A 57,554-nucleotide genomic window follows, 5' to 3' on the forward strand; every position below is an offset into this window, starting at 1 on the left:
TGGCGCTCAACTATACGCCAGCGGCCGAAGCCGCCCTCATCATGTCGCTGGAGAGCGTTTTCGCAGCCTTGGCGGGCGTTATCTTGCTGTCCGAGCGCCTCACCGCGTCGGCGATGGTGGGCGGATTGCTGATCTTGCTTAGCGCCGTCTTCGTCGAAGCAGGACCGGCCGCGCAAAATATTTGGGTGTCGCAATATTGGAGTCGGCTGTCGCAAGTGTGGAGTCGAGCGCGTTAGCCGTCTGAAAAAGTGGAAGCCGACGCTCGATCACGTCGAGAACGTCGGCTCCAAAATGATCTGCGCGGTAACCGGCCGATCACCCGCCAGAAAGACAAGGGCCGGGAGCTTGCGCGCCCGGCGAGTCTTTTCGGCAGGGGTATGTTTTACTGGATCATGCGGGCGGTAGAGCCAACGCCTTCGCCCTGGATGCCGTTACGGTTGCCCGTGCCGTTGGTTCCTTCAGGAGAAATCCAGTCCGGAACCCAGGTCAGAGCGACGACGACGAAGGCGACGAAGGCGGCGATCCAAAGCAGCATCTTGCCGATATCGCCGGTATTGTGAACGTTGACGGCCATGCGTTTTCCCCCTGTTCTTGATTTTACGTGAATGCTTGCCGCATCGAGAGGGAGCCTAGCTTGTTTCGGATCGGATGGCAATGCGCTCCTGCTGGGACTGAAACGCCCGCCAAAAAAGCAAAATTACTTTTTTGATTCAATTAATTAACATGCGACAGAACGTCGCGGCCGCTGCAAAAAATTAAGCGCATTTCCTTGTCCTCGCGTTCCTGTCCGACCCCGATCCGCCGGCACGCGTCAAACGGCTAAAGCGTCCGCGCGGGTCGGCTGGCCGCGGCCCTTGCCGGACGTAGGCGCATCGCCTATAAGCGCGCCATTCCACAGGCGAGGGTTACGCGGCGTCTGCCTCAAGACGTCGCTCCGGTGGCCGGCTCTCCGGCCTCTTTATTCTCTCGCCGAGGTTCAACCGGAGAAAAGACACTATGGCTCTGCCCGATTTCACCATGCGCGGCCTCCTGGAGGCCGGCGCTCACTTCGGCCATCAGTCGCATCGCTGGAACCCGAAGATGGCGCCTTTCATCTTTGGCGCCCGCAACAACATCCACATCATCGATCTCGCCCAGACGGTGCCGCTGCTCCATCAGGCGCTGAAGACGATTTCGGACACTGTCTCCAAGGGCGGTCGCGTGCTGTTCGTGGGCACCAAGCGCCAGGCGCAGGAGCAGATCGCCGACGCCGCCAAGCGGAGCGCTCAATATTACATCAATTCCCGCTGGTTGGGCGGCACGCTGACCAATTGGAAGACGATTTCCGGATCGATCACCCGTCTGCGCAAGCTCGACGAGCAGCTTTCGGCCGGCGCTTCGGGCATCACCAAGAAAGAGCGTCTGCTGCTGACCCGCGAGCGCGACAAGCTCGAAAAGGCGCTCGGCGGCATTAAGGATATGGGCGGCACGCCGGATCTGATCTTCGTGATCGACACCAACAAAGAGCAGCTCGCGATCAAGGAGGCGAATCGCCTAAAGATTCCCGTGGTCGCCGTGCTCGACACCAATTGCGATCCGGATGGCGTCACCCATCCGATCCCCGGCAACGACGATGCGGGCCGCGCCATCGCGCTCTACTGCGATCTCGTGGCGAGAGCCGCCATCGACGGCATTTCGCGCAGCCAGGGCTCGGTGGGAATCGATATCGGCGCCGATGAGTCGCCGGCGCTTGAGCCCGCGCTCGAGACGCGCGCCGTGGTGCGCGAAGATTTGCGTCCCGCCGAAACCGCCGGGACGGATACCGAGACGCCTCTCGAGGCCTTCGAACTGCTGTCGGCGCCGCGCGGCGCCCCGGACGATCTCGCCAAGCTGCACGGCGTCGGCCCGCAGCTCGTCAAGAAACTCAACGACGCCGGCGTCTATCATTATTGGCAGCTTGCCGCGATGACTCCGGCGGACGTCGAAAAACTCGACGGCGAATTGAAGCTAAACGGCCGCATTGCGCGTGACGGCTGGGTCGATCAGGCGAAGGCGCTCCTCGCCGGCTAAGTCGATCCGTCAAGTCCAATGCTTTAAGACGCGCGCGCCGGTCCAAGTGGGCCGGCGTCGTCGCATGACTCCCTTGAGAAGGAATTTCAGCCATGGCTACGATCACCGCCGCCCTTGTAAAGGAACTGCGCGAGAGCACCGGCGCGGGCATGATGGATTGCAAGGCGGCGCTCACCCAGACGGACGGCGAGTTTGAAGCGGCGGTCGACTGGCTGCGCAAGAAGGGCCTCTCCAAGGCCGCGAAGAAAGCCGATCGCGTTGCCGCCGAAGGACTTGTCGCCGCGCTCGTCTCGGAGAATTCGGGCGTCGTCGTCGAGGTGAATTCGGAGACGGACTTCGTCGCCCGCAACGCCGATTTCCAGACGCTTGTGAAGAACATCGCCGAAGTCGCCTTAAAGAGCGGCAAGAGCGACGTCGAGGCGCTCGGCAAGGAAGCCTATCCCGGCGGCGGAACGGTGAGCGAAGCGATCACCCATGCGATCGCCGGCATCGGCGAGAACCTGACGCTGCGCCGCGCCGCCGCGCTCAGCGTCGGCGAGGGCGTGGTCGGCCGCTATGTGCATGCGCAGGTCGTCGACGGCCAGGGCAAGATCGCGGTGATCGTCGCGCTCGAATCGAAGGGCGACAAGGACGTGCTGGCGACGCTCGCGCGCCAGCTCGCCATGCATGTCGCGTCGGCGAATCCGCTGGCGCTCGACGCCTCGGGCCTCGACCCGGCGACGGTCGAGCGCGAGAAGAAGCTGCTTGCCGAGAAGAACGCCGGCAAGCCGGAGAACGTGCTGCAGAAGATCATCGACTCTGGCATCAAGACCTACGCCAAGGAGGTCTGCATGCTCGATCAGGTCTCGAACCATCCTGACCACAGCGGCAAGACCGTGGCGCAGGCGGTGAAGGAGCTAGAGGGCAAGGCCGGCGCGCCGATCGCCATCAAGGGCTTCGTGCGCTACGCGCTCGGCGAAGGCATCGAGAAACAGACGAGCGACTTCGCCGCGGAGGTCGCGGCCGCTGTGAAGGGGTAAGTCATTCCCTCCGCTTGTGGTGAAAAGGTTAGTGCGGGCCGGGGCGTTGACCCCGGCCTTTTTGTGTCCGCGACCTCTCCGCGTCATGCACCGGCCTTGTGCGGGCATCCACGCAGCGACGCTACGCGAGCCTCTCAGCGTAACTCAGCCTCTCGAAGTGGATGGCCGGGACAAGCCCGGCCATGACGGCTGAAAGTCCGCGTCGTCACTCCCCCGCATAGGCGCAGCGACCTTCATCTCCGCCTCTCTGTGCTTCGCGCTGAGTGCGCGAAGAGGATGCAACGGCTGTTGGCGATGCTTTTGGTTATCGCCCCCACGCGAAACAATCGCGGGCGGGCGGCGTTTAGGCTCCGGATGTTGGTTTTCGTCGCAAGGCGAAGATCGAGCAGGAGGAGCATCGCATGCGCGCCAAGAAGACCGCCGCAGACGACATGATTCGCGGACCGCGCGTTGCGAGCGTGATCGAAACCGACACCTCCGTGCTCGGCTTCGATGACGCGCCGTCCGCGCGGGGACTGCGCGATCCGCGCGAACTCTATCCCAAGCCGCCCTTCGAAAAGCAGACGCAGCCCTGGCCGGGTCTCGCCGGCCTCATGACGCCGCGTCCCGATCACGGCGAGGAGAGCTACCGCGGCTCGGGGCGTCTGCTTGGCCGCAAGGCGCTCATCACCGGCGGCGACAGCGGCATCGGCCGCGCCGCGGCGATCGCCTTCGCCCGCGAGGGCGCCGACGTCGCGATCAATTATCTGCCGGAGGAGGAGGCGGACGCGAAGGAGGTCATGACTCTTCTGGGCGAGGCCGACGTCAATGCGGTGGCGCTTCCAGGAGATATTCGCGACGAGGGCTTTTGCCGCAAGCTCGTCGACGATGCGGCGCGCGATCTTGGCGGCCTGGATATTCTCGTCAACAACGCCGCGCGCCAGCATGCGCGCCAATCGATTCTCGACATTACGATCGAGGATCTCGACTGGACGTTTCAAACCAATCTCTACGCGCTGTTCTGGATCACGAAAGCCGCGATTCCGCATCTCCAGCCGGGATCGTCGATCATCAATACGAGTTCGATCGTCGCCTTCGATCCTTCGCCGCAGCTTCTGGATTATTCGGCGACCAAGGCCGCCATTCTCAACTTCACCAGATGTCTGGCGAAGCAGCTCGCCGACAAAGGCATCAGGGTCAACGCCGTGGCGCCCGGCCCGTTCTGGACGGCGCTGCAGCCGAGCGGCGGACAATTTCCCGATCACCTCGCCGAATTTGGCGCCGACACGCCGCTGGGGCGCCCGGGACAACCGGCGGAAATTGCGCCGCTTTATGTGCTGCTCGCGTCCAATGAAGCGAGCTTCACGACGGGACAGGTCTTCGGCGCGACGGGCGGCGAGGTGGGGCCGTAATCGCTCGCCCCAAGTCTGTACGCTTCAATTCCTGCGTCGCGGCTCCCGTTGGCTCGTGACAGTGGCTTCATTCAGAACTCGTGCGACTGCCTCACTTGCGGGCGCCGCTCGGCGTCCGTAAGAAGAACGCGCCCCGCTTCAGCCACCGAGAGACGCCTCATGTCCGACCTCACGTCGACGCGACGATTCAAGCGTGTGGTCGTCAAATTGTCCGGGGAAGCCCTGCAGGGCGCGGCGCCGCACGGGCTTGACGCCGTCACGCTCGCCCGCATCGCCGCGGACCTCGCGACCGCCGCGGACGCGGGGCATGAGATCGCCGTCGTCGTCGGCGGCGGCAATTTCTTTCGCGGCATCAAGGGCGCCGACACCGGGATCGAGCGCGCGCGCGCCGATTCGATCGGCATGCTGGCGACGGTGATGAACGGGCTGGCGCTGGAGCAGGCGGTCGAAGGGCAGGGGCGGCAGGCGCGCTGCCTCTCCGCCGTCACCATGCCGTCCATATGCGAATCCTTTTCGCGCCGCGCCGCCCTGCATCATCTGGCTAAGGGACGCGTCGTCATTGCGGCCGGAGGCACCGGCAATCCCTTCTTCACGACCGACACCGGCGCGGTGTTGCGCGCCGCGGAGCTGTCCGCCGACGCGGTGCTCAAAGCCACGCAGGTCGATGGCGTCTACACCGCCGATCCCAAGCGCGATCCGACCGCGCAGCGCTATGACCGCTTGAGCCATGACGAGGCGATCGCCAAAAACCTGGCGGTGATGGATACGGCGGCCTTCGCGCTCGCCCGCGAGAATAAAATCCCGATTCTGGTCTTTTCGATCGCCGAGGCCGGCGCCATCGACGGGGCGCTTTCCGGTCAGGCGCGCGCCACCCTCGTCGCGCCGTAAGACGCTTTCGCGCGCGACGCGAAATCGTGCAATAAATCTTGCGCCGCGGAGCCGCAGCGCCGGCGAGGGCGGCGGCGTGCGCCTTTTCGCCGCGCCATGTATGAAAACATAAGAAGCCGAGCCGCGCGAGTGTTCGTGAGAGCGGCGACAGATCAAAGACAGGTTGTGAACATGGCGGAAACTTTTGACCTTGCGGATATGAAGCGCCGCATGCAGGGCGCGGTCGCGACGCTCAAGCACGAATTCGGCGGGCTTCGCACGGGACGCGCCTCGACGAGCTTGCTCGATCCGATTCATGTTGAAGCTTATGGGCAGGTTTCGCCGCTCAATCAGGTCGCCACCGTCAGCGTGCCCGAGCCGCGGCTTCTTTCGGTGCAGGTATGGGACAAGGCGTTGGTCATCGCCGTGGATAAGGCGATTCGCGAGGCCAATCTCGGTCTTCAGCCGACGGTTGAAGGTCAGAACTTGCGCATACGCATGCCGGAGCTGAACGAGCAGCGCCGCAAGGAACTCGTCAAAGTCGCGCATAAATACGCCGAGGAGGCGCGGGTCTCCGTGCGCCACGTGCGCCGCGACGGCCTCGACATTCTCAAGAAGTTGCTAAAGGATCACGCGATTCCCGAGGACGATGAGAAGCGTCACGAACAAGAGGTGCAGAAGGCGACGGACGAGACGGTGAAGGAGATCGACGCCGCGCTCGCCGCCAAGGAAAAGGAAATCATGCAGGTCTAGGACGCTGCGACGTCGCCTGGCGCAGGTCCCATGGCCATTCGGAACCCGAATATGACGGAAAGCGACATTCTGGAGGCGCAAACGAACGCGCAGCGCGCGCGCGCGGCGCCGCGTCATGTCGCGCTGATCATGGACGGCAACGGCCGCTGGGCGGCGAAGCGGGGCTTGCCGCGATTCGAAGGGCATCGGCGCGGCGTCGAGGCGCTGCGTCGCACGGTGCGGGCGGCGATCAAGCTCAACATCGGCTATCTGACGGTCTATTCCTTCTCGGCGGAAAACTGGTCGCGTCCGCGCGAGGAGGTGGAAAGCCTCCTATCGCTGCTGCATCGCTTCATCCGCAACGATCTGGCGGAGTTGCACGCGAGCAATGTGCGCGTGCGGGTCATCGGCGCGCGCGCCGAGCTCGCGCCCGACATCTCGGACCTGCTGCGCGAGGCCGAGCAGATGACGCAGGCGAACTCCGGGCTGACCCTCGTCGTCGCGTTCAACTATGGCGCGCGGCAGGAGATCGCGGCCGCGGCCCGCGCGCTCGCGGAAATGGTGGCGCAAGGCCGACTGGCGCCCGAGGAGATCGACGCCGACGCCATCGCGCAACGGCTCGATACGGCGGACATTCCCGATCCCGACCTGATTATCCGCACGTCGGGCGAGCAGCGGCTGTCGAATTTCCTGCTGTGGCAGGCGGCTTACGCCGAATTCATCTTCTTGCCGATTCTCTGGCCCGATTTCGATGAGGGGGCGCTGGCGGCCGCGATCGCCGAATACGCCCATCGCGATCGGCGCTTCGGCGGGCTTGAAGCCGCGGCGCGCAGCGCCAAGACCGCTTCATGACGGCGGATCAAAGGGAGCCAGCCATAAGCGGCGCCGGCCGGTCGAAGTCGTCTGCCGGAGGGTTCGCCGACCTCGGGCCGCGCGTCGCCTCCGCCGTGGCGATGGTCTCTGCGGCGCTCGGCGCGCTCTATCTTGGCGGCGACGTCTTCGCGCTCTTCTGGCTGGCGGCCGCTTTCGCAGTGAGTTGGGAGTGGCAGAACCTGATCGGCGGCGAGGGTCGCGCCGCCAGAATCGCCGTCGGCGGCGCGGCGGTCGCCGCCGCAATGGCGTTTGGACGGGTGTTTATGCCAGGCGCCGCCGCGCTCGCGATCGCGGCTTTTGCCCTTGCGGGCGCAGCGCTGGCGGGGGCCGAGCGTCGGCTCTGGGCGGCGACGGGCGTCGTCTACGCCGGCGCGCTCGCCTTCTCGGTATGTCTCTTGCGCGAATCGGCTGATGTCGGCGCGCTCGCGATCGCCTTCCTGTTCGCCGTGGTCTGGGGCACCGATGTCTTTGCCTATTTTGGCGGCAGGTTGATCGGCGGACCCAAGCTTTGGCCGCGCGTCTCGGCCGGCAAGACATGGTCCGGCACCATCACCGGCGTCCTCTGCGGCGCATTCCTTGGCCTCGTCGCCGTTTACCTCGGCGCCGGCCCGCAACTTGCGAACTGGCGTGTGTTCCTGGTCGGATTGGCCGCCGCCGCCTTTTCGCAAGTCGGCGATCTTTTCGAATCTTCGGTCAAGCGCCGCTTTGGGGTGAAGGACTCGAGCCAGCTCATTCCCGGCCATGGCGGCGTCATGGATCGGCTCGACGGCTTCATCTTCGCCAGCGCCTTCGCGGCGGCGGTGGGCCTGCTGCGCGGCGCGCCGTCGGTGGCGGCCGGTCTTTTCTTCTGGTAGGGCGGAGCCAATGGCATTAGCAAACGGACAGTTTCACGCGCACGCCCCGGCTCAGCCGAGGGCGCTGGCCCCGCGCCGCATCGTGCTGCTGGGCGCGACGGGTTCGATCGGCCGTTCGACGGTCGACATTCTCGAACGCGATCCGGAGGGGTTTTCGGTGTCGGCGGTGGCGGGCGGCCGCGATGTCGAGGCGCTCGCGCGCGTCGCCCGCGCGGTCAGGGCCGAATTCGCGGCGATCCGCGACGAGAGCGCCTATGCGGCGCTCAAGGAAGCGCTCGCCGGGACCAACACTCAGGTCGCCGCGGGTCGCGAGGCGGTCATCGAGGCCGCGCTGCGCGACGCCGATCTCGTGGTCTCGGCCATCGTCGGCGCCGCCGGCGTCGAGCCGACCTACGCGGCGCTGGCCGCCGGCCGCGACGTGGCGCTCGCCAATAAGGAATGTCTCGTCTGCGCGGGCGTGCCGTTCATGCGGACGGCGGCGGAAATGGGCGTGCGGCTGCTGCCGATGGACAGCGAACACAACGCCATTTTCCAGGCGCTCGGCGGCGAAGACCCCTCCCGCATCGAACGCATGATCGTCACCGCCTCTGGCGGACCCTTCCGCACCTGGAGCAAGGAGCGCATCTCCGAGGCGAGCGTCGAGGAGGCGCTCAACCATCCCAATTGGGCGATGGGCCCGAAAATAACCGTCGACTCGGCTGGCATGATGAATAAGGGGCTCGAACTGATCGAGGCTCATCATCTTTTCGGCATTCCGGCCGAAAAGCTCGAAGTCGTGGTCCATCCGCAGTCGATCGTCCACGGCCTCGTCGCTTTTTCCGACGGCTCGGTGACCGCGGGAATCGCCGTGCCGGACATGCGCACGCCGATCGCCCATTGTCTGGGCTATCCCGACCGGCTGACGACCCCGACGCCGCGCCTCGATCTGGCGAAAATCGCCACGCTGACATTCGAAGCCCCTGATTTTGATCGGTTTCCTGCGCTGAAACTGGCTCTCGACGTTCTGCGCGCCGGCGGCGGCCTGCCGACCGTGCTCAACGCCGCCAATGAAATCGCCGTCGAAGCCTTCCTCGATCGCCGCATTTCCTTCGACGGAATCGCTCGCCATGTGGCGGAGGCCTGCGAGGCCGCTTTGCGCGACGGAACCGCAAATGCGCCCGCAACAGTTGAGGATGCCCTCGCGGTGGACCATATTGTCAGAGAAAGATCACGATCGGCCTTGGCCGGGCGTGCCGCATCAGGCATGCTGCTTCAGTGATCATGGCGCGCGCCGCCGGCAGGCTGGGCGCAAGCGAGACCTGCGAGACAGCGCTTTGCTAGACCTCCTGACGACCTTCGCCTTTTATCTCATCCCCTTCGTGCTCGTTCTCACGCTGGTCGTGTTCGTGCACGAATTTGGACACTTCATCGTCGGCCGATGGTGCGGCGTGAAGGTGGACGCCTTCTCTATCGGCTTCGGACCGGAGCTGTGGTCTCGGGTGGATCGTCTCGGCACGCGCTGGCGCATCGCCAGCATTCCGCTCGGCGGCTATGTCAGCTTCCATGGCGACGCCAACGCCGCAAGCGCGCCGGACCCCGAAGCCGTGCGCGCGATGCCCGAGAGCGAGCGCGCGGTGACCTTCGCGGCGCAGTCGGTATGGAAGCGCGCCGCCATCGTCTTCGCTGGTCCTTTTGCGAATTTCATTCTGGCGATCGCGATTTTCGCAATTCTCTTCGGCGTTTATGGGCGGACGGTCTATGCGCCGCGCGTCGGCTCGCTGACGCCTGGCGGCGCTGGCGCCGCTGCGGGCTTCATGGCCGGCGACCTGGTGCTGACCGTCGACGGCGCGCCGGTCGACTCCTTTTCGAATCTGCAGGAAATCGTTTCGAGCTCGGCCGACAAAAAACTCGTTTTCGTGATTCAACGCGGCGATGAGCAGCTGACGCTTCCGGTTGTTCCCGCCCTGCGCGAGGTCGAGAGCGCGATCGGCAAAATCCGAATCGGCATGCTGGGCATTCAGGCGTCAAAGGCCGCAGCCGACATCCGTCGGGAACGCTACGGACCTGCCGACGCGGTGGCGATGGGCGTGCAGGAAACTTGGACGGTCGTGCGCCGCACCGGAAATTATATCGGCGGACTGGTCACTGGACGGGAGAGCGCCGATCAGCTCTCCGGACCGATTGGCATCGCGCAAGTCTCGGGACAAATGGCGCAGGCGGTCTCCAAGGTCGGCATCGCGCCGCTGTTGAGCCTCATCGCGATTCTCTCGGTTTCAATCGGCCTGCTCAACCTCATGCCGGTGCCGCTGCTCGACGGCGGACATTTGCTGTTCTTCGCGATTGAGGCGGCGCGCGGCCGCGCGCTCAACGAGCGCGCGCAGGAAGTCGCCTTCCGAGTGGGTCTCGCGATGGTCGGCGCGCTGATGATTTTCTCGACCTACAACGACATCGCGCGGCTTATTCACAAGCTCACCGGCTCAGGCTCCTAGCGCGTTTCCAAGATCACTTGGAATCATGTGATCGAAAGGAATCGCTCTAAATAAAAATGCTGGAGCGGGTTCTCATCGAAAATGCTGTCAGCTTTTTCGGAACCTGCATGGGCGCACGCGGCCGCTGCAACGACGTGCGCGCAGGATGCCGTTTAAGCGCGCGATTCCCGTCGTAATTTGGACATGATGACGTTTGCGGCGCCACGTCTTAACCATGCGCTGACCATGAATCGTGGCTTTAACGTCACGCCTTCGACAAATTGCAGAAACAACATTTAATCTGCATTTGCAGGGTGGGGTAAACCTTGTAGAAGGAATCGCTCACCGCCGGCCAAGCGCCGATCGCCGGCGCATTTACATGAGTTTCGCGCCGCGGCCCGGGCGGCGACGTTGCGACGAGGACCTGCACTTTATGCGCTCAATCAGCAGCATTTGGAAATCATCGTTCCTGTTCGCGGTCGTGGCCGCTCTGCTGGCGTTTAGCGTTCCGGCGTTCGCCGCCGCCGACATCAATCGGATCGCGTTCGAGGGCAACAGCAAGGTCAAAACCGACATGCTGCAGGAGCAGGTGCGCTCGCGCGCCCGCACGGAATTCAACCCGCAGATGGCCGAGGCCGACGTGGCGCGATTGACGGAAGTCTATCGCCGGTCGGGACGCGCTGCGGCGAAAGTGAGCTATCGCACGGTTGATCTGCCGAACGGACGAGTCGATCTGGTCTTCACCATCGTTGAAGGCGATAAGACCGGCGTTAAGGAGATCCGATTCATCGGGAATGAGGTCTACTCCACACGCCGTCTCGTCGGCATGATGGAGACGACGGAAATGAACTTCCTGTCGTTCCTCAAGACAAGCGACGTTTATGATCCCGACCGCATCGCCGCGGACCTGGAACTCATTCGTCGATTCTATCTCAAGAACGGCTACGCCGATTTCCGCGTGATCAGCTCCGACGTGCAGTTCGATCCGACGGCCGGCGGTTACATCATCACCGTCGTGGTGAACGAGGGCCCGCAGTATCGGGTGTCAACGGTCAGCGTCGAATCCCATCTTCCCGACGTGGACGGCGCCGCGTTGAATGATTTGCTGCGGCTTGCGCCGGGCGACGTCTACAACGGCGACGCGGTTGAGAAGACCGTCGAAGCGCTGACCCGCGAAATCGCCAGGAAGGGCTATGCCTTCACCCAGGCGCGCCCGCGCGGCGAACGCAATCCAGCCGATCAGACGGTCGCGATCCAGTTCCTGCTCGAGGAAGGGCCGCGGGTCTATATTGAACGCATCAACATTCGCGGCAACACGCGCACGCGCGACTACGTCATTCGCCGCGAGTTCGATATCGGCGAGGGCGACGCCTATAACCGCGTCCTGATCGACCGCGCCGAACGCCGGCTGAATGGCCTCGGCTATTTCAAGAGGGTCAAAATCACCAATGAGCCGGGCTCAGCGCCGGACCGCGTGATCCTGAACGTCGACGTCGAGGACCAGCCCACCGGCAACTTCGGCATCTCTGGCGGTTATTCGACGAACCAGGGCTTCATCGCCGAAGTGTCGGTGTCAGAAAGCAACTTCATGGGCCGCGGCCAGGCGGTGCGCCTTTCGGTGCAGGGCGGCCAGATCGCTCGCGGCGTGACGTTCAGCTTCACGGAGCCTTATTTCCTCGACCAGCGCATCGCCGCCGGCTTCGACGTCTTCGTGCGTCGGCAGGACGCTTATAACTACTCGATCTACAGCTCGACGTCCTACGGCGGCACGTTGCGCTTCGGCATACCGGTCACCGAAGAGCTCAGCTTCTCGCCGCACTACTCGATCTATCAGACGACGATCTCAATCCCGAACGACAAGAATCGTCCTTACAACGACTGTTTGGTGCCGGTGTTTGGCTACACGCCTGGTTTCACTCCGTTCTACCCGCAGCCCGAATATCCGAACCTCCTGGTCAACTGCCAATCGAACGGCGAAGCCTCGCTCGCGATCAAGGAGTCGCAGGGCGGGCTGCTGACGTCGCTCGTCGGCTATTCGCTGAACTACAGCACCATCGACAACTTCAAGAACCCCCATAACGGCTGGCTGGCTTCGCTCAATCAGGACGTGGCGGGTCTCGGCGGCGGCTCGCGCTATCTGCGCACGACCGGCGATATTCGCTACTTCCGCGAGATTCCCTATCTGGACGACGTGGTCGGCATCGCCCGTCTGCAGGGCGGCGATCTGTCGACCTTCGGCGGCTACAAGCCGCGCATTCAGGACAATTTCAACCTCGGCCCCAGCTTGGTGCGCGGCTTCGCGCCGGGCGGCATTGGTCCCCGCGATTCGAACATTCTGACGAGCTTCAACAACAACCGCGGCAACTCGCTGGGCGGCTCCAACTATGTCGGCGCATCGCTCGAAGTTCAGTTCCCGTTCTGGTACCTGCCCAAGGATCTGGGCTTGAGAGGCGCGCTCTTCGCCGACGCCGGTTCGCTATGGAATTTTAGCGGCAAGACGAACTACGCCAACAATCTGCCGACGATTCCCGGCGTGACCTGCATCGGCGCCTATACGCCGCAGGCGGGCTTCGGCCAGGGCAATTGCGTGGTGCCGATCGCGAATAAATTCGCCATCCGCTCGTCGGTCGGCGCTTCGGTGTTGTGGAATTCGCCCATGGGGCCGATCCGCTTCGACTACGCGGTCGTGACCTCGAAGGTCTATGGCGACATCACCCAGAACTTCCGCTTCAGCGGCGGCACCAACTTCTAATGATTGGAGACGATCGCCGGGCGAACCGCGCCCGGCGGACGGCGCAACGCCCAACAAACGCGCGCACGCGAGGCGCAGCGTGTGAAGGTTTTGCCCCACGCCCACGTGCGGCGCAGGTCCTTGCAGGGTGAGCGCAGCGGCCTTCTTTCCCTTGGCGCGACCCGCCCCTTTAAGCGAAATTGCGCGGATCGCCGGCGCAGAAATTCGCGGCGGCCCTGACGGTGCGCAAGCGTCGGGCGAGCCTGCGCCGCCGCCCCTCATCATTGGCGTCGCGCCGCTCGATTGGAGCAGGGCGGGCGACCTCTGCTTCTACGACAACCCGCGCTATCGCAAGGCGCTCTCGGAATGCCGAGCGACCGCCTGTTTCCTGCGCGCGCGCCATGTTGATCTGCTGCCCAAGGCCGTCGTCGCGCTCGTCGTCGACGATCCCCAGCGCGCGATGACGCTTGCGGCCGCGCATCTCTTTCCGGACGCGCTGCGGCCCGGCTCCCTATTCCAATCCAGCGGCGTTTCTCCGGGAGCGGCGGTGCATCCGCAGGCGCGACTCGAACCCGGCGTGGTCGTTGATCCCGGCGCCGTGATCGGGCCGGGCGCCGAGATCGGCGCCGGAACGATTATCGGGCCGCAGGCGGTGATCGGCCCCAATGTGCGCATCGGTCGCGATTGTTCGATCGGCGCACATGCGAGCCTTATCCATGCGCTGATCGGCGACCGCGTCGTCATCCACCCCGGGGCGCGGCTGGGCCAAGATGGCTTCGGCTTCGCGCCGACGCGCGAAGGCTATCTCAAGACGCCGCAGGTCGGTCGCGTGATCGTGCAGGACGATGTCGAGATCGGCGCCAATACGACGATTGATCGAGGCGCGTCGCGCGACACGATCATCGGCGAGGGAACCAAAATCGATAATCTCGTGCAGATCGGCCACAATGTGGTGATCGGGCGTTTTTGCGCCATTGTCGCCCAATCTGGACTCGCCGGCTCCTGTGAGATTGGCGATTTCGTCGCGCTTGGCGGACAATCCGCTGTCGCCGGCCATCTCACGATCGGCGAAGGCGCAGCGGTTGCGGCCAAATCCGGGGTGATGCGCGACCTGCCGGCCGGGGCGCGGGTGGGCGGCGCGCCCGCGCGACCGTTGCGGCGGTTCTTGCGCGGCGCTGCGCTGCTCGACCGACTCGCGCGCAGGGACAAGCCGACGTAAGACAAGCCGACGCAAAAACAAGCAAAAACTGGGATGGCGCTCGCCATGCCCTCGAGAGGGAGGAAGAAATGCCCGAGGCCGCGGCCGGCGCGACTCTGGAGAGCGCCGACATTTTGCAGATCATGAGCCAACTGCCGCACCGTTATCCGTTCTTGCTGATCGATCGCATCTTCGACATCCGCGGCGACGAATCCTGCGTCGGCTTGAAGAATGTCACGGTCAACGAGCCGCAGTTTCAGGGGCACTTTCCCGAGCGTCCCATCATGCCCGGCGTCCTGCTCATCGAGGCGATGGCGCAGACCGCCGGAGTCATCGCCATCCGCGCGCTGAAGGGCGCGGATCGGTCGCGTCTCGTTTATTTTGTCACGATCGACAATGCGAAATTCCGCAAGCCAGTGACGCCCGGCGACCGCGTCGAATTCCACATGACCAAAACCGCGCAGAAGCGAAACATCTGGTGGTATTCTGGGCGCGCGATGGTCGACGGCGCGCTGGTCTGCGAGGCGCAGATCAGCGTCATGATGGGCGCCTAGATCACGCTGCATTTGGGCGGAATAGCCCAAATGCAGATAACGTGATCGATTCCCAAAGTTTAGAGCGCGCTCTATGCGAAAAACCGGTTCCCACTTTTCGCAACGCGCTCTAGCGTCGGCGCGGCGAGTGCGACATTGAACCCTTCGGTTCATCCGTCCAGTGTCGTCGAAGACGGCGCGCGGCTCTGCGCCGGCGTCGCCATCGGCCCGTTTTGCCATATCGGCGCGGGCGTCGAGATCGGCGACGGCGCGACTCTCCTCTCCCATATCGTCGTCGGCGGCCGAACCCGCATCGGCGCGCGCACGAAGATTTTCCCCTTCGCCGCCGTGGGACTGCCGTCGCAGGATATCAAAGCTGCGCTTGCGCAGGGCGCGCTGACCATCGGAGACGGATGCGTCATTCGCGAAGGCGTGACCATTAATGCAGGCGTGGGCGAAGGCACGCGAATCGGGGCGCGCTGCGTGTTTCTTGCCGCTTCGCACGTCGCTCATGACTGTCGGCTGGGCGACGACGTGATACTGTCCAATCAGGTTCTGCTGGGCGGCCACGTCGAGCTTGGGGACCATGCGATGATCGGCGGCGCGACGGCGGTGCATCAGAATGTGCGTATAGGCGCGCATGCTTTCGTCGGCGGCCTTTCCGGCGTCGAAGGCGACGTCATTCCCTTTACGCTCGCGTCGGGCAACCGCGCCCATCTTTTCGGCCTCAACCGCGTCGGCCTGCAGCGGCGCGATTTCGCGCCGGAGCGCATCGAACGGCTACGCCGGGCGTATCGCCTGCTCTTTACGCGTGACGCGCGCGCGCTGAGCGAACGCATCGACTGTCTGTCCCGAGATTTCGCGGATGACGCAGACATTGCGGCGATCGTCGAATTCCTGCGCGCGCCTTCGACGCGACCGCTTTGCGCGCCTCGCGCGCGCGCTGAGTCGCCGTGAGCGCGCCGCGCATCTTCCTTGTCGCTGGCGAAGCCTCTGGCGATCAGCTCGGCGCAGCGCTGATGCGGGCTTTGCGCGCCGCGCGTCCGGAGACCGTTTTTGCCGGCGTCGGGGGCGAGGCGATGGCGCGCGAAGGCCTCGTTTCGTTGTTTTCGCTCGAAGACATCGCGGTGATGGGCCTCATTCCGGTCCTGGCGCGGCTGCCGCGCCTTGTCCGGCGCATCGCACAGACGGCGCGCGCGGTCGTCGATCAGGCGCCGGATTGTCTCGTCATTATCGACGCGCCGGATTTCACCCATCGCGTCGCGCGTCGCGTGCGGGCCTCCCGACCTGACCTGCCGATCGTCGATTACGTCAGCCCGACCGTATGGGCGTGGCGGCCCGGCCGCGCCCGCGCGATGCGCAATTACGTCGATTGCCTGCTGGCGCTGCTGCCCTTCGAGCCGCAGGCGCATGCTCGCCTTGGCGGGCCGCGATGCGTCTATGTCGGCCATCCGCTGGTCGAGCGGCTCGACGAGCTGACGCGGCCTTCTCACGATCGCGGCGCGGCGCGGTCGCTGCTGGTTCTACCCGGGTCGCGACTTGCGGAAGTGCGGCGCATGACGCCGATTTACGGCGAGGCGCTCGAACTTCTTTTGCGCGAACGCGCCGACTTCGAGGTCGTCATTCCTGTCGCGCCGAACGTTGAGAAGACGTTACTACGCGAATTGCGGGGATGGCCGCTGACGCCGCGTCTGATCGGCCAGGCGGAGAAATTCGCCGCCTTCCGAAATGCGCGCGCTGCGCTTGTGACGTCCGGCGTCGCGACGCTGGAGCTGGCGCTCGCCGGCGTTCCGATGGCGGTCGCCTATAAGGTCTCGCGCGCCGAATCGTTGCTGCGCTTTCTCGTCAAGGTCGAATCGATCGTGCTGCCCAATCTCATCATCGGCGAAAATATTGTGCCGGAATTCCTGCAGGAGGCGGCGACGCCGCGCGCGCTCGCCGAGGCGCTGAGGCCGCTCTTGCGCGAGAGCGCCGCGCGCGAAGCGCAGCTCGCGGCCTTCAAGCGCGTCCGCGCGCGCCTGCTCGAGACAGGTCGAACGCCGAGCGCTCGGGCGGCCGACATCATCCTCCAATATGCCTCGCGCGGTCGCTCTTAGAGCGCGCCTGGGATCAGAAGGGAATGTCGTCGTCGAGTTGGTCGGAGAGCTTGCCGGCCGGGGCGGGACGCCGCTCGGCGGGACCGCGCTCCATCGGCGAGGAGCGGCCAAAGGATCCGCCGCTCTGGCTATAGCCGCTGTCGTAGTCGCCGCCCTCGCTGCGTCCGCCCTTGCTGTCGAGCAGAGTCAGTTCGCCGCGAAAACGCTGCAGCACGACATCGGTCGCCTTGCGCTGATTGCCGTCCTTGTCGGTATATTCGCGGGTCTGCAACTGGCCCTCGAGATAGATCTTGGAGCCCTTGCGGCAGTATTGCTCGGCGATCTTCCCGAGATTTTCGTTGAAGATCGACACATTGTGCCACTCGGTGCGATCTTTGCGCTCGCCGGTGTTCTTATCGCGCCAGGACTCGGTGGTCGCCACCGAGAAGGAGACGACGCGATCGCCGGACGGCAGCGTCCGCACCTCCGGATCGCGGCCGAGATTGCCGATCAGGATCACCTTGTTGACGCTGCCCGCCATGTCGCTCTCCGCTTGCTTGACGCGTGGCACTCTAGTGCAAAGGCCGGTCCTGGGGCGCGTCGGCTCGGCTTGTCCACAGATGATGTGGTTGCGCCTCTCGACCCAGAACGTTCGATTTTTGTTCTAGCAGCGGCCGTAACATCGCGCAAGCACAGCGGAATTTTGTTCTCTTTTTCCGAAGCTTAGCACCTGCGTGCGGCGGCGGGCTCCTGTCTCACTCCGTCGTGACGCCGATCGCGACATCGGAAGGATCAATCTTGCGTGCGAGCCCCGCCGTCAGCCGCGCGCGGTCCAACTCGCCCTCCCAGGCGGCGACCACGATGGTGGCGACGCCATTGCCGATGAAATTCGTCAAGGCGCGGCACTCGCTCATGAATTTATCGACGCCGAGCACAAGCGACATGCCCGGCGCCAGCTGCGGATCGACCGCCATCAAGGTCGCCGCCAAAGTGATGAAGCCCGCGCCGGAAACGCCGCTCGCGCCTTTCGACGTCAGCATGGCGACGATGAGGATGGTCGCCTGATGGGACAGGTCCAGCTCGACGCCCATCGCGCGCGCGATGAACAGCGTCGTCAGCGTCATATAGATGTTGGTGCCGTCGAGATTGAAGGAATAGCCGGTCGGCACGACCAGTCCGACGACCGACTTCGAGCAGCCGAGCCATTGCAGCTTCTCCATCAGTGCGGGCAGGGCGCTTTCGGATGAGGATGTGCCGAGCACGATGAGCAGTTCGTCGCGCAGATAGGCGATAAGGCTGAAGATGTTGAAGCCGGCCGCGCGCGCGATGACGCCCAGCACGAAGACGACGAAGAGCCCGGCCGTGAGATAGAATAGACCGACGAGTCCGGCGAGCGACAGAAGCGCGGCTGAGCCATATTTCGCCACCGTATAGGCCATGGCGCCGAAGGCGCCGATCGGCGCGGCTTTCATGATGATCGCGATGACCCCGAACATGGCGTGGCCGACGTCGTCGATGATCACCCGCAGCGCGCGGCCGCGCTCGCCGAGCGCGAGAAGCGCAAAGCCGAAGAGCAGCGAGAACAGCAAAACCTGCAGAATATCGCCTTTGGCGAAGGCGCCGATCGCGCTGTCGGGAATGATGTCGAGAAGAAAATCGACGCCGCCGCGCTTTTCCGCGAGCGCCGTATATTTGGCGATGGCGGAGGGGTCGGGCTTGCCGGCGAAGCCAGCGCCGACCTGCGCCAGATTTCCAATCAGCAGGCCAAGCGCGAGAGCGAATGTGGAGACGATCTCGAAATAGAGGAGCGCCTTGAGCCCGACGCGGCCGACTTTGCGCGCGTCCTCGATATGGGCGACGCCGGAGACGACCGTGCAGAAGATGATCGGCGCGATCGCCATTTTGATGAGCTTGACGAAGCCGTCGCCGAGCGCCTTCACCCAGTCCTGCGCGGCGGCGTGCGGCGCCAGCCAGCCGAACAGCGCGCCAAGCGCAATGGCCGCGAGCACCTGGACATAGAGGTGGCGATAAAGGGGCTTCTTCGGCGTCACGCCATCGCGCCTCATTGCATCGAGCGGCAATTCATAGCTCCTCAACACGGAGAAATACCCCTTCCTTCTGAAAAGCTCCGATGTCCGACGCTTCGCTTCAAGCGAGGCGATCGGGACTCCTGAGCAAATTCGGAAGGCTGGCGTGTTTGGCGGGATTCTCGGTCAGCCCTCTGGCCAGAGAACTTATGCACTGGCCCGCTATTGGGCCGTGAAAGGATTTATGACGGCAAGGTCTAAATCGCTAAAGTCTGCAACATTGCGCGTCGCGAGCGTCATCGCATGAGCAGATGCGATGCTCGCAACCATCGCATCCATGACGGCGAGCGGCTTGCCTCGCATTTTGCGTCTGGCGCGCAAACGGGCGAAGGCGTGCGCCGCGCGTTGATCAAACGCCAATATGCGGCCAGCGAAAATCTCCTCTTCGATCGCGTCGCAGGCTTTGGTCAAAACATCCTTCTTTCGCCCCTCAGGCAGCAGAGCCAGACCAAAACGAAGCTCCGCGATGACTGGCGTCGCGATGAAGAAATCGAGCTCAGAATAGGAGTCCATCCAGCGCCGCACGTTACCGTCGCCCATCGGCTTAATCATTTCAGAGACGATGTTCGTGTCGAGCAAGATCATTCGAAATCTGGCGGGGCGCGGTCGCTTTGATCACGAGGCTGAATGAAATCGTCCGTCCAATCTTCTTGCGACACGAGACTTTTGAGCCGCGTTCCAAGTCCTCCGGCCGCTCGGGCGCGCTCTGGCCGGACAGCCTGAGACAAAGCGCGTTCGAGCAACAATTTCGCCTGGCTCGAAATGCTGCGCTTATGCCCGTGCGCTAGATCCTCGATCTGGCGCTTCATTTCCGGGGGAACGTCTCTCAACAGAATGTCAGGCACGCCAGCCTCCGCATTTGATATCAATGATATCGCTATGCGGGCGCGATATCAAGGCTGACGTTGCAAGCGAGCTGATCGAGCATCGGATGAGCTTCAGATGGATTTATGCGGCGGCGCGTGGCATTTGCCTTGCTCAGCGCCTAAATGACGCTTCCACTCTCCTTCCGGCCTTTGTGAATGGCGATCATCAAGCAAAAGGACGCGCGAGCGGGCGCATCAATTCACTCCAGCGCAGACTCCAAATCCATCTCCATCCGCGGCGCGCGCGAACATAATCTCAAGAATGTCGATCTGACGATTCCGCGCGACAAGCTGGTGGTGTTCACCGGCCTGTCAGGTTCCGGCAAGTCGTCGCTCGCCTTCGACACCATCTATGCCGAAGGCCAGCGCCGCTATGTCGAGTCGCTGTCGGCCTATGCGCGGCAATTTCTGGAGATCATGCAGAAGCCCGACGTCGATCAGATCGACGGGCTTTCGCCGGCGATCTCCATCGAACAGAAGACGACATCCAAAAACCCGCGCTCGACCGTCGGCACGGTCACCGAGATTCACGACTATATGCGTCTGCTCTGGGCGCGAGTCGGCGTGCCCTATTCGCCGGCGACAGGGTTGCCGATCGAGAGCCAGACCGTTTCGCAAATGGTCGATCGCGTGCTGGCGCTTCCGGAAGGCTCGCGGCTCTATCTGCTCGCGCCGGTCGTGCGCGGCCGCAAAGGCGAATACCGAAAGGAGATCGCCGAATATACGAAAAAGGGCTTCCAGCGCCTCAAGATCGACGGCGCCTATCATGAGATCGCCGACGTGCCGGCGCTCGACAAGAAGTTGAAGCACGACATCGATGTCGTGGTCGACCGCATCGTCGTGCGCCCCGACATGAGCGCGAGATTGGCCGACAGTTTTGAGACCGCGCTCGATTTGTCGGGCGGCCTCGCCGTCGTCGAATTCGCTGATCGGCAGTCGGCAGTCGGCAGTGGGCGGTCGAGGGATGACGACCGACTGCCGATTGCCGACCTGCCGACTGCCGTCGCCAATGTCTCTACCCATTACGCGCCCGGCCACATCGTCTTCTCGTCGAAATTCGCCTGTCCCGTGTCGGGCTTCACCATCCCGGAGATCGAGCCGCGGCTGTTTTCCTTCAACAATCCCTTCGGCGCCTGTCCGGTCTGCGGCGGCATCGGCCATGAGCAGAAGGTCGACGCCGACCTCGTCGCGCCCAATCCAAAGCTGACGCTGCGCAAAGGCGCGGTCGCGCCCTGGGCGAAATCGACCTCGCCATATTATCAGCAGACGCTCGAAGCGCTCGGCAAGCATTACAAGTTTCGGCTCGACGTCCCGTGGGAGACGCTTTCCGACAAGGCGCGAAACGTCATTCTCTACGGCTCGGGCGAGGAGGAGATTCGCTTCTCTTATGACGACGGTTTTCGCGCCTATGACGTGAAGAAGCCGTTCGAAGGCGTCGTCATCAATCTCGAGCGACGCTATCTCGAAACCGACAGCGAATGGGCGCGCGACGAGATCGGCCGCTACATGTCGGCGACGCCGTGCCTCGCCTGCGAAGGCTTTCGCTTGAAGCCCGAAGCGCTCGCCGTCAAAGTCGCGCGCAAACATATCGGCGAAGTCTCGGAGCTTTCCGTGCGCGCCGCGCTCGACTGGTTTCGCGCGCTGCCCGACGCGCTCGACAAGAAGCGCAACGAAATCGCCTTCCGCATCTTGAAGGAAATTCGCGACCGGCTAAATTTTCTCGTCGACGTCGGCCTCGACTATCTGACGCTGTCGCGCAATTCAGGCTCGCTGTCGGGCGGCGAAAGCCAGCGCATCCGCCTGGCGTCGCAGATCGGCTCGGGACTGACCGGCGTTCTCTATGTGCTGGACGAACCGTCGATCGGGCTGCATCAGCGCGACAATGACCGTCTGCTCGACACGCTGCGGCGGCTGCGCAATCTCGGCAACAGCGTCATCGTCGTCGAGCACGACGAGGACGCGATTCTCGCCGCGGATTATGTCGTCGATGTCGGACCCGGCGCCGGCATTCACGGCGGCAAAATCGTTGCGCAAGGGACGCCGCAAGAGATCATGAACGATCCCGCTTCGCTCACCGGGCAATATCTGACCGGCGAGAAACAGGTGATCCTTCGTCACAAGCTGCGCAAGCCGACGGCCGGGCGTTGGCTCAAGCTCTTCGGCGCGCGCGGCAACAATCTCAAGGAGGTCACGGCGGAAGTGCCGCTTGGCCTTTTCACTTGCGTTACTGGCGTCTCGGGCGGCGGCAAGTCGACGCTCGTCATCGAAACGCTCTACAAGGCCGTGGCGCGGCGGCTCTCCGGCGCGCATGAGCACCCGGCGCCCTTCGATCGCCTCGAAGGACTCGAGCAGATCGACAAGATCATCGACATCGATCAGTCGCCGATCGGCCGCACGCCGCGCTCCAATCCGGCGACCTATACCGGCGCCTTCACGCCCATTCGCGAATGGTTCGCGGGCCTCCCCGAGGCGAAGGCGCGCGGATACGCGCCGGGACGCTTCTCCTTCAACGTCAAGGGCGGCCGCTGCGAAGCCTGCCAGGGCGACGGCGTCATCAAAATCGAGATGCACTTTCTCCCCGACGTCTACGTCACCTGCGACGTCTGCAAGGGCAAGCGTTATGATCGCGAGACGCTTGAAGTGAAATATCGCGAAAAATCCATCGCCGACGTGCTCGACATGACGGTCGAGGAGGCGGCGACTCTGTTCAAGGCGGTGCCATCGATCCGCGACAAGATGGAAACCTTAAAACGCGTCGGCCTCGACTACATCCATGTCGGCCAGCAGGCGACGACGCTGTCCGGCGGCGAGGCCCAGCGCGTCAAGCTCTCCAAGGAACTGTCGCGCCGCTCCACAGGCCGCACGCTCTATATTCTCGACGAGCCGACGACGGGTCTGCATTTCCACGACGTCGCCAAGCTGCTCGAAGTGCTGCATGAACTCGTGGAGCAGGGCAATACGGTGGTCGTGATCGAGCACAATCTCGAAGTCATCAAGACGGCCGACTGGATCATCGACATGGGGCCGGAGGGCGGCGACGGCGGCGGCGAAATCGTCGCGGCGGGACCGCCGTCCCAGATCATCAAGGAGGGGCGGAGCCACACCGGGCGCTATCTCGCCGAAGCGATGGCGCGCAAACCATCTGCGGCCGCCACCGCGCCGGTGAAACCCAAGAAAGCGCGAACGGTTTAAAAGCCCGTCGCCGCCACGTCTTCTCCTAAAAAAAGCAGGGCCGCCTCGCAGCGCATGCGAAGCGGCCCTGTTTGTTGTGCGACGCGCCGCCGTCAGAGTTTAGCTCTTCAACGGCGCCGGTCGTTCGTCGCGTTCCGAATCGGCGCCGCGAATCGCCGCGTCATCTCCGGATGCGGCTTCCTCCGCCGCGCGCTTCTTGCCGGCCTCGAAGATGTCGCGCTCAGGCCGCGGCAACACCGGTCCCTCCGGGAAGACAAAGCCAAGCGACTTCGCTCCGGTGTCGTCGCCGACGACGACGACGCGCACGGCGCCGCCGTTCTTCAGACGGCCGAACAGCACCTCGTCGGCGAGCGGCGTCTTGATGTGCTGGTGGATGACCCGCGACATCGGCCGCGCGCCCATGGCTTCGTCATAGCCGTGCTCGACGAGCCAGCTGCGCGCTTCGTCGGTCAGCTCGATCGTGACGTTGCGGTCGGCAAGCTGCGCTTCGAGCTGCATGATGAATTTGTCGACGACGCGCTTGATGACGTCGACCGGCAGATGACCGAAAGGCACGATGGCGTCGAGACGATTGCGGAACTCCGGCGCGAAGAGCCGATTGATCGCTTCGCTGTCGTCGAGATCGCGGCGCGTGCGCGTGAAGCCGATCGGCGTGCGGGCAAGATCCTGCGCGCCCGCATTCGTCGTCATGATGAGGATGACGTTGCGGAAGTCGATGGTCTTGCCGTTATGGTCGGTCAGCTTCCCGTGGTCCATCACCTGCAGCAGGATGTTGTAGAGATCGGGATGCGCCTTCTCGATCTCGTCGAGCAGCAGCACGCAATGCGGATGCTGGTCGATGGCGTCGGTCAGCAGGCCGCCCTGATCGAATCCCACATAGCCGGGAGGCGCGCCGATCAGCCGGCTCACGGTATGGCGCTCCATATATTCCGACATGTCAAAGCGCACGAGCTCGATGCCGAGCGATGTCGCGAGCTGGCGCGCGGCTTCCGTCTTGCCGACGCCGGTCGGTCCGGAGAAGAGATAGCAGCCGATCGGCTTCTCCTGGTCGCGCAGACCCGCCCGCGCCAGCTTGATCGCCGACGTCAGCGCCGAGATCGCCTTATCCTGCCCATAGACGACGCGCCGCAGCGTCTCGTCGAGATGCGCGAGAACTTCGGCGTCGTCCTTGGAGACGGTCTTCGGCGGGACGCGCGCCATGGTGGCGATCGTCGTTTCGATCTCTTTCAATCCGATCGTCTTTTTGCGCTTGTTTTCCGCGACCAGCATCTGCGCCGCGCCGGTTTCGTCGATCACGTCGATCGCCTTGTCCGGCAGCTTGCGGTCATGAATGTAACGCGCCGAGAGCTCCACCGCGGCCTTCAGCGCGTCGTTGGTGTAGCGGATCTTATGGAACTCCTCGAAATAGGGCTTAAGCCCCTTCACGATTTCGATCGCATCGGGGATCGAGGGTTCGTTGACGTCGATCTTCTGGAAGCGGCGAACGAGCGCGCGATCCTTCTCGAAATACTGCCGGTATTCCTTGTAGGTCGTCGAACCGATGCAGCGCAGAACGCCCTGCGCCAGGGCGGGCTTCAGAAGGTTCGAAGCGTCCATCGCGCCGCCCGAGGTGGCGCCCGCGCCAATCACCGTATGGATCTCGTCGATGAAGAGGATCGCGTTCTTGTGATTCTCGATTTCCTTCACGACCTGCTTCAGGCGTTCTTCGAAGTCGCCGCGATAGCGCGTGCCGGCGAGCAGCGCGCCCATGTCGAGCGCGAACACCGTCGCCCCGGCGAGAACCTCCGGCACCTCGTTGGAGACGATTTTACGCGCGAGGCCTTCGGCGATCGCCGTCTTGCCGACGCCGGGATCGCCGACGAGCAGCGGATTATTCTTTTGCCGGCGGCACAGGACCTGAATCGTGCGCAGCACTTCCGGCTCGCGGCCGATCAGCGGGTCGATGCGGCCGTCGCGCGCCTTCCGGTTGAGGTTGACGCAATAGGCCTCGAGCGCGCCTTCCTTCTTGCGGCTCTCGCCGTCACGACCCTCGCGGCCTTCGCTGCGTTCGCCGTCTTCCTCGACGCCGCGCGGACTCCGGCTGGCGTCCGAAAGCCCGGGACGCTTGGCGATGCCATGGCTGATGAAATTGACGGCGTCATAGCGCGTCATATCCTGCTCCTGCAGGAAATAGACGGCGTGGCTTTCGCGCTCGGCGAACAGCGCGACAAGAACATTGGCGCCGCTGACGTCTTCGCGGCCGGACGATTGCACGCTGATAATCGCCCGCTGCACGACCCGCTGGAATCCGGCGGTCGGCTTGCATTCATCCGCGTCTTCGTTGACGAGGTTGTCGAGCTCGCGATCGATGTAGTCGCGCAGATTCTTGGTCAGCACGTCGAGATCCACGGAACAGGCGCGGAGCACCGCCGATGCGTCGACGTCCTCGACGAGGCTCAGCAGAAGGTGCTCGAGCGTCGCATATTCATGGTGCCGCTCGCGGGCGGAGGCGAGCGCACGGTCGAGGGTCTGCTTGAGATTGCGCGAGAAGGTCGGCATGCGCTCGTCCTATTTCTTTTCCATGATGCATTGCAGAGGATGCTGATGCTTCCTTGCAAAATCCATGACCTGGGTGACTTTGGTCTCAGCGACCTCGTAGGTGTAAACGCCGCATTCGCCGACGCCGTGATTGTGGACGTGGAGCATGATGCGGGTGGCTTCCTCCACGGATTTGTTGAAATATTTCCGCAGCACCATCACCACGAACTCCTGGGTCGTGTAGTCGTCATTCAACAGAAGCACCCGATACATATTGGGCTTGCGCGTCTGAGGACGCGTGCGCGTGACGAGCGCAGTTCCGGCCCCAGGACCGACGTCGCCTCCCTTGCGCGGCTCCTTGGCCGCTCGCGGCGCATTGGCCGCCATCGCTAGCGTTAAATCCTCCGCCGCCACGTCTTCACCCTTTCGATCCTTTTTCATGTAGGTCGGCACAGTGGTTCTTTTAGGGTCGACTCGCAGAATCTGGGCCATTTCCACGGTAAGAGAAATCAAGAACATCGCTAGTTTTGAGCTTTCCCCCCGGCTTGGCAAGGGGTCGCGCACGCGCCGCCGCCGGCTTTTGGCGAAAGGCGCATCAACAAAAAATTTACCGTCGCAAGATTAGCGTCGCACCGCTAACCTTCAGGCTCTCAAGTGCGTCGAACCGTCGAGCATCGCCGTTTAAGCCAACCCCGCGCCGGCCTTCCGGCGGGCGTTTGGAGTCTTGCGGCGCTGTCGATCGCCGCTTGTTTGTGCAGCGTGCTCGGCGCCAAGCTGCTCTCAAATATGTTTGAGCCTCCCGAAGCGCGAGCGCCTGCGGGCTTTTCCCGGGGGGCGGAAGCCGATCTGCCCAGTCTTGCCAAGGCGGCGCCGCAAGCCGAGGCGCCGGCGCCGACCGGACAACGCGACGTCGACCATTTGCCGACAGGTGCGATCCCGGACAAGCGCAAAGGGCGTCAGCCCTTGACGCCTTGCGGCGAAGCTGGCGAAATCGCCGATCGTTAGTTTTTTTGCGACCAACCCTCGTATGCGCGGCCAGACGTGCGCATATATTTATTGACAATTCGCCAATTGCCCGTAAAGCATTCCCGTGGCTATCGCCCGCGCTTCTTTGCGGCGGACCGTCGGCGGGCCACATAGCCGTTGCGGCGACGACGGCGACTTCTCTCAACAATCCACGCGCGCTTCTTTACGGCTGGCGCGCAAGCGGAATTTCCGCACATGCGAGCCGTAATTCAGGATAATTAATGACATTCGAAGAACTGGGCCTTTCCCAAAAGGTTCTCGCAGCCGTCCAAACGTCCGGCTATACGACCCCCACGCCGATTCAGGCGCAGGCCATTCCACCCGCCTTGCAGGGGCGCGACATTCTCGGCATCGCCCAAACGGGCACCGGCAAGACCGCCGCCTTCACCCTGCCGATGCTGAGCCGACTCGAAAGCGGCCGCGCCCGCGCCAGAATGCCGCGAACGCTTATTCTGGAGCCGACGCGCGAACTTGCCGCGCAGGTCGAAGCAAGCTTCGCCAAATACGGCAAGAACCATCGTCTCAACGTCGCGCTGCTGATCGGCGGCGTCGCCTTCGGCGAGCAGGAAACCAAAATCATGCGCGGGGCCGACGTGCTGATCGCAACGCCGGGCCGCCTTCTCGACTTCTTCGATCGCGGCAAGCTGCTGCTCACGGGCATCGAAATCCTCGTCATCGACGAGGCCGACCGCATGCTCGATATGGGCTTCATTCCCGACATCGAGCGCGTCTGCAAGCTGGTGCCGTTCACGCGGCAGACGCTCTTCTTCTCTGCGACCATGCCGCCCGAAATCACGCGGCTAACCGAAGCCTTTCTGCATAATCCGATCCGTTGCGAAGTCTCGCGCGCCGCGACGACGGCGACCACGATCCGGCAGGTTCTCGTCGCGTCGCGGGGCCACGCCGATAAGCGCGAGACGTTGCGCAAGCTCATTCGCGACGCCGATAACTTCAAGAACGCGATCATTTTCTGCAACCGCAAGCGCGACGTTGCGACCCTTCATCGCTCGCTCGTCAAGCACGGCTTTTCCGCTGGCGCCCTGCACGGCGACATGGATCAGCTGGCGCGGATGGCCTCGCTCGAGGCGTTCAAGAACGGCGATGTGTCGCTGATTGTGTGTTCGGATGTGGCGGCCCGAGGCCTGGATATTCCGGACGTGAGCCATGTGCTCAACTTTGACGTCCCGACGCATAGCGAAGATTACGTGCACCGGATCGGCCGCACCGGCCGCGCCGGCCGGTCGGGCGTGGCGATCACGCTCGTCACCGGAGACGACATGAAATACATCGATCAGATCCAGAGCCTGATCGGCAAGGCGATCGACTGGGAGGGGCCGGGCTTCGACGCCTTGCCGCCGCCGATGGAGACGAGTCGCCCGCAAGAGCGCCGCGGCGAGCGCGCTGAACGCGGGTCGCGCCGCGAGCGCGGCCGCCGGCCAGCCGCCACCGAGGGCGAAGCGTCCGCCCACCGCCGCTCAGCCGCCCCCGAGCGCGAAGCGCCCGTCAGCCGCCGGCCAGCCGCCGCGGAACGCGACGCGCCCGCCAATCGCCGGCCAGCCGCGGCGGAACGCGACGCGCCCGTGAGCATGGGCCGGACGCGCGGCGGCCGCGCCAAGGCGGAGGGAGAAGGTCTCCGGCCTCCGGCCTATGGGGCGCCGGCCGGAGCGCCGGTCGCAGACCGTCGTGAGCGCCGCCCGCGCCATCATGAAGACGATGGCCCCCCCGTCATCGGTCTGGGCGACCATGTGCCCTCGTTTCTGCTGCGCCCGGTGGCGCTGAGGCCGGCGAAGGTCGGCGAAGAATAGGTTTTCCAGCAGGCTTGCCTGGTCAAAGGCTTGCCCGATCAGGCAAGCCTGCGCCGCGGCGGACTCATCCTTCGAACGGCGCCATAGCGGCGCGAATTTTCTCCGCCTGTTCGGCGAGCTTTGCATCCTCGGCCATGGTCCCCGGAGGGCGCAAGGCGACGCCGTCCCAACGCGGCAGCAGGTGGAAGTGCAGGTGATAGATCACCTGTCCGCCGGCGCTTTCGTTAAATTGGTGCAGCGTCAGGCCGTCCGCGGCGAACGCCTTTTCGATCGCCTTGGCGACATGCTGCACGCGCTTCATTAATTGACCGAGCGTTTCCGACGAGACGTCGAGGAGGCCGCGTGCGCCCTCCTTCGGAATCACCAGAACATGGCCCTCGGCGCGCGGCATGATGTCCATGAACGCGAGCGAGATGTCGTCCTCATAGACCTTATGCGCAGGGATTTCCCCGCGCAGAATCTTGCCGAAAATATTATTGGGATCATAGGCGACGGCCATGGGCTGTTCCCTTCGAGCGCTTGCTCCAAATTCATTTTGGCCGTTCCGACGGGCGCTTGCGTCTTAAGGGACGTCGCTCATGGCGCGAACGAAGCGTCGCTTGGGGCGACAGTCCGTTCCCGGCTGGAAGAAGGCCGGCAAGGAAAGCAATTGCGCTTGAGGCCTGTCAATCCCCAAAGGCGAAGGCGCGGATATTCGTGAGGCGGAAATCGCTCGCAGGATAGACGCCGAGAATCTCCACTTCCTTGGAGAAGAACTGCAATTCTTCGAGCGCCCGCGCCATCGCCGGCTGTTCGGGATGCCCGTCGGCGTCGGCGAGAAAGCGCGTCGCGGCGAATTCCCCGTCAACCATGTAGCTTTCGAGCTTAGTCATGTTGACGCCATTCGTCGCGAAGCCGCCGAGCGCCTTGTAGAGCGCGGCCGGCACGTTGCGCACGCGAAAGATGAAGGTGGTGATGGTCGAACCCGCATTCGGCGCCGCCCATTGCTTGGTCTTCGACAGTACGATGAAGCGCGTCGTATTATGCGCCTCGTCCTCGATGTTCTCCGCCAGCACGTCGAGGTCGTAGATGTCGGCGGCGAGTCGCGGCGCGATCGCGGCCTTCGTCGGATCGCCCCATTCGGCGACTTCGCGGGCGGCGCCGGCGGTGTCGCCGGCCGTATGCGCGGCGAGGCCGAGTTCGCGGATGGCGCGGCGGCACTGACCCAGCGCATGGACATGGCTGTAGACGCTCTTGAGCCCCTGCCGCGTCGCGCCTCTGGGCGCCATCAGATGAAAATGGATCGGCAGGAAGTGCTCGCCGAGGATATGCAGACCGGAATGCGGCAGGAAATGGTGAATGTCCGCGACGCGTCCGGCGATGGAATTTTCGATCGGGATCATGCCAAGCGCGGCGCGCCCCTCGGTCACCGACGCGAAGGCGTCCTCGAAGCTGGCGCAAGGAAGCGGCGTCAGTTGCGGAAAGGCCTGACGGCAGACGAGGTCGGAATTCGCGCCGGGCTCTCCCTGATAGGCGATATATTGCGTCACTTTGGGTCCTGTTCGCGCGCCGCGGCGCGTAGCGCGGTCAAATCGCGTTCCGTATCCACCGATGGGGCGGCTTTGTCCAGCAGCGCGGCGTCGATGCGCATGCCGGCCTCGAGCCCGCGCAGCTGCTCAAGCCCTTCGCGCAGTTCAAGCGAGGAGGGCGGCAGCGATGTGAACCGTTCCAGAGCGGCGCGGCGAAAGGCGTAGACGCCAATGTGCTTCAATCGCGGCCCGTCGCCATAGGGGGCGGGCGCTCTCGTAAAGTAAAGCGCGCGAACCCGTCCAGGCGCGAGCGAGGCTCCGACGAGCTTGACGGCGTTGGGGTCGCCGACGTCTTCGGCGCGCGCCGGGCAGGCGAGGGTGCCGATGTCGACGGCTGCATCGTCGAGAAGCGCGAGCGCCGTTTCAAGCGCCCCGCCAGGAAGCAAGGGCTGGTCGCCCTGCAGATTGACGACGGCGCCATGCCGACCCTGCGGGTCGAGCGCCCGCAAGGCTTCGCCGATTCGATCGCTGCCGCAGGCGTGAGAACCGCGCGTGAGCGCCGCTTGTCCGCCGACCGACTCGATCGCGCGCGCGATCTCGGGAGAGTCGGTCGCGACCACGACAGGTCCGAGCGCTGCGGCGCATGCGCGCTCCCAGACGTGGACGATCATGGGCCGACCGTCGATTTCGGCGAGCGCCTTGCCGGGCAGACGCGTCGAGCGTAGACGCGCCGGAATAATGACGATCGGCGCGAGCGCCTGCACGGCGCTAATAGGCGTTGCTGTCCTCGGCCATCCAGCCTTTTTCGCTCTTCACGAAATGCAGCGTGCCTTCGCTCGTGTGCACTTCGGCCTTGGTGAATGTCCGGTCGTTGTCGAGGCCGAGAAAGGCGCATGTTCCGCGCTCGCGCTCATCAGCGCATTTGGCTTCGAAACCCTCGGGAAACTGAATTTCAGCCTCATACATCAATTCGTAAGCGTCGACGTCCTCGCGCTTCACTTCGCGGCCCTGCACCTTCTTGAAGGACACGAGCTTGGCGTCCACGCCATTCTTCTCCAGAAGATTGCGCAACACCTTCGCGCCCGTGGCGTCGCCGGGCATATGATCGCCGCAAGCGGAAAGCGTCAGGGTGATCGAGACGCCGGCCACGACGCCGAGAACAAAGCGGAATCCAGAAGCCATCTACTCCTCCGGCGCCGCGTTCATCGCAGCGCGATGTTATTTGCTTCGATATCGCACAAACGCTTCACAACTCAGCGTCTGTGAAAATTCATATCAGATAGTTGCATTTTTGTGCAGCCGGAGTAACGTGACTGCGCCAAATGAGTTGCGCGTCTGGCGGCGTCGAAGGGCCTGTAAGAAGACCCATGGCGTGCGTAAGCGTTCGATGCGTATTCGGCACAACTTTGAATACCCTGCGGAGTGCTCAGGTCCGCCGCATCTCCTGGGTCCGTGGGGTTGGCCGACTGGCGGTGGTTGGAGTGGCCTCCTTGAAGCCATCGTCAGTCGGCCGCCTTCCCCAAAGCGGTTTCTTCTCCAGCAAAATACCGAATCCAGCCAAAAAATAGCGAAGCGTCCCTGCGGCGACGCTCCTTCAGGCTAGACCAGCGATTGTGACGAACGCCTCGGCAAGGCGCGCGCGTTTATCTGCGCGCGCTTACTTGATCTTGGTTTCCTTGAATTCCACGTGCTTGCGCACGACAGGATCGTATTTCTTGAAGACGAGCTTTTCCGTCTTGGTGCGCGCGTTTTTCTTGGTCACGTAGAAATAGCCCGTATCCGCCGTGGACAGGAGCTTGATCTTGATCATGGCGGACTTGGCCATCGCTCATCCCAGTCTATCAGAGAAATGAAATCGTCCCGGTCGCTGAGCGCGCCGGGAGCGAATTGGCCGGCAACATACGTGCGGCGCGAACGATGTCAAGAAGGCGCGCCGGGCCAGCCTGAGTCCAGAGCGATTCGAGCCTCGTCAAGAGGATACGGCAAAGAACAGCCATAATTTTGTTGATAAATCCCAAAGAGCAGCGGCCTTGGCCGGAACGACTCCGGCGAATTGCGCGGCAATACTCGGGCGGGAGGAAAATATCTCGTAAGTAGCTGGTGCTCGCGCGCGCCGTCGAGCGCGGCGCCCGCATGTATCGACGTGAAGAAGTGCTTCCTTCGCCTTCACGCGAACGCGCTTGGAGTGAGTAGTATGAGCGTAACACTCGAAAAGCGGCGCAAAGTCGCGGAGTTGGAGAATTTTGAACGGCGGATACTCCAAGAGAAGCGACGCCTCTTAAGAGAGCTCGAAAGCTTGGAGAAGCCCTTCCGCAACACGCGCGCGATGGGCTGGATCAAGGATTTTTCGAGCGACGTCGCTGGCGAGTGGCGCGCCGTCCAGGGCGCAGCGTCGTTCAGAGCGCCGATCTGGTTTTATGTCGTCGCGGGGGCGATCCTGCTCGGAGGCGTCGTCGTCGCGACTCTCGCGATGAGAGGCGCGCCCGCGCCCCGCGCCGATGGCGCGACGCTGCGTCAAGTCGAAACGCCGACGACGCCTGTGCGGATCGATCAGCCGACTCCGGCGCCCGCGACTGAGGCCGCGCAAGCCGCCGACGCCGCGCCATCCTCGGCGCTTACGGTTAGCGCCCCGCCGGACACAATTGCGTCTCCGACGCCGCCGACGCCCGGCTCCAAGGAGCTAAAGCAGCGGCTTCTGGAGGCTCAGGCCGCGACGGAGCCCTTGCCCGAGCCGCTGCCGCCGCCCCAAAAAACCGACGTTCCCGCCGCCGCGCCGGCGCTCGGCGCCGCGACGGTTCCGCCGCTCGATGCGGCGCTGCCGAAAACCGCTTTCGACGACGCGCCGCCCGTCGATACGGCCGCGACGGCGGAGCCGGACGACGAGGCGCCAGCGGCGCGGACTACTGCGGCGCGCGAAAGCCAGCGCGAGGACGAGCCCGCGAACGAGGGTCGCCGCGCAAAATGCTTCGTCAAGGTCGATGGACGGGTTCTCTTCGAGCGCAGCTGCATGCTCCGCCAGCCCAGGCGCTCGACGCTGACGCTCAACGCCGGAGACGACGCGGTCGTTCTGACGCAAGATCATGGACGGACGTGGACGGCGAGCCTCGGCGGCCGCAGCCTTGGCAAGGTCTATCGGACGGGGGAATGCTGGGGCAGGCGCCGCCAGGTCTTCATCTGCGCGAAGGGCGCGTGAGCGCCCGGCCTATCGGTTCTTCGCTCGCGTAGAATCATTGAAGGGCGCGACGCGCTCGCTGGCAGCTGCGGATACAATGGCAGCCCCGCCGATCGTTAGCGGCGGGGCTTTTGCGTTTTCTCGAAGGCATGAATTCAACTTTTTCGATTACGCGGTCGTAATTTTTGAAAAGCGTAACGGCGTTTGGCGAGAAATCGAGACATCGGTTCTCGGGCAAACGTAAGTCTCGACCGTCAAACTACCGTTTGCGGCGCGCGGGCTTTCGCTCGCGTTCCTTTTTTGCGCCATTGCGCGGCGGCGTGCGGCGTTCGCCGCCGCTCACGACCTCGAAGCGCAAGGCGCCGGCGATTGGGGCCGCCTCGATCAGCTTCACTTCTATAATATCCGCCAGACGGTAGCTGACCCCCGAGCGCGAGGTGAGCGCATGGGCGGCCTCGTCATAGGCGTAATATTCACGGCCCAGCGTCGCCGCCGGCACGAAGCCGTCGGCGCCCGTCTCGGCGAGGCGGACGAACAGACCGGACCTCGTGACGCCGGAAATACGCGCCTGAAAGCGCGCGCCGATCTGGTCCGCGAGATGATGCGCGATGAGCCGATCGACCGTCTCGCGCTCCGCCGCCATGGCGCGCCGCTCGGCGGCCGAGATGCGGGCGGCGATCTCCGCGAGTTCGCCGACCGGCATCTCGGGCAAGGCGCCTTCGCCGAATTTCAGCGCGCGAATGAGCGCGCGATGCACGATCAGATCGGCGTAGCGGCGAATGGGCGAGGTGAAATGCGCGTAGCGGCGCAGATTGAGTCCGAAGTGCCCGTAATTCTCATGCGTATATTCGGCCTGCGCCTGCGTGCGCAGAATGATCTCATTGACGATGTTCTCGTGCTCCAAGCCCTTCACGCGACCCAGGATCACATTGAAATGCGCGGGGCGCAGCGCTTGGCCCTTGGCGAGCTTGACGCCGATCGTCGCGAGAAATTCCGAAAGCGCCGAGACCTTTTCGCGCGAAGGTTCGTCATGGGCGCGATAGATCAGCTGCTGGCGATGCTGTTCCAAGGTTTCGGCCGCCGCGACATTCGCCAGGATCATGAATTCTTCGATCAGCCGATGCGCTTCGAGCCGCGGCGGAATGATGACGCGGTCGAAGGAGCCGTCTTTCTTCAACAGGATCTTGCGCTCGGGCAGATCGAGATCGAGCGGCGCGCGCAGATTGCGGGCGTGCCGCAGCGCTTCATGCGCGGCGTAAAGCGTTTGCAGCACCGGGGCGAGCAGCGGCTTCGTGGTTTCATCCGTGCGGCCCTCGATTGCGTCCTGCGCCTGCGCATAGGCGAGCTTGGCGTGCGAGCGCATCATCACGCGATGAAAACTGTGGTCGATCTTCCTGCCCTTGCTGGTGACGCGCATGCGCACGGCGAGCGCCGGCCGATCTTCATTGGGGCGCAGTGAGCACAGGTCGTTGGAGATGCGCTCGGGCAGCATCGGCACGACGCGGTCAGGAAAATAGACCGAATTGCCCCGCTCCAAGGCGTCGCGGTCGAGCGCCGAGCGCGGCGTCACATAATGCGCCACGTCGGCGATCGCGACCGTCAGGACGAAGCCGCCGTCATTGTCGGGCGCACTGTCGGGCGCGGCGTGAACCGCGTCGTCGTGGTCCTTGGCGTCCGGCGGATCGATGGTGACGAGCGGCAGATCGCGCCAGTCTTCGCGTCCGTGCAGAGACGCAGGCCGCGCGCGCTCGGCCTCCGTCGTCGCCTCGGCGCGAAAGACGTCCGGAATGTCATGCGCGCGCAGCGCGATGAGACTCACCGCCTTTTCGCCCGTCACCGAGCCGAGCGTTTCGCGGACGCGGGCGCGCGGCGCGCCAAAGCGCGTCTTGCCGACGAGATCGATCGAGACGAGGTCGCCGTGCTTGCCTGCGCCGATATCGGCCGCGGCGACGGCGAGTTCGCGTCCGGCCTGCTTCTTGTCGATCGGCTCGATGCGGCCGGCGCCATTCGCTTCGATATGCAGCACGCCGAGCACGCGTTGCCGCTGGCGCGACAGGAGTTTGACGACACGTCCGACATAGGGCGGCTCGTTCGGTCCGGCGTCGCGGTCGGGCTCGGCGCGAACCAGCGCGCGGTCGCCGACGCCGGGCAGGGGCTCGCCCGGCCGGGCGCGGCGCGGCGCGTGGATGCGGATGCGCGGGGCCGGCCCCAGCTCGTCCTCGTCCCATTCGACGGGCGCGGCGATCATCTCGCCGTCGCGGTCGCGCGCGATGATGTCGACGAGCGCAACCGCCGGCAGCGTCCCCTTGCGGTTCACGCGCTTGCCGCGCTTTTCCAGGAGGCCTTCGTCCGCCATCTCGGCGAGCAGGCGCTTGATGGCGATGCGGTCGTCGCCGACGACGCCGAAGGCGCGGGCGATTTCACGCACGCCGATCTTGCGCGGGCCGCCCGCCTCGGTTTCGCGGGTGATGAAGGCGAGGATGTCTTCGCGAGAGGGCGCGTGTTTTACTTTATCTTCTTTCGCCAAGGGCTCGCTCAAAAGAGGCAAGAAAATCGCCGTTCGACGCGGCGGGCGTGCACTTCAACCGGACTCGGCATCACACATATAGGACGCCGGCGGCAAAGTTGAAACGCTGGCTCAAGATCGGCGAAATTCGAGAAGCGTTCCTCTACTTCGCCGCGGCTTTTTTCGTCGCCAGCTTTTTGGCGGGCGCCTTCTTGGCCGCAGCCTTCTTTGCGACCGTCGGCGCGACCTTCGCGGGCTGGGAATCGTCGAAAGGCGCCTCGTCGCTGTCTTCGATTTTCTTCTTGGCGTTGGTCGGCGCTTTCTTACTGGGCGCTTTCTTGGCAGGCGCTTTCTTCGCCGATTTCTTCGGCGCGCCGCCCTTGGCTTCGATCAGGCGCAGGGCCTCTTCAAGAGTCACGTCCTCGGCTGAAGCGCCCTTGGATAGCGTCGCGTTGATCTTTCCCCAATTGACGTAGGGGCCGAAGCGCCCGGCGCGCACCGTGATCTTGCCGCCGTCGGGATGGTCGCCGAGCGCGCGTCCGCCGGCCGCGTCGCCGCCGCCCGCAGCTTTCGCGGCGAGCAGGGCCAGCGCCGATTCGAGCGTCAACGCCGCAGGGTCGTCGCCCTTCGGAATCGTCGCATTGACCTTGCCCCAATTGACATAGGGGCCGAAACGGCCAGCCTTGACGGTCACCGATCCGCCCTGAGGGTGATCGCCCAGCACGCGCGCCGGCTCTGACGGACCGCGCGAGAAACGGGAGCTCCCGCCGCCCGACTCCTTCTGCACGATGAGATCGATGGCGCGGTTGGCGCCGATGCTCAGCACGTCGTCGTCGCGGCCGATATTGGCGTAGGTCTTGCCATGCTGGACATAGGGCCCGAAGCGCCCGATGCCGGCGACGATCGGATCGCCGCTCGTCGGATGTTTCGCGACTTCGCGCGGCAGCGCGAGCAGAGCGATGGCCTGCATCAGCGTCAGATCGTCAGGCCTGATGCTCTTGGGGAGCGACGCGCGTTTGGGCTTTTCGCCGCCTTCCTCCTGCTCGCCTTCCTGCACATAGGCGCCAAAGCGCCCGTCCCGCAGCGTGACCTCTGCGCCCGTCTCGGGATTGACGCCCAGAACCTTCACGCCCGGCCTCGCCGCGTCGGCGGCGTCGCCCGTCGGCGGCGACAGAGTGCGCGTGTAGCGGCACTCGGGATAGTTGGAGCAGCCGACGAAGGCGCCGAACTTGCCGATCTTGAGCGAGAGCTGACCGTTGTTGCAGGCCGGGCACAGCCGAGGATCGCCTCCATCCTCCTTTGCCGGGAAGACGTGGGGACCCAGCAGCTCATTGAGGCTGTCGAGCACTTCGCTGACCCGCAAATCCTTGGTGCCGTCGACGGCGGCCGAGAAATCTTTCCAGAAGTCGCGCAGCACCTGTTTCCAGTCGATCTCATTATTGGAGACGAGATCGAGCTTTTCTTCGAGGTCGGCGGTGAAGTCGAATTCGACGTAGCGCGAGAAGAAGCTTTCGAGGAATGCGACGACGAGGCGTCCCTTGTCCTCGGGCACGAGGCGCTTCTTATCGATCCGCACATAGTCGCGGTCGCGCAGCACGGCGAGCGTCGAGGCGTAGGTCGAAGGGCGCCCGATGCCGAGCTCCTCCATGCGCTTGACCAGCGTCGCTTCCGTGAAGCGCGGCGGCGGCTCGGTGAAATGCTGGGTGGCGTCGATTTTTTCGCGCGTGCAGGGCTCGCCCTGCGCCATCGCCGGCAGGCGACCGCCGTCCTCGTCCTCGCCGTCGTCGCGGCCTTCCTGATAGAGCTCAAGGAAGCCCGGGAAGCGAACGACCTGACCCGTCGCGCGCAGCTCCAGCGCGCGAGCGCCGGCTTTGTTGGCGTCGGTCGCTTCCGCTCCGACGCGGGCGTCGATGTCGACGGTGGTTCGCTCCATCTCGGCCGACTCCATCTGGCTGGCGATGGTGCGCGTCCAGATCAGCTCATAGAGCTTGGCCTGCTCGGGTTCGAGATATTTGGCCACGTCCTTGGGCAATCGAGCCGGGTCGGTCGGGCGGATCGCCTCGTGAGCTTCCTGGGCGTTCTTGGCCTTCGTCGTATATTTGCGCGGAACCTTCGGAACGAAACGGTCGCCGTACGTCTTTCCAATCACGCCGCGCACGCTGGCGACCGCCTCGGGCGCCATGTCGACGCCGTCGGTTCGCATATAAGTAATGAGACCCGCCGTCTCGCCGCCGATGTCGACGCCTTCATAGAGCCGCTGGGCGATGCGCATGGTGATCGCCGGCGCGAGCCCGAGCTTTCGCGAGGCTTCCTGCTGCAAGGTGGAGGTCGTGAAGGGCGCGTAAGGATGGCGCTTCACCGGCTTCGCTTCGACCGAGCGCACCACGAAGGCGGCGGTATCCAGCGCCTTCTTGAAGTCCTCGGCCTCCTGGCCAGCGCCGATGTCGAGCCGCGATATCTTCTTGCCGTCAGCGCCGACCAGGCGCGCCGTGAAGGGTTCGCCCCCCTTGGTCGTCAGATGGGCGACGAGCGACCAATATTCGCGGGCGACGAATTTCTCGATCTCGAGTTCGCGGTCGCAGACGAGTCGAAGCGCGACAGACTGCACGCGGCCGGCCGAACGGGCGCCGGGGAGCTTGCGCCACAGCACCGGCGACAGGGTGAAGCCCACGAGATAGTCGAGCGCGCGGCGCGCGAGATAGGCGTCGACCAGCGCCTGATCGATTTCGCGCGGATGCGCCATCGCCTCTTGGATCGCCGACTTGGTGACCGCATTGAAGACGACGCGCTCGATCTTCTTATCCTTGAGCACGCGCTTCTTGTTCAAAATGTCGAGCAAGTGCCAGGAGATGGCCTCTCCCTCACGGTCCGGGTCGGTTGCGAGGATGACTTTGTCGGCGCCCTTCACCGCCTCGGCGATGGCGGCGACGCGCTTTGCGCCCTTAGCGTCCATCTCCCAGACCATGAGAAAATCCTGGTCGGGGTCGACCGATCCGTCCTTGGCGGGAAGGTCGCGAACATGGCCGTAGCAGGCCAACACATTGAAATTCTTGCCTAAATATTTGTTGATCGTCTGCGCTTTGGCCGCTGATTCGACGATGACGACATTCATTTCGTGATAATTCCAGGAGGCGCGCCGGCTTGGCGAGCGGCGGAAGATGGTCAAAATGGGCGCCCCCTGTCAAATTCGCTAGTCCAGGGGGCTGACGGAAAGCTGCGCCATGGAAAAGCCGATGAGGTCCCTTTCGGCCGCAGTCGAGGCGGCGGATGTCGCCCCTCGGGCCAAGGCGTCGAACTATCCTGAGCCATTCGCCGCGCGGGTGCGCGGGCGCAAAAAGCGCTCTTTAGGCGACGTTTTCGGCTTGACCAATTTCGGCGTCAATCTGACGCGGCTTGCCCCCGGCGCGCAGTCGGCGCTGAAGCATCGCCACAGCCGACAGGACGAATTCGTCTTTATCCTGGACGGAGAGCCGACGCTCCTGCGCGACGATGAAGAGATCCTCCTGCGCGCCGGCATGTGCGCGGGCTTCCCCGCGCAGGGCGCGGCCCATTGCCTCGTCAACAGAACCGATGGCGACGTCGTCTATCTGGAAATTGGCGACCGGTCGGCAGGCGACGCGGCGACCTATCCCGACGACGACCTCGCTGCGACGCTCGGCCCGGACGGGCACTGGATCATGACGCACAAGGACGGCCGTCCCTATTGATGCGCGGAAGCGCGAGCTGGCTTGCTCGCCATGACGCCCTCCTGTATGAGCGGTCGCACGCGGCGCACGCCGTGCTAAGGCCTCGTGGCGGAGTGGCTACGCAGAGGACTGCAAATCCTTGTACGGGGGTTCGATTCCCTCCGAGGCCTCGCCTTTCTCACGCGAGAAATTGGCGCCGTCAATTTGAAGGCGCGCGCTTAACGATAGCGCAGAAGAAGCGGACCGCGCGGCGCCGACACGCGCTGCATCTGGGTTCGTTTTCTTCGCAGTTGCGGTATAGTTGGCGCGACACCACATCGAAGAGGGTAATGATGCTGAATGCGTTGATTGCGGATGCGCAGGCGCGGCTGGACCAGGCGCGCCGCGAGTTGAAATCCGCCGTTCTTGATTTCGACGTCTCGGATGACAGGCTTCTGGAATTGCGGGCGTCGGCGCGCCGCGTCTATGACGAACTCAGCGCGCTCGACCGCAAGAAGCTGAAGAGAGGCTTTTTAGGCTTTTTGAAAGTCTGGTGATCGCTATGCGGCGCGTCGGCTCTTTCGTCGGCCGACGCGCGCTCCATAATTAATTTTAGGAGCGCGCGTTCATCGCGCCGCAGAACGAGGTCGCCAGATGATTAGTCCTGAAACGCCTCCCGGCGCCGAGGTAGTTTGCGTAGACGCGACTGCGGGCCCCTATGGCCGTTGCGAGGGCTTGGCCCGCGGCGGGATTTACACGGTTGCGCGGATCGCCCGCGGCATTGATGGCGGTCACGTCGTCATTCTTGGGGAAGTTTCGCCCTGGCGGACCTACGCGCCGCCCTGGGGCGTCGTGGAGGTTGGTTTCGAGCTTCGCCGCTTCCGCTATCTCGATATCCCTGACGAACTGACAAAACTGCTGCATGAAACGCAGCTGGAGGACGTCTAACCTTCTCGCGTCATCGCGCCGCCGGTCCGTCGGTGGGCGGCGGATCCGGTCGCGGCAGCAGCGGCGCGGCCGCGTCGGAACGGCGAATGAAGGCTTGCGCGTCCAGCCCCAACGCCAATTCATCCCAGGGGCCGGCGATGTCGAGCGCGATGCCTGGCGCTGACTCGGCGGTCTGTCCGGCGCCGTCAGCTTCGCGCGCAACGGCTCTGACCGCGAGACGGCGCTCCGGGAGGCGCGCCGAGCCGCCGAAGGCAAGCGTAAAGCCAGGTCCGCGTGCGACGCCCTTGGCGATGTCGGCGACGCCGTTCTCTATCTCTACAGTGGCGCTGGCGGCGTCGAGCGTCGAGCGGCCCGAGCGGATGTCGACGGCGCTTGATAGAGGCCGAGTCTCCAGTCGGCGCAGCGCTTTCTCGAGATCGACGCCGGAAATCTCCCCGTCGACCAGAGCGACGCTGGCGCGCCCGTTCAGGTTCTGCATCAGCGTCGCCATTCGGTCGCCGACGCCGTCGACCGTGAGAGACGCGTTGAGCGCTCCCGCCAGAACGGGTTTTCCAAAGGCGTCCCAGAGCAGCGGGCCCGCTTCGACCGCCGTCGTCTGCGCATTGGCGCGCAGCGCCAGCCCGTTGGGCGAAGGCGCGATGGACGCCCGAAACTTGAGTCCGCCGCGATAGGCGTGCGCCTGTGTTATCGCGAATTCCGCGGCGCCGTCGCGCAACGTGACTTCGATGGCGGCGTCTTCGACCTTGAGCCGGCCCAGCCTGGCGTGGCCGACGGCGAGATGAAGATCGACGTCGGCGCCGGAGAGGTCCGGAAGATCGAACGGCTGCCTGCTCCACTGTCCGTTCGGCGCGACAAGCGGCGGCGCGTCGGCGAGAAACGGCCGCAGGGAGAGGAACTCGCTTTGGAGCGCCGCCGTCAGCGTCGGGCGGCCATCCTCTTTCTGAAGGTCGATATCGCCGCGAAATTCATTTCCGTCGACGAATAGACGTGCGCCCTTGAAGTGCGCTTCTCCGGGCGCGAGCGTCGCCTGCGCGGAGAATTGCGCGTCAGTGAAGGGGCCGGGCAGGGGCGCGGCGACGCCAAAGAGCTGCAGCGCCTGTTGCGCCGAAGGCGCGCTGGCGGCGGCGCGCCCCTCGAAGCGGGCGTTGGCGCCGAGTTGTCCCACGCCTTGCGCTTCAACCCGAAGGCTCTCGCCGTCAAGCCGGCCGGTCACGACGGACGGTTCTCCACGCAACAGCGCTCCCGGACGCGCGACCCAGAAGATCGCCTCGAGCCGTTCGCCGTTCAAATCGAACGCGCCCGTCAGAGCCGCCGCCTCGCCGATGCGGCGCCATTCAAAATTCGCGCTGATTCGCTCCAGCGCATAGACGCGGCCGCGGTAGGTGATCCGAGCGTCGCCGTCGACGATCGACACCACCCCAAACCGCACATTATCGGCCGCCGCGGCTTCGAGCGTCGCCGGCTTTGCGGCGGCTGCTCTTGCGGCTGCGCCGGGCGCGCCGGCCGGCTTTTTATCAAGATCGATGTGCGCGCGCGGCCGGACGAGCTTCACCGAGGCGACTTTGAGGCGCCCCGCGATCAGCGGCAGAACGTCGACGTCGCCGCGAAGCTCGCTCGACTCGATGAGCAGCGCGCCATTGCGATCGGCGAAGGCGACGCCTTCTACGGCGATGCTCGGACGCGGAAAAAGCGAGAAACTCGTTCGGCCGCGCGCGGCGACATAAAGCCCCGAAGAGCCTTGAAGCTGGTCGGCGACGGCGTCCATGAGCGCGCCGGGCGAGAACAGCCATGGCGCGACGACGGCGGCGATCGCCGCCAGGGTTGCCCCCGCCGCCAAGGCCGTCGCCAACAGTCGAAGCGCAGCGCCTGAAGGGCGGCGCGCTTTCAGCGATGCGGAAGGCTTGTCGGTTATGGCGGAGGGCAGCAGCCGTGCTCCTGAAGCGAGTCTTCGGACGTCGCTTGTCGCGGCCAAGGGCGGCGATATAGTGGCGAAAGGCCGAGCCTAGCGCGCTTCGGCGCGCGACAGCTCGCTGCGGAGCGCGGTCAGGATCTCCTCGACGTAGAACGGTTTTTCGACCATGGCGTGCTCAAGATGCGCCTCGGGCAACCCTGCGCGCCCGCATCCGGTCGTGAAAATGAAGGGGCAGCCGCGGGCGGCGAGCGCGTCGGCGACCGGATCAATCCTTTCGTGGCCGATATTGACGTCGAGCAAGGCCAGATCGACTCCGTCTTCGCGGGACAGCCGCACCGCTTCGTCGACGCTGCGCGCCATCCCCGCGATAACTAAGCCGAATTCGGCGAGCGTCTCTTCCAGCGCCAGCGCAATATAGGGATCGTCTTCGACGATCAGCAGCCGCCGCCCGAGCAAAGGATCGCTCGTGCGCTGGGAGTCATCTCTCTGAGCGGCCGAGGAAGAAAGGCCGGAGCTTGAAACCGACATGAGTAAATGGTGGGGCGGAACGCCGCAGTTGTCTAGCTTTCGGGCGGCTTTTGAGCCGAATTTGCACCGAACATGGCGAACGCCGACCAGACGGCGAGAGCGCACCAGCTCAGGATCGTCAGCCCGCCGCCGATCGGCGCGGCGAGAGGAAACAGTCTCCCCGATAAGAAGACCCGCGCCGCAAGGTCGCTCGCGAACAGCGTGACTCCCGCCTGGAGCGCCAGCGCAATCGCGGCGAGCCAATTCGCTTTTGCTCGCGGGGCCGTGCCTATAAGCGCCGCGAGGCCGACGCCGGCGGCGGCGTGGATCATTAGAAATTGGCTGGCGGTCGCGAGAAAGGGACTCGCGTCGGCATGGGCGGCGGCGGCGGCGAGAGACACGCCGGCCGCTCCTTGAAGGGCGGCGATAGTCGCGATGGCGAACGACAGTCTCAATGGCGAACTCCGTTTCGCGCCTCCGCGTGATGGCGTTCCCAGCTTAAGGAGAGTCGCAGGCGTCACGCCAAATTATAGACGTCGAGCAGAATCGACCAGCGTTCTCGTGGCGGATCGATCGACCCCCTGCAACCGCAGTGTCGCAGACCGATTGACGTAACTGTGTTCAGGCTTGGGTTGCACACTGCAACGGTCAAGAGAAGCGACGAGCGCGCGCGCAGCGGCCCAGCTCGGCGCGACATAAGGCGGCGCTCTCGCAAAGCAGGCGGCGCTCTCCTATATTGCCGCAGGAGAGTTTGCGGGAGAGAAGCATGAGCGCAATGGGCGTCGTGATTTGCCTGGCGATCGCCGCGTCGGCAGCCCTCGGCGTTTATTTGCGCATGCGGCAGACGGCGACGGTAGAGGCTCATCGCGATCAGGTGCCGGCGGATTTCGCGCAAGAAGTCACGCTCGACGAGCATCGCCGCGCCGCCGAATATACGATCGCAAAAACAGAATTTTCCGTCGCCGAAACAATTTTCGACGCCGTGGTTTCTATCGCGTGGTTGGCGCTGGGGCTCGCGCCGCTTTACGCGGCGATCGCCGCCTTCGTCGAACCTGGCCTCGTTCGCAGCGTTCTTTTCGTTCTCGTCTTCGGCGTGATCGGCAGCTTGATCGACATGCCCTTTGCCGCAGCGCGCGCCTTCTGGCTCGAAGAAAAGTTCGGTTTCAATCGGCTGACGCCGCAAAAGTTTCTTGTTGACCAAGCAAAGTCCGGCGCGCTGGAACTCGCCATTTCGACGCCTTTGCTCTTCGGCATGTTCTGGCTCCTGGGCGCCTCCCCCAACACATGGTGGCTCATCGCCTATGTCGTCTTCATCGCCATCGCGATTGCGATGACAGTGATCTATCCGACCGTCATCGCGCCGCTCTTTAATAAATTCTCGCCGCTTGAAGACGGCGCCATGAAGCTGCGCATGGAGGCGCTGCTCGCCAGATGCGGCTTTGAGTCGAAAGGCCTCTATGTGATGGACGCCTCGACGCGCTCCACGCATGGCAACGCTTATTTCAGCGGCTTCGGCAAAGCCAAGCGCATCGTCTTTTTCGATACGCTGCTCGAGAAACATTCGCCGGACGAGATCGAATCGATTCTCGCGCATGAACTCGGCCATTTCAAATTCGGCCATGTGCGGCAGATGCTGGCGCTGGCGGCCGCGATCGCCTTCGTCGGTTTCGCGGTGCTGTGGTGGGCCTTCGGCTCGGATGTCTTCGCCGGCTGGTTCGGCCTGCCGAACGACCCCGGCGTGGTGCTCGTCGCGCTGCTGCTTGCGCGAGAGCCGATCTCGCATGTCCTGTCGCCCTTGCTCGCGTGGCGGTCGCGCCGGGCGGAGTTCGAAGCCGACGCCTTCGCCCGCGATATCGTCGGCAAGGAGCCGATGATCTCGGCCCTGACGCGGCTGACGCGCGACAACCTCGCAACGCTGACGCCCGACCCGCTCTACGCCACCTTCTATTTCTCGCATCCGCCCGTGCCGGTGCGGGTCGCGCAACTGCGCGCCGCGGCGTAGCGGGCGCGAGGCTCGTCGGCCTGCGACTTCGTCGCGGCGCGATCCCTTCGCTGTAATCGACGACGGCGACAGCGTCGATGCTGTTGGCGAGAACCCAACCGCGCAACGCCACTTACGGCGACTGCATTTAGTCGGGTTGATCTCCGGGGGATCAGCCCCTGTAGAGACCAACGCGCGGAGAGCCGAGCTTGCTGGCGATCTGTGCCCGTGCGAATGAAAGCATCGCCGTTGGCGATCGCCGAGGTGGAACCAAGAGGTCGGAGCGTGGATGCTTCTCGACGCGAGTTCGCCAAACTGGTCACCGCGAGCGGCATTGCTCTCAGCCTGTCGCGTCTGGCGTTAGCCAAGGAACCCGGGTTTGAAGCGCGTGAGACGCTGCCTGGAAGACAACGCTGGAATCCGGCCGCCACGGGCGAGGGGCGGATTGATGGAGTCGCCAAAGTCACGGGGGCGAAGCTTTACGCGTCCGATTTCCGCGCTGCGGATCTCCCGGGATGGCCGACGCATACCGCGCACGCCATGCTCATTCGGACGGCGAACGCCACGCACATCTACGAGGGCGTCGATCTCGCGCGCTTGAGCGGCGCTTTGAAACCCTCCGTGATCGTTACCGCAGCTGATCTCGCGCGCATCGGCGCTCGCGTTCCTAAATTTTATTCCGGCGACCTGTTCTGCCCCGTCGGCAAGACGCCCTTGTATCTTGGTCAGCCGGCGGCTTTGTTGATCTATGAAAGCTTCGACAATTTCGATCAGGCGCGGCTTGCCTTACGCAACGAAACGCTCCTGAAATTCGGCGCGGAAACTGGCCCCGTCGTCGAGCGCGACTACGGCGCGTTTCGATTCACGCGCGTCGCCGGCGCGACGCCTGACGCGCCCGACGTGTACTCGCCGGTCAAGGATGGCTGGGTCAGTCCAGGGTTCTTTCAAGACGGGGGCGGCCCAATATGGGCGCGGCTCCCCGTGCCGACAGGGGCCGCCTACGCCAATGCGGCGAGCTACGGCGAACAGATCCGCGCGGACCTTGAGGCCGACACTCCAAATCTTCTCGTTCTCGACCGCGAATTCGAGACCCAATCCGTTGATCCAATGTTTCTCGAGCCCGAATGCGGTCTTGCTTGGTATGACGCCGACCGCAAAAACCTCGAACTCGTGCTCGGCGTGCAGTCGCCGTACGACGCCGCAACCTCAGTCGCAACTCTGCTGGGCAACGCCCGCGCCAACTTCAAGCCGGCGCATATCAACGCGCATTTCGCTTATATGGGCGGCGGATTTGGCGGGCGCGACCACACGCCGTTCCCGCTTTACGTCGCGCTGGCGGCGATGTTCCTTCCCCGTCGCCCCGTGCGGCTCGCCCAAGATCGTTATCAGCAGTTCCAGGGGGGAATTAAGCGGCATGCGTTCAAGATGCGCACGCGCATCGGCGTCGATCGAGCGACAGGCAAAATCTCCGCCTTCGCCGCTGATCACGTGCTGAATGGCGGCGGCCTCGCCAATTATTCGGCCAGCGTGGCGGCGGTTTCCGCAAACGCCGCGATCGGCATCTACGATGTGCCAAAAGTCGACGTCACTACAGTCGCGCTGCATTCACGCGGCGTGACGGCAGGGTCGATGCGCGGCTATGGCACGCTGCAGACGATGACCGCGCTGGAAGTGTTGATTGACGAGGCGGCGTCGGCGCTGGCGATCGATCCGATCGAATTTCGCCGACGCAACGCGCTGAAGACCGGCGGTCGGACGATGGCGGGCAACACCTATGACGTCGTGGTTCGCACGCCCGAGATCCTCGACAGACTCGAAAAGCATGCGATCTGGAGACAGCGCGCCGAAGAGAAAGCGCGTGGACGGCGCCCGGGGAGTGTCATCGGCACGGGCGTGGCTTGCGTCACCAAGGATTACGGCAGCGGAGCCGACACTTCATTGTCGTCAGTTGAGCTCGACCCAAAGGGTCGGATCTCGATCCACTGCGATCACGTCGAGATGGGGAACGGCATAGGGACGGCGCTTGCGAACCGAGTCGCGGCCCATCTCGGCGCCGTCGCCGACGAAGTCGCCGTCGCCGAAGTCGACCGTTTCGCGGCGCTCGGGCTCGTCACCTCCGGCGACCCTTACACGATGGATCAGGCGACGCAGGACGCCGCGCAACGCGATCCGCGCTGGGTTCCGGCGATCAGTTCGCCAACCAGTTCCTCGATCGGCGCGCACGTCGGGACTCATTCGGCGTCGGAAGCCGCCCGCGTCATCTTCCGGTTCGGGCTGTGGCCCGCGGCGCTCGAACTGTGGGGACTCGCGCCAACCGATCCGAGAGTCGCGAAATGGGACGCCGCGCGTTGGGAGCAGGGGCGGCTCACGATGCCGGCGTTGAGACCTTTGCGGCTGTCGGAGATCGCCGCAAGGGCCCATGCGCGCAAAGGCGTGACAGCGGCGATGGCGCACAGCTTCTCTCGCTGGTCATGGTCGAAAGCGACCTTTGCGATCGGCGGACAAGAGTGGACGGCGGAAATTGATGCGCTGGCGGTGCGAAAAGGCTCAGGAAAATTCGTTCGCTTAGATCGCGTCGACGTCAAATACCCGCCCACCGTGTTCAACCGGATCGGGACCTCCTACACATCGTTGTGCGGCGCGCTGGTTCGTGTCGAGATCGAACGCGACACCGGCGCCTTGCGCATCGACCGGGCATATACTGTCCTCGAATGTGGTCGAGCGCTGACGCCCGAAATCGTGCTTGGTCAGGCGCAGGGCGGTTTCGCCATGGGCGTCGGCTACGCGCTGCTCGAATCGCTGCCGCTTTATGAAGATGGACCCGGCAATGGGCAATGGAATCTCGGGCAATACCTGATTGCGCGCGGGTCGGACCTCCCTTTGCAAGGACTCGAGATCGAAATATTGCCCCCGCTGCCGAACGATCCGCCAAAGGGCATGGCTGAGGTCGTTATGATTCCCATCGTTCCGGCGTTGTTGAACGCGATCTTCGACGCGACGGGGCGTCGGTTCCACGCCTTGCCGGTGACTCAACAAGAGCTCAAGGGAGCGCTCACGTGACGACTGTGCGCATGAGGATCAATGGGCGCGCTTACGGCCCCGTGAAGGTGCGCGACGAGCTGACCATGAATGATTTTTTGCGCGAGCGCCTTGGACTCACCGGCACCAAATTTGGCTGCGGCGCCGGGCAGTGCCTCAGTTGCGCAGTGATCATCGACGACCCGGACGGGACGAGCCACACGAGTCCAACCTGCATCGTTCCGGCGGCGAGCTTCAATGGGAAGTCCATTCGAACCGTGGAAGGCCATGCGACGAACGGCGAACTCACTGCGCTGCAAAGATCGTTCATCGAGCATTTCGCGTTCCAATGCGGCTATTGCACAGCCGGCTTCTTGAACGAGGGACAGGTTCTGCTGGAGCGTCTGGCGAAGACGCCGGTGGCGCGCGACGATCTCGAGAAAACGATCGCTGACGCGTTTGACGGTCATCTGTGCCGGTGCACGGGCTACATCAAGTATCACGAGGCGGTGCGCGACGTCGTTCTCGCCGATCCGGGACGATATCTGACGTAGCGAAAACGGCGTTTCGCAGGAGTGCGGCGCAGGAGGGGGACCGAAGATGAAATTTGCGGTTCTCGCAGCGGTCGTGGGGCTAATGACATGCGCGATGTCCGACAGCCGATCGGCGACGCTCGCAACTCCAGAAACATTTGCCGGCATCGGCGACGCCGCGACGCGGTCCGCGGCTTTGTTTACCGAACTCGGCAAAGTCCTGACCAGTCCACGCTGCGTCAATTGCCATCCCGCCGGCGATCGTCCGCATCAGGGTGAACTGGGCCGGATTCACCAGCCGCCGGTCGAGCGGGGACCGGATGGCCGAGGCCTCCCGGCGATGCGCTGTCCGATCTGCCATCAGGACGCCAATTTTGAGCCCGGCCGCGTTCCCGGTCACCACGAATGGCGTCTCGCGCCGCGTGTGATGGGCTGGGAAGGCAAAACGCTCGGTGAGATCTGTGCGCAGATCAAAGATCAGGCGCGCAATGGCGGCCGTTCTCTGGACGCGCTTGCGCGTCACATTGGCGAGGACACGCTCGTAGGTTGGGCTTGGTCGCCAGGATTTGGCCGCCAGCCCGCGCCGGGAACGCAGAAGGAAGCGGGGGCGCTCGTCGATGCTTGGATCAACACCGGGGCAGTGTGCCCGAAATAGTGGAGGATAAGCGAACCCTGCGCGCCTTCCGGTGAGGCGATCACACGATGCCCCGCATCTATCATCCGTCCACGCCGCGCCTATGCTGTCCTCATCGAACTGGAGAGTCTCATGATGCCCACCACGCTCACGACGAGCGGACTCCGCAAGCTGCTGTCGTCGGTTGTCGTCTTTGGATTATCGGCTTCGCCCGCGTGCGCGACGGAGGCGCCAAGCTCCTTCACAGGACTTGTCGGCGTCGAGACGGCCAGCCCGGCCGACATCGCCAACAAAAATCTGCTGCAGCTGAATACGACGATGTTCCAGCTGTATGGCGACGCCGCGCAGATCTTCAAGAAAAACATCCTCGCCAAACATCCAATTATTCTCGGACTGTTTTCCGGCGCCGGAGGGCGATTTATCCTTTATCGCCCCGGCATGGCGCCGATTGAGGCGCCGCAGGCGCCGATCGTCTATCAGTTGCTGAAATCGGTTGGCCACAGCACCATGGCGTTGGCCGAAGTCGTCGTTCCGTATCTGAACAGTCCCAAAGACACGACATGGCGCGCCGCGTTGGCGGCGTATAGGAGCCGCATGCAATCCGCGCTCGACACGCTTGACGCGAGCGGCATGCAAAAAGACTGGCGAACAAACAATCGAAGCATTCTGCAGAACAATATCGCGTTCATGGACGAGTGCCTGAAAAGCAACGCGATCTCAACGGAAGGACTACAAAAATTCGCCAAGAAGCAGTCGCCGCTGCTGAAGAAAAACATCGCCTGGGCGGCGCAGACCCAGGTCGCCCATTGGATGGATGTCATTGCCGGTTGGAAAGAGATGCTTGGCGCCGACTGGGACAAGACCTATGCGGCCAGCAATACGATCTATGTCGCGCGCCAGAACAACGTCCTGTTTAGCGTGCTCGCGCAGTTCTTCGGCCCTGACGCCATCAATGATCGCTTGATGCTGATCGAGACGATATCCTTCACCACGACGCCCGACGATATGCTGGAGTCGCTGACGCGCATCATCGCCGATCGATCGGTGGGCGCCGCATTTTTTGGCGACTATCATCTCATGGATTTCGAATTGATGGGCGGAGATGCGCGGCAAGCCATCATCGACGAAGACGCGAAGCGCAAGATGAATGTGGTCCTGCCGCCGCAAGTGCCGTTCGGCTCGCGCCAATGGCCGACGCTGATCACGCCGGGGCCCGGCGCGAAGAGCTTGAGCGATCTTCCGTGAATTTAAATCCTGTAGCCAGGATCACGGCGCGAAAGGCTCCTGGAGCTCGTTTTATCGCAGGAGTTGCGCTCCTTTTTGCCGCTCTGCTTCCTCTCGAGAGCGGTGCGCAAGATCGCATTGATCGCGTCGCGGGTTTCGAGCGCGAATCCATTCACACCGCCGCCTGGCCGGCTGGCAAAAAGGTCGCCGTCAGCTTTGCGTTTTTCGTGGAGGAGTTCGGCTTCGGCCAAGGTCCGATCTTCCGTCCAGATCTTGCGTCGCGCAAACCTGACCTCGTGAACGAGGCGTTCCGTCAATATGCGATCGACTGGGGCGTTGTCCGCGTCGGCCGGCTGTTTAAAGAACTCAATGTGCCGCTCACCATCGTGGTGAATGCGGCGTTTTTCGGCAAGCATCCATCGGTATGGAAGGAGTTCCGTTCGATGCTGCCGAACGCGCCGATCGTCGCGCACGGCATGAACAACACAAGCCGCATGCTGCCGCTCCGGAGTGGGATCGCCGCGCAGAAGGCCTATATTCGCCGCACATTGGATCTCATCGCCGAAGCCACGGGCGTCAGGCCGACGGGCTGGTCGAGTCCGAGCGTCTACGCCAATCGCGACACGAAGCGGGCGATGGCGGCCGAAGGCGTCGCCTACACGCTCGACCAGATGGATTCGGATGTCATCTCACGTTTGAAGACGCCGGAAGGTTCGGTCATCCTGCTGCCCTATCCGGCCGTGACTGTCGACATGGGCCAGTATCTCGCTCGGATGAAGACGACCAGAGAGATCGAGGCGCTCTGGTTGGACTATGTCTCGGAACTGGCAATCGAGGCTCGCGCCAACCCGGCGCGAGGCGCCACGACTGTGGTCATCGGCATTCATCCCTTTGTCGTCGGCACGCCTGACGGAGCCCTCGCGCTGCGGCGCGTTCTTTTGCGCCTCAAGGAAGACGACGCTGTATGGCTGGCTGACGCCGACGCCATTTTGAAGGCGGCTGGCCTGAGATGAGTGAAGCCGTCGATTCGGACGACTTTCACGCGTATTCGCTCGCTTGATTTGGCGCGCCCAAGGGGAGTGCGCGAAAAAGATTTGGCGTGGCCAACCACGGTCGATGCCCATGCTGATTTGCAAGGGCTTTCGCCTGCATCAGCTAACCTGTCCGACGACGGTCCGCCTAACACAAAAGCAAAACCGCCGCCCGCACTGCTAATGCGAACGGCGGTAAATTAGAGACGAAGGCAGTCGAAAACCTCGCCGCCGGGAAACACGATCTGCGCATACTCGGACAGCATTGCGCCGCCCTGAATCAGAAGCGCCACGCCAAACACGATCGTCGCGATGGCGACCATCATGGGAGGCGAAATTCCAACCAAACCGCAAATCACAAGTACGATTGTGACGACGCCCCCTATGGCGTCGATAAGGCCGCCATAAGCGACCGCATTTTCATGCGATGCGATGTCTCGGGTAATCGACATGTGGGATACTCCGGCCGCAAGCCCTCGGATAGCTAGCGGCGCTTACGCCCGGGCAAGCCGAGTGGCTTTGCTGCTTCCTTGATTTCTCGCTTAAGCGGCGATCAATATTTTAAGAGTCCATCGGGGAACCGCATAGCGCCTTGAAGGCGGCCATGTGGCGGCGCAGGACGCATTTAGATTCCGATGCAGAGCGGAAGCGCGCCCTGATGAAGCGGAAATGGCCCAGGACTAAGAACGAACAGACGTCCGCTTGACGCCTGTATCTCCGCGATCGCTAAATCTCTCGCTATAGCCGGCAGCCGCTTAAGCCGGATAGGCGGAGGCGCTCGCGTAGATAGGCTCGAATTTATGATCCCGCTTTTGCGCGGCGGCCCGTCTTGTAGCTTGGCGTCGTTAGCCCCGCGGCGATGCACGTGCGTACTTGTCCCACCTCCATCCACATGGCGATACCCTTCGCCGACAATGCTCGGCGTGCTCTCCTCACAACGGAAACCCTCAAGAAGGATGAAACAATTTCTTCTCTGCGCAGTTGTGGCGAGGATCGGTGAACTCACGCTCGGAGAGAGAGTATGAAAAGCTTTACTATGGTGATGTTGGCCTCCGCTGCTCTCGCCCTTCCCGCCCTCGCCGAGCAGCGGCATGAAGGGCAAATGTCTAGAAATCAGTATCCGCAGCAGGATTCGACGCGTCAGGACCGGGGCTGGAGAGGAGAACAGACTGGTCAGATGCGGCAGCGCATCCAAGCGGAGAACCTCAGCTCGAATCAAATTCGTAAGATTCAGCGCGCGCTTAAGAACGCCGGACACGACGTCGGCGGTGTAGACGGCAAGTGGGGCCCGAACACTCGGCAGGCACTGAGGGATTTCCAAGAGGACAAGGGAATGGCTGCCACGGGCCGGCTCAACAGCCGTGCAATCGGCGCCTTGGGGTTCGACCCCGAGCGCTTCGCGGGCGATGGCGGGCATTATTTTGGATACAGCGGAAGGGGACCGCGAACGCGATGAATACCGCCTCTGGAGAGGCGAGAGTTGCTAACCAGCCAGAGACGCAAAACGCCCCGTCGCTAAATCTGCGGCGTCGGGGCGTCCATTGGGATCACGGCTCATACTCTTCGCCGAGCATGAGAACGCGCGTCGTCTTCGCGCCCCTCGCATCCTCTCGAATATCTCCAGCGCAATGTGCACCTGCATTCTCCCGCCGCGGCGTTCGTAAGAAACGCCGGGTGAATAAACATGCGCGGCATAGATTCTACGCTCCTAAACGTAGCTCAAGCCCGACCTAGAACGATTCCTTTTCGCCACCGGAATCGAGTGCAGCTATCCAACTATCGAAAGCTCGAACGGACGCATTCGCCCATGCTTAATCGGTAAAAGTTGGGCACGTGCCCCGATTAGGCGTAATCTTTTTCATTAACCAATTGATTTATTGGCGCGCCCAAGGGGATTCGAACCCCTGTTTTCGCCGTGAAAGGGCGACGTCCTAGGCCTCTAGACGATGGGCGCGGCTGCGCGGCCGCATGGCGGCGGCGCGAGGGCGTGTATAGAGGCGCGGGCGGCGCAAGACAAGGCCGTCCGGCGGCGCCAGATCGCCGCGCATGGCCTCGCGTTTGCACCCCTTGGGGCCAGGCCCTAAAGCATCGCAGCAATGCTCACGATCAACGATCTCGTCTACCGGCTCGGCGGCAGGCTGCTGTTCGACCACGCCGGGGTATTCCTGCCGGGGCGCTCCCGCGCGGGCTTCGTCGGCCGCAACGGGGCCGGCAAGACCACGCTGTTCCGGCTGATCAGCGGCGAAATCGCCCCGGAAAGCGGCGCGATCTCGATTCCTGCCCGCACAAGGCTCGGGCGCGTCGAGCAGGAGGCGCCGGGCGGTCCGACGGCGCTGATCGACTTCGTGCTGGCGGGGGACCTTGAGCGCGCCGACCTGCTGGCGCGGGCCGAAGCCGCGCATGATGCGCATGACATCGCCGACATTCAGACGCGGCTCGCCGACATCGACGCCCATTCAGCGCCCGCCCGCGCCGCCGCCATCCTGCACGGGCTGGGCTTCGACGCCGCGGCGCAGCGCCGGCCGCTGTCGGAATTCTCCGGCGGCTGGCGCATGCGCGTCGCCCTGGCGGCGGTGCTGTTCGCGCAGCCCGACCTGCTGCTTCTCGACGAGCCGACCAACTATCTCGATCTCGAAGGCACGCTGTGGCTCGTCGATTACCTGTCGCGCTATCCGGCGAGCGTCGTCGTCATCAGCCATGACCGCGATCTGCTCGACGACGTCGCCACGCATATTCTGCATCTCGAGCGGGGAAAGCTGACGCTCTATAAGGGCGACTACTCCTCCTTCGAAAAACAGCGACGCGAGGCGCAGCTCCTCGCCGTCAAGGGCGCCAAGAAGCAGGAAGAGCAGCGCAAACATCTGCAGGCCTTCGTCGATCGCTTCCGATCCAAGGCGACGAAGGCGCGCCAGGCGCAGTCGCGCTTGAAGCTTCTCGCCAAAATGGAGCCGATCGCGGCGATCGTCGACGATTCGGTCCTGCCGATCCGTCTGCCGTCGCCCGAGAAGCCGCTGTCGCCGCCGATCATCGCGCTGGAGAAAGCGGCGGTCGGCTATGGCGATCGGGTCGTGCTGTCGCGGCTCACGCTGTCGATCTCCAACGACGATCGCATCGGCCTGCTCGGCGCAAATGGCAATGGCAAGTCGACCTTCGCCAAATTGCTCGGCGGGCGGCTTTCGCCCTGCGCCGGCGAGATGGTGCGCGCGCCTAAGCTGGAGGCGGGATTTTTCGCGCAGCATCAAGTCGATGATCTGAATGAGGGCGAGACGCCTTACGCCGTCTTCGCGCGGCTGATGCCGGGCGCCCCCGAGGCGCGCATTCGCGGTCGCGCGGCGCAGACCGGATTTTCCGGCGCGCGCGCCGAAACCGTCATCGCCAAGCTGTCGGGAGGCGAGAAGGCGCGGCTGCTGCTCGGCGTCGCCACCTTCAACGCGCCGCATCTTTTGATCCTCGACGAGCCGACGAACCATCTCGACATCGACAGCCGCGCCGCGCTGATCGAGGCGATCAACGATTACGAGGGCGCCGTCGTGCTGGTCTCGCATGACCGCTATCTGCTCGAGGCCTGCGCCGATCGCCTGTGGCTGGTCGACGACGGAACCGTGCGCGCCTTCGACGGCGATATGGATGATTATGCGCGGCAGGTGCTCTCGAAATCGCGCGACGAAGAGCCGAGGCGCATTCCCGTTGCGCCGGCGCAAGAGGCGGCAAAGCAGGAGGCCCCGAAGCGCCGCGACGCCGGGCAGGCGCGGCGCAAGCTCGCCGCCGCCGAGGCGCGCGTCGAGAAATTCACGCAGCTTATCGCCCGCGTCGACGAGGCGCTCGCCGCGCCCGACGCCTTCGCGCGCAATCCGCAGGAGGCGGCGCGGCTGGCGTCGCAGCGCGAGGAATTGGCCCAGGCGCTCGCCGCCGCTGAGGAACAGTGGTTGGAACTCGCCGCCGAGGCGGAAGTTTAACGGATGTGGCGTCAGCCTACTCTCCGGTTTTGGCTTTTCGAACCGTGAGATCTGACGGCTTCAGCGAGAGAAACTTATCCGGCGTTTTCCATGTGCCTGGCAGATGCTTATTCGCCCATTTGCAAACGGCTTGCAGCACGGGCAGCAATTCGGCTCCTTTCTGCGTCACCGCATAGTCATACCTGATTGGATGTTCCTGATAAGGGCTCTTCTCGATAAGGCCGAATTCCTCCAATCGTAAGAGTCGGTCTGTCAGCACGTTCGTAGGGATGCGTTCAGGAGACTGAGAAAAATCTCCAAACCGCGTTTTCCCCATTGCAAGATCGCGCATGATGACAAGCGTCCATCGGTCGCCAAAAATATCGAGAGCGGTCGCTATCGGGCATCCCGACCTGAGTTTTTTCAAGGCGCGCATCGTTCGCTGATAGTGACTTGTGAATCGCAAGTCACTACTCTAATCTAGTACGACATGAACGCGCAATCGAGGAGGAAATCCAATGCCGGGACCCTTCAAGGCCGCTGTCTTTGCGGCGCTGTCCATTATGAATGCAACGCCGATCCCCTCATGTCCGGTCATTGCCAGTGCGTTGATTGCCGCAAGAGCAGCGGGGGACGGGTCATAGCTCGCATCTCGCCGTTCCTGGCGCCTCTGTGACCATATCAGGGGACGTAACCGTCTACGACAAACCGGCTGACAGCGGGCATGTGGTCTCGCGCGCTTTCTGCCCTCGCTGCGGCGCACCGATATATTCGCTAAACGACGCAATGCCCGATTTGATCTTCCTCAGGGCGTCGAGCCTCGACGATCTCGAAGTGTTCAAACCTCAAATGATCGTTTACGCGAGCCGCGGCGCTTCTTGGGATATCTCCGATACAAATTTGCCGCGCTTCGAAAAAATGCCGCCCATGATGAAGGGCTAGGCCCGAATGGCGTCCGATCCCGCTCTTGTTGAACGATTACGAGCTGTTCTCGCGCACCTCCGGCACGTCGAAGAGCGCCACATGTTTGGCGGCGCTTGCTTCACTCTGAACGGCAACATGTGCGTCGGCGTCCACAACACGAACCTCATTCTTCGTGTCGGCGAAACGCGAGCTAAGGAGTTACTGACCCGCGAAGGCGTCAAGCCCATGGACTTGACGGGCAAGGTTATGAAGGGATGGGCTACAATACTCCCCGAAGCTATTCGGACCGATGCTCAGCTTTCCAGCTATGCGCAACTCGCGGTCGATTTTGTTAAAACGCTGCCGCCGAAATAGTTCGGCCACCAGCCAAAAATGCCGAGTTTCTGCTAATCTGTAGGGGCTTAATCGCCATTCAAAGTCTTGGCTGTCTTCGGCGTATGCTCGATGACTGCGCGCCGCGCGCGCGTGACGCGGCGCGATTGGCGTCGCAACGTGAGGAACTCGCGCAGGCGCTCGCCGCCGCTGAGGAACAGTGGCTGGAACTTGCCGCCGAGGCGGAGGCGTAAAGTTCTCCGGTCCGCTGGCCCGCATGAATGCGCCGCCACTGGATCTATGGTTGCGCGCGAGAAGGCCTATCCTTGATTGGCGAAAGGGACCAATCTGATGGGCGGGACGGCGCATGCGGCGCAAATCGCGCCGGAGACCGATCAGCGAGACGAACGCTTGCTCGCGGCCCGCGCTCTGGCGGGCGAAGAAGAGGCGCTGCGCCTCATCATGGCGGACAACAATCGCCGTCTCTACCGCATCGCCCGCAGCATCGTGCTCGACAGTCACGAGGCCGAGGACGTGGTCCAGGAGGCCTACCTGAAGGCCTTCACCCATCTCGACGAATTTCGCGGCGAGGCCGCGCTCGCCACCTGGCTCGCGCGGATCACGATCAACGAGGCCGCGGCGCGGCTGCGCATGAGGCGCCGGGCGAAGCTCATTCATGTCTTCGGCGCGCAGAAAAGTGACTCGGACGGCGTTTTCTCTTCACAGGCGAAAGACTGCGACGATCCCGAGAAATCTCTGGCCCAACGCGAAATTCTGCGCCTCGTCGAGCAGGCGACCGAGAGGCTTCCTGAGGATTTTCGCCTGGTTTTCGTCCTGCGCGTCATTGAGGGGCTCTCAGTCGCCGAGGTCGCGCACATCCTCGAACTGCGGCCGGAGACCGTAAAAACTCGCCTGCATCGCGCCCGCCGTCTCATTCGCGATCAGCTGGAGAAGGACATCGGCCCTTTCGTCATGGAGGCGTTTCCCTTTGGAGGCGCGCGCTGCGCGCAAAGCGTGCGCGCCGTTTTGGCGCGATTGTCATCGCCACATAAAAATTCGGGAACCTTTTCCGCCGGCCCTCATCCAATGACCGTCACGCAGCAGTCGTGAGCGAAGTTGGCGCCCATGCGCCCACAGGCGGTCGCCCGGGGCCGGGAGGAAGAGATGACCAAGGGTATGAAGAGAAAGATTGTTATGGCGGTTGCGATGGTCGGCGGATTGGCCGGCGTGACGCTCGTCGCATCCGCTGAAAACGCCGCCCCGATCAAGGATCCCGAGATCGAGCGCACGCGGCAGCACATCAAAATGCTCGATGACGTCTTCAAGACGGCCGTGGTGCTGATCGACGAAACTTACGTCAAACACCCGTCGGACCCATCCGCCGCGTCGGCGGCCAAGGCGCTCTTCGCCGCGATGAAAAAGAACGGCTGGTACGACGTCAGGCTGATCGGGCTGACGGACAAAGTCGGCGATCCCGACGAC

At 63.7% G+C, this 57,554-nt stretch carries 53 protein-coding genes and 2 tRNA genes (2 of these 55 cut by a window edge); 36 read left to right on the forward strand and 19 right to left on the reverse strand.

What is annotated here, in order from left to right; all coding sequences use genetic code 11:
* Positions 1-236: the end of a DMT family transporter gene (locus tag IYX23_RS14005; protein WP_196393370.1), read on the forward strand. Its footprint begins 694 nt before the window's first position; only the last 236 of its 930 coding nucleotides appear in the window; its start codon lies beyond the left edge, outside the window; it ends in the stop codon at positions 234-236.
* A 146-nt stretch (positions 237-382) separates the two neighbouring features.
* Here the strand turns inward: IYX23_RS14005 and IYX23_RS14010 are convergent, their stop codons facing one another.
* Positions 383-574 (reverse strand): hypothetical protein, encoded by a 192-nt coding sequence (locus IYX23_RS14010; protein WP_014892607.1) that lies wholly within the window; start codon positions 572-574, stop codon positions 383-385.
* Between the two features lie 422 nt (positions 575-996).
* Between IYX23_RS14010 and IYX23_RS14015 the strand changes: the two genes are divergently transcribed.
* The 14 genes from IYX23_RS14015 (at position 997) to lpxB (ending at position 16,790) form a co-directional block, all read left to right on the forward strand.
* Entirely contained in the window at positions 997-2,049 is a 1,053-nt protein-coding gene (locus IYX23_RS14015) for a 30S ribosomal protein S2 (protein WP_196393371.1), read from the forward strand.
* A 92-nt stretch (positions 2,050-2,141) separates the two neighbouring features.
* Complete coding sequence (tsf, locus tag IYX23_RS14020) at positions 2,142-3,068, forward strand: translation elongation factor Ts (RefSeq protein WP_196393372.1); 927 nt, start codon at positions 2,142-2,144, stop codon at positions 3,066-3,068.
* Between the two features lie 401 nt (positions 3,069-3,469).
* Entirely contained in the window at positions 3,470-4,459 is a 990-nt protein-coding gene (locus IYX23_RS14025; RefSeq protein WP_246716803.1) for an SDR family oxidoreductase, read from the forward strand.
* A gap of 159 nt (positions 4,460-4,618) precedes the next feature.
* Positions 4,619-5,347: a UMP kinase gene (pyrH, locus tag IYX23_RS14030; RefSeq protein WP_196393373.1), complete on the forward strand. Its 729-nt coding sequence runs from the start codon at positions 4,619-4,621 to the stop codon at positions 5,345-5,347.
* Positions 5,348-5,518: 171 nt separating this feature from the next.
* The gene (gene frr, locus IYX23_RS14035) at positions 5,519-6,079 is read left to right on the forward strand and encodes a ribosome recycling factor (protein WP_014892614.1); all 561 of its coding nucleotides are present in this window, start codon (positions 5,519-5,521) and stop codon (positions 6,077-6,079) included.
* A gap of 51 nt (positions 6,080-6,130) precedes the next feature.
* A complete protein-coding gene (locus IYX23_RS14040) occupies positions 6,131-6,910 on the forward strand; it encodes an isoprenyl transferase (RefSeq protein WP_196393374.1) in 780 nt (259 codons plus the stop codon).
* On the forward strand, positions 6,907-7,785 hold the full coding sequence (locus IYX23_RS14045; RefSeq protein ID WP_196393375.1) for a phosphatidate cytidylyltransferase: 879 nt from the start codon (positions 6,907-6,909) through the stop codon (positions 7,783-7,785). Before IYX23_RS14040 ends, IYX23_RS14045 begins: the two co-directional genes overlap by 4 nt.
* 10 nt (positions 7,786-7,795) lie before the next feature.
* Positions 7,796-9,043 (forward strand): 1-deoxy-D-xylulose-5-phosphate reductoisomerase, encoded by a 1,248-nt coding sequence (gene dxr, locus IYX23_RS14050; RefSeq protein ID WP_196393376.1) that lies wholly within the window; start codon positions 7,796-7,798, stop codon positions 9,041-9,043.
* A gap of 55 nt (positions 9,044-9,098) precedes the next feature.
* Positions 9,099-10,253 carry an RIP metalloprotease gene (locus IYX23_RS14055; protein WP_196393377.1) on the forward strand — a complete coding sequence of 385 codons (1,155 nt, stop codon included), beginning with the start codon at positions 9,099-9,101 and terminating at the stop codon, positions 10,251-10,253.
* Between the two features lie 412 nt (positions 10,254-10,665).
* Positions 10,666-12,984: an outer membrane protein assembly factor BamA gene (bamA, locus tag IYX23_RS14060; RefSeq protein WP_196393378.1), complete on the forward strand. Its 2,319-nt coding sequence runs from the start codon at positions 10,666-10,668 to the stop codon at positions 12,982-12,984.
* A 127-nt stretch (positions 12,985-13,111) separates the two neighbouring features.
* Positions 13,112-14,182, forward strand: a complete 1,071-nt coding sequence (lpxD, locus tag IYX23_RS14065) for a UDP-3-O-(3-hydroxymyristoyl)glucosamine N-acyltransferase (RefSeq protein WP_196393379.1) — start codon at positions 13,112-13,114, stop codon at positions 14,180-14,182.
* 68 nt (positions 14,183-14,250) lie between these two features.
* Entirely contained in the window at positions 14,251-14,715 is a 465-nt protein-coding gene (gene fabZ / locus IYX23_RS14070; RefSeq protein WP_196393380.1) for a 3-hydroxyacyl-ACP dehydratase FabZ, read from the forward strand.
* Between the two features lie 135 nt (positions 14,716-14,850).
* A complete protein-coding gene (gene lpxA, locus IYX23_RS14075) occupies positions 14,851-15,651 on the forward strand; it encodes an acyl-ACP--UDP-N-acetylglucosamine O-acyltransferase (protein ID WP_196393381.1) in 801 nt (266 codons plus the stop codon).
* On the forward strand, positions 15,648-16,790 hold the full coding sequence (gene lpxB, locus IYX23_RS14080) for a lipid-A-disaccharide synthase (RefSeq protein WP_196393382.1): 1,143 nt from the start codon (positions 15,648-15,650) through the stop codon (positions 16,788-16,790). Before lpxA ends, lpxB begins: the two co-directional genes overlap by 4 nt.
* 13 nt (positions 16,791-16,803) lie before the next feature.
* On the opposite strand, the gene ssb is transcribed toward lpxB, so the two are convergent.
* From ssb to IYX23_RS14095, 3 genes are all read right to left on the reverse strand, one after another.
* Positions 16,804-17,310: a single-stranded DNA-binding protein gene (ssb, locus tag IYX23_RS14085; protein WP_196393383.1), complete on the reverse strand. Its 507-nt coding sequence runs from the start codon at positions 17,308-17,310 to the stop codon at positions 16,804-16,806.
* A 214-nt stretch (positions 17,311-17,524) separates the two neighbouring features.
* Positions 17,525-18,835, reverse strand: a complete 1,311-nt coding sequence (gene dctA / locus IYX23_RS14090) for a C4-dicarboxylate transporter DctA (RefSeq protein ID WP_196393474.1) — start codon at positions 18,833-18,835, stop codon at positions 17,525-17,527.
* A gap of 183 nt (positions 18,836-19,018) precedes the next feature.
* The gene (locus IYX23_RS14095; protein WP_196393384.1) at positions 19,019-19,441 is read right to left on the reverse strand and encodes a type II toxin-antitoxin system VapC family toxin; all 423 of its coding nucleotides are present in this window, start codon (positions 19,439-19,441) and stop codon (positions 19,019-19,021) included.
* Between the two features lie 437 nt (positions 19,442-19,878).
* Here IYX23_RS14095 and uvrA point away from each other — a divergent pair, with 437 nt between their 5' ends.
* On the forward strand, positions 19,879-22,914 hold the full coding sequence (gene uvrA / locus IYX23_RS14100) for an excinuclease ABC subunit UvrA (protein WP_196393385.1): 3,036 nt from the start codon (positions 19,879-19,881) through the stop codon (positions 22,912-22,914).
* A 99-nt stretch (positions 22,915-23,013) separates the two neighbouring features.
* Here the strand turns inward: uvrA and clpA are convergent, their stop codons facing one another.
* A complete protein-coding gene (clpA, locus tag IYX23_RS14105) occupies positions 23,014-25,452 on the reverse strand; it encodes an ATP-dependent Clp protease ATP-binding subunit ClpA (protein ID WP_196393386.1) in 2,439 nt (812 codons plus the stop codon).
* 9 nt (positions 25,453-25,461) lie between these two features.
* The gene (gene clpS, locus IYX23_RS14110) at positions 25,462-25,818 is read right to left on the reverse strand and encodes an ATP-dependent Clp protease adapter ClpS (protein ID WP_196393475.1); all 357 of its coding nucleotides are present in this window, start codon (positions 25,816-25,818) and stop codon (positions 25,462-25,464) included.
* 267 nt (positions 25,819-26,085) lie between these two features.
* On the opposite strand from clpS, the gene IYX23_RS14115 reads away from it, so the two are divergent.
* Both IYX23_RS14115 and IYX23_RS14120 read left to right on the forward strand, forming a co-directional pair.
* A complete protein-coding gene (locus IYX23_RS14115; protein ID WP_196393387.1) occupies positions 26,086-26,436 on the forward strand; it encodes a hypothetical protein in 351 nt (116 codons plus the stop codon).
* 242 nt (positions 26,437-26,678) lie between these two features.
* Positions 26,679-28,262 carry a DEAD/DEAH box helicase gene (locus tag IYX23_RS14120; protein ID WP_196393388.1) on the forward strand — a complete coding sequence of 528 codons (1,584 nt, stop codon included), beginning with the start codon at positions 26,679-26,681 and terminating at the stop codon, positions 28,260-28,262.
* Positions 28,263-28,326: 64 nt separating this feature from the next.
* Here the strand turns inward: IYX23_RS14120 and IYX23_RS14125 are convergent, their stop codons facing one another.
* The 5 genes from IYX23_RS14125 to rpmG all read right to left on the reverse strand — a co-directional run bounded on the left by IYX23_RS14125 (position 28,327) and on the right by rpmG (position 31,595).
* Positions 28,327-28,761, reverse strand: a complete 435-nt coding sequence (locus IYX23_RS14125) for an HIT family protein (protein WP_196393389.1) — start codon at positions 28,759-28,761, stop codon at positions 28,327-28,329.
* A gap of 166 nt (positions 28,762-28,927) precedes the next feature.
* Positions 28,928-29,791: a prephenate dehydratase gene (locus tag IYX23_RS14130; protein ID WP_196393390.1), complete on the reverse strand. Its 864-nt coding sequence runs from the start codon at positions 29,789-29,791 to the stop codon at positions 28,928-28,930.
* On the reverse strand, positions 29,788-30,534 hold the full coding sequence (locus IYX23_RS14135) for a 3-deoxy-manno-octulosonate cytidylyltransferase (RefSeq protein WP_196393391.1): 747 nt from the start codon (positions 30,532-30,534) through the stop codon (positions 29,788-29,790). Before IYX23_RS14135 ends, IYX23_RS14130 begins: the two co-directional genes overlap by 4 nt.
* Positions 30,535-30,538: 4 nt before the next feature.
* Positions 30,539-30,952 (reverse strand): hypothetical protein, encoded by a 414-nt coding sequence (locus IYX23_RS14140; RefSeq protein ID WP_196393392.1) that lies wholly within the window; start codon positions 30,950-30,952, stop codon positions 30,539-30,541.
* Positions 30,953-31,427: 475 nt separating this feature from the next.
* Complete coding sequence (rpmG, locus tag IYX23_RS14145) at positions 31,428-31,595, reverse strand: 50S ribosomal protein L33 (protein ID WP_014892635.1); 168 nt, start codon at positions 31,593-31,595, stop codon at positions 31,428-31,430.
* 369 nt (positions 31,596-31,964) lie between these two features.
* Here rpmG and IYX23_RS14150 point away from each other — a divergent pair, with 369 nt between their 5' ends.
* Positions 31,965-32,963 (forward strand): hypothetical protein, encoded by a 999-nt coding sequence (locus tag IYX23_RS14150; RefSeq protein ID WP_196393393.1) that lies wholly within the window; start codon positions 31,965-31,967, stop codon positions 32,961-32,963.
* Positions 32,964-33,201: 238 nt separating this feature from the next.
* Here the strand turns inward: IYX23_RS14150 and rnr are convergent, their stop codons facing one another.
* The gene (gene rnr / locus IYX23_RS14155; RefSeq protein WP_196393394.1) at positions 33,202-35,469 is read right to left on the reverse strand and encodes a ribonuclease R; all 2,268 of its coding nucleotides are present in this window, start codon (positions 35,467-35,469) and stop codon (positions 33,202-33,204) included.
* Positions 35,470-35,611: 142 nt separating this feature from the next.
* A complete protein-coding gene (gene topA / locus IYX23_RS14160; protein WP_196393476.1) occupies positions 35,612-38,560 on the reverse strand; it encodes a type I DNA topoisomerase in 2,949 nt (982 codons plus the stop codon).
* A gap of 109 nt (positions 38,561-38,669) precedes the next feature.
* On the opposite strand from topA, the gene IYX23_RS14165 reads away from it, so the two are divergent.
* From IYX23_RS14165 to IYX23_RS14180, 4 genes are all read left to right on the forward strand, one after another.
* Positions 38,670-39,155 (forward strand): cupin domain-containing protein, encoded by a 486-nt coding sequence (locus IYX23_RS14165; protein WP_196393395.1) that lies wholly within the window; start codon positions 38,670-38,672, stop codon positions 39,153-39,155.
* Positions 39,156-39,233: 78 nt separating this feature from the next.
* Positions 39,234-39,304, forward strand: a tRNA-Cys gene (locus tag IYX23_RS14170).
* Between the two features lie 159 nt (positions 39,305-39,463).
* Entirely contained in the window at positions 39,464-39,670 is a 207-nt protein-coding gene (locus tag IYX23_RS14175) for a hypothetical protein (protein ID WP_246716804.1), read from the forward strand.
* Between the two features lie 97 nt (positions 39,671-39,767).
* Entirely contained in the window at positions 39,768-40,061 is a 294-nt protein-coding gene (locus IYX23_RS14180; protein WP_196393396.1) for a hypothetical protein, read from the forward strand.
* A 10-nt stretch (positions 40,062-40,071) separates the two neighbouring features.
* Here the strand turns inward: IYX23_RS14180 and IYX23_RS14185 are convergent, their stop codons facing one another.
* The 3 genes from IYX23_RS14185 to IYX23_RS14195 form a co-directional block, all read right to left on the reverse strand.
* Positions 40,072-41,910, reverse strand: a complete 1,839-nt coding sequence (locus IYX23_RS14185; RefSeq protein ID WP_246716805.1) for an AsmA family protein — start codon at positions 41,908-41,910, stop codon at positions 40,072-40,074.
* A gap of 153 nt (positions 41,911-42,063) precedes the next feature.
* Positions 42,064-42,429 carry a response regulator gene (locus IYX23_RS14190; protein WP_018407617.1) on the reverse strand — a complete coding sequence of 122 codons (366 nt, stop codon included), beginning with the start codon at positions 42,427-42,429 and terminating at the stop codon, positions 42,064-42,066.
* A 104-nt stretch (positions 42,430-42,533) separates the two neighbouring features.
* Positions 42,534-42,935, reverse strand: a complete 402-nt coding sequence (locus tag IYX23_RS14195; protein ID WP_196393398.1) for a DUF423 domain-containing protein — start codon at positions 42,933-42,935, stop codon at positions 42,534-42,536.
* Positions 42,936-43,246: 311 nt separating this feature from the next.
* Between IYX23_RS14195 and IYX23_RS14200 the strand changes: the two genes are divergently transcribed.
* The 6 genes from IYX23_RS14200 to IYX23_RS14225 all read left to right on the forward strand — a co-directional run bounded on the left by IYX23_RS14200 (position 43,247) and on the right by IYX23_RS14225 (position 50,883).
* Positions 43,247-44,482, forward strand: a complete 1,236-nt coding sequence (locus IYX23_RS14200; protein ID WP_196393399.1) for a M48 family metallopeptidase — start codon at positions 43,247-43,249, stop codon at positions 44,480-44,482.
* A 213-nt stretch (positions 44,483-44,695) separates the two neighbouring features.
* Entirely contained in the window at positions 44,696-47,521 is a 2,826-nt protein-coding gene (locus tag IYX23_RS14205; RefSeq protein WP_196393400.1) for a molybdopterin cofactor-binding domain-containing protein, read from the forward strand.
* Positions 47,518-48,033: a 2Fe-2S iron-sulfur cluster-binding protein gene (locus tag IYX23_RS14210; protein ID WP_196393401.1), complete on the forward strand. Its 516-nt coding sequence runs from the start codon at positions 47,518-47,520 to the stop codon at positions 48,031-48,033. The genes IYX23_RS14205 and IYX23_RS14210 overlap by 4 nt, the downstream gene beginning before the upstream one ends.
* Positions 48,034-48,079: 46 nt before the next feature.
* Positions 48,080-48,667: an Isoquinoline 1-oxidoreductase subunit gene (locus IYX23_RS14215; protein WP_196393402.1), complete on the forward strand. Its 588-nt coding sequence runs from the start codon at positions 48,080-48,082 to the stop codon at positions 48,665-48,667.
* Positions 48,668-48,778: 111 nt separating this feature from the next.
* Positions 48,779-49,891, forward strand: a complete 1,113-nt coding sequence (locus IYX23_RS14220) for a hypothetical protein (RefSeq protein ID WP_196393403.1) — start codon at positions 48,779-48,781, stop codon at positions 49,889-49,891.
* Positions 49,888-50,883: a polysaccharide deacetylase gene (locus IYX23_RS14225; RefSeq protein WP_196393404.1), complete on the forward strand. Its 996-nt coding sequence runs from the start codon at positions 49,888-49,890 to the stop codon at positions 50,881-50,883. Before IYX23_RS14220 ends, IYX23_RS14225 begins: the two co-directional genes overlap by 4 nt.
* Before the next feature lie 218 nt (positions 50,884-51,101).
* On the opposite strand, the gene IYX23_RS14230 is transcribed toward IYX23_RS14225, so the two are convergent.
* Positions 51,102-51,353 (reverse strand): hypothetical protein, encoded by a 252-nt coding sequence (locus IYX23_RS14230; protein ID WP_348643666.1) that lies wholly within the window; start codon positions 51,351-51,353, stop codon positions 51,102-51,104.
* A 569-nt stretch (positions 51,354-51,922) separates the two neighbouring features.
* On the opposite strand from IYX23_RS14230, the gene IYX23_RS14235 reads away from it, so the two are divergent.
* Positions 51,923-52,357, forward strand: a complete 435-nt coding sequence (locus IYX23_RS14235) for a peptidoglycan-binding domain-containing protein (protein WP_196393405.1) — start codon at positions 51,923-51,925, stop codon at positions 52,355-52,357.
* 422 nt (positions 52,358-52,779) lie between these two features.
* Here IYX23_RS14235 and IYX23_RS14240 read toward each other — a convergent pair.
* Positions 52,780-52,855 (reverse strand) — tRNA-Glu (locus IYX23_RS14240).
* A 142-nt stretch (positions 52,856-52,997) separates the two neighbouring features.
* On the opposite strand from IYX23_RS14240, the gene IYX23_RS14245 reads away from it, so the two are divergent.
* Entirely contained in the window at positions 52,998-54,857 is a 1,860-nt protein-coding gene (locus IYX23_RS14245) for an ABC-F family ATP-binding cassette domain-containing protein (protein WP_196393406.1), read from the forward strand.
* A gap of 16 nt (positions 54,858-54,873) precedes the next feature.
* On the opposite strand, the gene IYX23_RS14250 is transcribed toward IYX23_RS14245, so the two are convergent.
* Positions 54,874-55,272, reverse strand: coding sequence for a helix-turn-helix domain-containing protein (locus IYX23_RS14250; RefSeq protein ID WP_196393407.1), 399 nt, complete (start codon positions 55,270-55,272; stop codon positions 54,874-54,876).
* A gap of 236 nt (positions 55,273-55,508) precedes the next feature.
* On the opposite strand from IYX23_RS14250, the gene IYX23_RS14255 reads away from it, so the two are divergent.
* From IYX23_RS14255 to IYX23_RS14270, 5 genes are all read left to right on the forward strand, one after another.
* Positions 55,509-55,778, forward strand: coding sequence for a GFA family protein (locus IYX23_RS14255; protein ID WP_348643668.1), 270 nt, complete (start codon positions 55,509-55,511; stop codon positions 55,776-55,778).
* Positions 55,779-55,784: 6 nt separating this feature from the next.
* Complete coding sequence (locus tag IYX23_RS14260; protein WP_196393408.1) at positions 55,785-56,114, forward strand: TfoX/Sxy family protein; 330 nt, start codon at positions 55,785-55,787, stop codon at positions 56,112-56,114.
* An 83-nt stretch (positions 56,115-56,197) separates the two neighbouring features.
* Positions 56,198-56,326, forward strand: a complete 129-nt coding sequence (locus IYX23_RS20520) for a hypothetical protein (RefSeq protein ID WP_281431791.1) — start codon at positions 56,198-56,200, stop codon at positions 56,324-56,326.
* Positions 56,327-56,402: 76 nt separating this feature from the next.
* A complete protein-coding gene (locus tag IYX23_RS14265; protein ID WP_246716812.1) occupies positions 56,403-57,182 on the forward strand; it encodes an RNA polymerase sigma factor in 780 nt (259 codons plus the stop codon).
* 54 nt (positions 57,183-57,236) lie between these two features.
* Positions 57,237-57,554, forward strand: the 5' portion of a protein-coding gene (locus tag IYX23_RS14270) for a DUF3365 domain-containing protein (protein ID WP_196393410.1). It continues 219 nt past the right edge of the window; the window shows 318 of its 537 coding nt (coding positions 1-318); its start codon is at positions 57,237-57,239; the stop codon falls past the right edge of the window.

Source organism: Methylocystis sp. L43 (genome assembly GCF_015709525.1).
Classification (GTDB): domain Bacteria; phylum Pseudomonadota; class Alphaproteobacteria; order Rhizobiales; family Beijerinckiaceae; genus Methylocystis.

Coding starts and splice junctions, on each gene's coding strand:
- dctA (WP_196393474.1), bottom strand. CDS start 18,835: ATGAGGCGCGATGGCGTGACGCCGAAGAAGCCCCTTTATCGCCACCTC.
- IYX23_RS14045 (WP_196393375.1), top strand. CDS start 6,907: ATGACGGCGGATCAAAGGGAGCCAGCCATAAGCGGCGCCGGCCGGTCG.
- IYX23_RS14235 (WP_196393405.1), top strand. CDS start 51,923: ATGAAAAGCTTTACTATGGTGATGTTGGCCTCCGCTGCTCTCGCCCTT.
- IYX23_RS14175 (WP_246716804.1), top strand. CDS start 39,464: ATGATGCTGAATGCGTTGATTGCGGATGCGCAGGCGCGGCTGGACCAG.
- IYX23_RS14220 (WP_196393403.1), top strand. CDS start 48,779: ATGATGCCCACCACGCTCACGACGAGCGGACTCCGCAAGCTGCTGTCG.
- IYX23_RS14215 (WP_196393402.1), top strand. CDS start 48,080: ATGAAATTTGCGGTTCTCGCAGCGGTCGTGGGGCTAATGACATGCGCG.
- dxr (WP_196393376.1), top strand. CDS start 7,796: ATGGCATTAGCAAACGGACAGTTTCACGCGCACGCCCCGGCTCAGCCG.
- IYX23_RS14120 (WP_196393388.1), top strand. CDS start 26,679: ATGACATTCGAAGAACTGGGCCTTTCCCAAAAGGTTCTCGCAGCCGTC.
- IYX23_RS14165 (WP_196393395.1), top strand. CDS start 38,670: ATGGAAAAGCCGATGAGGTCCCTTTCGGCCGCAGTCGAGGCGGCGGAT.
- rpmG (WP_014892635.1), bottom strand. CDS start 31,595: ATGGCCAAGTCCGCCATGATCAAGATCAAGCTCCTGTCCACGGCGGAT.
- IYX23_RS14205 (WP_196393400.1), top strand. CDS start 44,696: ATGAAAGCATCGCCGTTGGCGATCGCCGAGGTGGAACCAAGAGGTCGG.
- IYX23_RS14245 (WP_196393406.1), top strand. CDS start 52,998: ATGCTCACGATCAACGATCTCGTCTACCGGCTCGGCGGCAGGCTGCTG.
- IYX23_RS14230 (WP_348643666.1), bottom strand. CDS start 51,353: ATGTCGATTACCCGAGACATCGCATCGCATGAAAATGCGGTCGCTTAT.
- IYX23_RS14025 (WP_246716803.1), top strand. CDS start 3,470: ATGCGCGCCAAGAAGACCGCCGCAGACGACATGATTCGCGGACCGCGC.
- IYX23_RS14095 (WP_196393384.1), bottom strand. CDS start 19,441: ATGATCTTGCTCGACACGAACATCGTCTCTGAAATGATTAAGCCGATG.
- clpS (WP_196393475.1), bottom strand. CDS start 25,818: ATGGCGGCCAATGCGCCGCGAGCGGCCAAGGAGCCGCGCAAGGGAGGC.
- IYX23_RS14150 (WP_196393393.1), top strand. CDS start 31,965: ATGAGCGTAACACTCGAAAAGCGGCGCAAAGTCGCGGAGTTGGAGAAT.
- IYX23_RS20520 (WP_281431791.1), top strand. CDS start 56,198: ATGCTCGATGACTGCGCGCCGCGCGCGCGTGACGCGGCGCGATTGGCG.
- clpA (WP_196393386.1), bottom strand. CDS start 25,452: ATGCCGACCTTCTCGCGCAATCTCAAGCAGACCCTCGACCGTGCGCTC.
- IYX23_RS14015 (WP_196393371.1), top strand. CDS start 997: ATGGCTCTGCCCGATTTCACCATGCGCGGCCTCCTGGAGGCCGGCGCT.
- frr (WP_014892614.1), top strand. CDS start 5,519: ATGGCGGAAACTTTTGACCTTGCGGATATGAAGCGCCGCATGCAGGGC.
- bamA (WP_196393378.1), top strand. CDS start 10,666: ATGCGCTCAATCAGCAGCATTTGGAAATCATCGTTCCTGTTCGCGGTC.
- IYX23_RS14200 (WP_196393399.1), top strand. CDS start 43,247: ATGAGCGCAATGGGCGTCGTGATTTGCCTGGCGATCGCCGCGTCGGCA.
- topA (WP_196393476.1), bottom strand. CDS start 38,560: ATGAATGTCGTCATCGTCGAATCAGCGGCCAAAGCGCAGACGATCAAC.
- IYX23_RS14250 (WP_196393407.1), bottom strand. CDS start 55,272: ATGCGCGCCTTGAAAAAACTCAGGTCGGGATGCCCGATAGCGACCGCT.
- IYX23_RS14180 (WP_196393396.1), top strand. CDS start 39,768: ATGATTAGTCCTGAAACGCCTCCCGGCGCCGAGGTAGTTTGCGTAGAC.
- IYX23_RS14140 (WP_196393392.1), bottom strand. CDS start 30,952: ATGGCTTCTGGATTCCGCTTTGTTCTCGGCGTCGTGGCCGGCGTCTCG.
- IYX23_RS14040 (WP_196393374.1), top strand. CDS start 6,131: ATGACGGAAAGCGACATTCTGGAGGCGCAAACGAACGCGCAGCGCGCG.
- IYX23_RS14010 (WP_014892607.1), bottom strand. CDS start 574: ATGGCCGTCAACGTTCACAATACCGGCGATATCGGCAAGATGCTGCTT.
- IYX23_RS14125 (WP_196393389.1), bottom strand. CDS start 28,761: ATGGCCGTCGCCTATGATCCCAATAATATTTTCGGCAAGATTCTGCGC.
- fabZ (WP_196393380.1), top strand. CDS start 14,251: ATGCCCGAGGCCGCGGCCGGCGCGACTCTGGAGAGCGCCGACATTTTG.
- pyrH (WP_196393373.1), top strand. CDS start 4,619: ATGTCCGACCTCACGTCGACGCGACGATTCAAGCGTGTGGTCGTCAAA.
- IYX23_RS14260 (WP_196393408.1), top strand. CDS start 55,785: ATGGCGTCCGATCCCGCTCTTGTTGAACGATTACGAGCTGTTCTCGCG.
- uvrA (WP_196393385.1), top strand. CDS start 19,879: ATGGCGATCATCAAGCAAAAGGACGCGCGAGCGGGCGCATCAATTCAC.
- ssb (WP_196393383.1), bottom strand. CDS start 17,310: ATGGCGGGCAGCGTCAACAAGGTGATCCTGATCGGCAATCTCGGCCGC.
- tsf (WP_196393372.1), top strand. CDS start 2,142: ATGGCTACGATCACCGCCGCCCTTGTAAAGGAACTGCGCGAGAGCACC.